At 68.8% G+C, this 56,063-nt stretch carries 54 protein-coding genes, 1 tRNA gene and 2 pseudogenes (1 of these 57 running past the window's edge); 25 read left to right on the top strand and 32 right to left on the bottom strand.

Going from position 1 to position 56,063, the window contains the following annotated elements:
- Positions 1-1,473: 1,473 nt before the first annotated feature.
- Both ABZX12_RS38220 and ABZX12_RS38225 read right to left on the bottom strand, forming a co-directional pair.
- The gene (locus ABZX12_RS38220) at positions 1,474-1,611 is read right to left on the bottom strand and encodes a hypothetical protein (RefSeq protein WP_355700519.1); all 138 of its coding nucleotides are present in this window, start codon (positions 1,609-1,611) and stop codon (positions 1,474-1,476) included.
- Between the two features lie 880 nt (positions 1,612-2,491).
- On the bottom strand, positions 2,492-3,010 hold the full coding sequence (locus tag ABZX12_RS38225) for an RICIN domain-containing protein (protein ID WP_355700354.1): 519 nt from the start codon (positions 3,008-3,010) through the stop codon (positions 2,492-2,494).
- Between ABZX12_RS38225 and ABZX12_RS38230 the strand changes: the two genes are divergently transcribed.
- Entirely contained in the window at positions 2,988-3,515 is a 528-nt protein-coding gene (locus ABZX12_RS38230) for a hypothetical protein (protein ID WP_355700355.1), read from the top strand. The genes ABZX12_RS38225 and ABZX12_RS38230 overlap by 23 nt on opposite strands.
- Positions 3,516-3,726: 211 nt before the next feature.
- On the opposite strand, the pseudogene ABZX12_RS38235 reads toward ABZX12_RS38230, so the two are convergent.
- The 5 genes and pseudogenes from ABZX12_RS38235 to ABZX12_RS38255 form a co-directional block, all read right to left on the bottom strand.
- Positions 3,727-4,092: pseudogene (locus tag ABZX12_RS38235) on the bottom strand (DDE-type integrase/transposase/recombinase); the annotation flags it as partial.
- A gap of 330 nt (positions 4,093-4,422) precedes the next feature.
- Complete coding sequence (locus ABZX12_RS38240; RefSeq protein WP_355700356.1) at positions 4,423-4,563, bottom strand: hypothetical protein; 141 nt, start codon at positions 4,561-4,563, stop codon at positions 4,423-4,425.
- Positions 4,564-5,112: 549 nt separating this feature from the next.
- Complete coding sequence (locus ABZX12_RS38245; protein ID WP_355700357.1) at positions 5,113-5,604, bottom strand: hypothetical protein; 492 nt, start codon at positions 5,602-5,604, stop codon at positions 5,113-5,115.
- Positions 5,605-6,683: 1,079 nt separating this feature from the next.
- Positions 6,684-7,040 carry a hypothetical protein gene (locus ABZX12_RS38250; protein WP_355700358.1) on the bottom strand — a complete coding sequence of 119 codons (357 nt, stop codon included), beginning with the start codon at positions 7,038-7,040 and terminating at the stop codon, positions 6,684-6,686.
- 290 nt (positions 7,041-7,330) lie between these two features.
- Positions 7,331-7,963 carry a PadR family transcriptional regulator gene (locus ABZX12_RS38255; protein WP_355700359.1) on the bottom strand — a complete coding sequence of 211 codons (633 nt, stop codon included), beginning with the start codon at positions 7,961-7,963 and terminating at the stop codon, positions 7,331-7,333.
- Between the two features lie 67 nt (positions 7,964-8,030).
- Here ABZX12_RS38255 and ABZX12_RS38260 point away from each other — a divergent pair, with 67 nt between their 5' ends.
- The 4 genes and pseudogenes from ABZX12_RS38260 (at position 8,031) to ABZX12_RS38275 (ending at position 13,591) form a co-directional block, all read left to right on the top strand.
- Positions 8,031-8,771 carry an ABC transporter ATP-binding protein gene (locus ABZX12_RS38260; RefSeq protein ID WP_355700360.1) on the top strand — a complete coding sequence of 247 codons (741 nt, stop codon included), beginning with the start codon at positions 8,031-8,033 and terminating at the stop codon, positions 8,769-8,771.
- A 3-nt stretch (positions 8,772-8,774) separates the two neighbouring features.
- Positions 8,775-11,558, top strand: coding sequence for an FtsX-like permease family protein (locus ABZX12_RS38265; protein ID WP_355700361.1), 2,784 nt, complete (start codon positions 8,775-8,777; stop codon positions 11,556-11,558).
- Positions 11,559-12,097: 539 nt separating this feature from the next.
- Positions 12,098-13,366 (top strand): annotated as a pseudogene (locus tag ABZX12_RS38270) (IS3 family transposase).
- Between the two features lie 6 nt (positions 13,367-13,372).
- Positions 13,373-13,591, top strand: coding sequence for a tyrosine-type recombinase/integrase (locus ABZX12_RS38275; protein WP_355700362.1), 219 nt, complete (start codon positions 13,373-13,375; stop codon positions 13,589-13,591).
- 97 nt (positions 13,592-13,688) lie between these two features.
- Here ABZX12_RS38275 and ABZX12_RS38280 read toward each other — a convergent pair.
- The 3 genes from ABZX12_RS38280 to ABZX12_RS38290 form a co-directional block, all read right to left on the bottom strand.
- A tRNA-Leu gene (locus ABZX12_RS38280) sits at positions 13,689-13,771 on the bottom strand.
- Positions 13,772-13,796: 25 nt separating this feature from the next.
- Entirely contained in the window at positions 13,797-14,339 is a 543-nt protein-coding gene (def, locus tag ABZX12_RS38285) for a peptide deformylase (protein WP_355700363.1), read from the bottom strand.
- Complete coding sequence (locus ABZX12_RS38290) at positions 14,336-14,842, bottom strand: ACT domain-containing protein (protein ID WP_355700364.1); 507 nt, start codon at positions 14,840-14,842, stop codon at positions 14,336-14,338. The genes def and ABZX12_RS38290 overlap by 4 nt, the downstream gene beginning before the upstream one ends.
- 104 nt (positions 14,843-14,946) lie before the next feature.
- Here ABZX12_RS38290 and ABZX12_RS38295 point away from each other — a divergent pair, with 104 nt between their 5' ends.
- Positions 14,947-16,059: a histidine kinase gene (locus tag ABZX12_RS38295; protein WP_355700365.1), complete on the top strand. Its 1,113-nt coding sequence runs from the start codon at positions 14,947-14,949 to the stop codon at positions 16,057-16,059.
- A 76-nt stretch (positions 16,060-16,135) separates the two neighbouring features.
- Positions 16,136-16,795 (top strand): response regulator transcription factor, encoded by a 660-nt coding sequence (locus ABZX12_RS38300; RefSeq protein ID WP_355700366.1) that lies wholly within the window; start codon positions 16,136-16,138, stop codon positions 16,793-16,795.
- A gap of 30 nt (positions 16,796-16,825) precedes the next feature.
- Here the strand turns inward: ABZX12_RS38300 and ABZX12_RS38305 are convergent, their stop codons facing one another.
- The 5 genes from ABZX12_RS38305 to ABZX12_RS38325 form a co-directional block, all read right to left on the bottom strand.
- Entirely contained in the window at positions 16,826-17,281 is a 456-nt protein-coding gene (locus ABZX12_RS38305) for a nitroreductase/quinone reductase family protein (protein WP_355700367.1), read from the bottom strand.
- A 79-nt stretch (positions 17,282-17,360) separates the two neighbouring features.
- On the bottom strand, positions 17,361-18,668 hold the full coding sequence (locus ABZX12_RS38310; protein ID WP_355700368.1) for an NAD(P)/FAD-dependent oxidoreductase: 1,308 nt from the start codon (positions 18,666-18,668) through the stop codon (positions 17,361-17,363).
- 191 nt (positions 18,669-18,859) lie between these two features.
- Positions 18,860-19,234 (bottom strand): VOC family protein, encoded by a 375-nt coding sequence (locus ABZX12_RS38315; RefSeq protein ID WP_355700369.1) that lies wholly within the window; start codon positions 19,232-19,234, stop codon positions 18,860-18,862.
- 14 nt (positions 19,235-19,248) lie between these two features.
- Complete coding sequence (locus ABZX12_RS38320; RefSeq protein WP_355700370.1) at positions 19,249-20,442, bottom strand: GNAT family N-acetyltransferase; 1,194 nt, start codon at positions 20,440-20,442, stop codon at positions 19,249-19,251.
- 183 nt (positions 20,443-20,625) lie between these two features.
- Positions 20,626-21,126, bottom strand: a complete 501-nt coding sequence (locus tag ABZX12_RS38325) for a DinB family protein (protein ID WP_355700371.1) — start codon at positions 21,124-21,126, stop codon at positions 20,626-20,628.
- A gap of 56 nt (positions 21,127-21,182) precedes the next feature.
- Here ABZX12_RS38325 and ABZX12_RS38330 point away from each other — a divergent pair, with 56 nt between their 5' ends.
- From ABZX12_RS38330 to ABZX12_RS38340, 3 genes are read left to right on the top strand one after another with little or no spacing between them, the layout of a single operon-like run.
- The gene (locus ABZX12_RS38330) at positions 21,183-21,950 is read left to right on the top strand and encodes a DUF4118 domain-containing protein (RefSeq protein WP_355700372.1); all 768 of its coding nucleotides are present in this window, start codon (positions 21,183-21,185) and stop codon (positions 21,948-21,950) included.
- A gap of 56 nt (positions 21,951-22,006) precedes the next feature.
- A complete protein-coding gene (locus tag ABZX12_RS38335) occupies positions 22,007-22,693 on the top strand; it encodes a hypothetical protein (RefSeq protein WP_355700373.1) in 687 nt (228 codons plus the stop codon).
- Positions 22,694-22,735: 42 nt separating this feature from the next.
- Positions 22,736-23,563, top strand: coding sequence for a Bax inhibitor-1/YccA family protein (locus tag ABZX12_RS38340; protein ID WP_355700374.1), 828 nt, complete (start codon positions 22,736-22,738; stop codon positions 23,561-23,563).
- A 73-nt stretch (positions 23,564-23,636) separates the two neighbouring features.
- Here the strand turns inward: ABZX12_RS38340 and ABZX12_RS38345 are convergent, their stop codons facing one another.
- Positions 23,637-24,827: a cation:proton antiporter gene (locus tag ABZX12_RS38345; RefSeq protein ID WP_355700375.1), complete on the bottom strand. Its 1,191-nt coding sequence runs from the start codon at positions 24,825-24,827 to the stop codon at positions 23,637-23,639.
- Between the two features lie 111 nt (positions 24,828-24,938).
- Between ABZX12_RS38345 and ABZX12_RS38350 the strand changes: the two genes are divergently transcribed.
- Positions 24,939-26,021 (top strand): VOC family protein, encoded by a 1,083-nt coding sequence (locus ABZX12_RS38350; protein ID WP_355700376.1) that lies wholly within the window; start codon positions 24,939-24,941, stop codon positions 26,019-26,021.
- A 34-nt stretch (positions 26,022-26,055) separates the two neighbouring features.
- Here ABZX12_RS38350 and ABZX12_RS38355 read toward each other — a convergent pair whose 3' ends face one another.
- Together ABZX12_RS38355 and ABZX12_RS38360 are read right to left on the bottom strand one after the other, a co-directional pair.
- Positions 26,056-26,286 (bottom strand): DUF4287 domain-containing protein, encoded by a 231-nt coding sequence (locus ABZX12_RS38355; protein WP_355477090.1) that lies wholly within the window; start codon positions 26,284-26,286, stop codon positions 26,056-26,058.
- Between the two features lie 115 nt (positions 26,287-26,401).
- Positions 26,402-27,418 carry an SGNH/GDSL hydrolase family protein gene (locus ABZX12_RS38360; protein WP_355700377.1) on the bottom strand — a complete coding sequence of 339 codons (1,017 nt, stop codon included), beginning with the start codon at positions 27,416-27,418 and terminating at the stop codon, positions 26,402-26,404.
- A gap of 77 nt (positions 27,419-27,495) precedes the next feature.
- Between ABZX12_RS38360 and ABZX12_RS38365 the strand changes: the two genes are divergently transcribed.
- Positions 27,496-28,869, top strand: a complete 1,374-nt coding sequence (locus ABZX12_RS38365) for a cystathionine beta-synthase (protein WP_355700378.1) — start codon at positions 27,496-27,498, stop codon at positions 28,867-28,869.
- A 216-nt stretch (positions 28,870-29,085) separates the two neighbouring features.
- On the opposite strand, the gene ABZX12_RS38370 is transcribed toward ABZX12_RS38365, so the two are convergent.
- Entirely contained in the window at positions 29,086-30,537 is a 1,452-nt protein-coding gene (locus tag ABZX12_RS38370) for an NAD(P)/FAD-dependent oxidoreductase (protein ID WP_355700379.1), read from the bottom strand.
- A 50-nt stretch (positions 30,538-30,587) separates the two neighbouring features.
- Positions 30,588-31,814 (bottom strand): lactate racemase domain-containing protein, encoded by a 1,227-nt coding sequence (locus ABZX12_RS38375; protein ID WP_355700380.1) that lies wholly within the window; start codon positions 31,812-31,814, stop codon positions 30,588-30,590.
- Between the two features lie 182 nt (positions 31,815-31,996).
- Between ABZX12_RS38375 and ABZX12_RS38380 the strand changes: the two genes are divergently transcribed.
- The gene (locus ABZX12_RS38380) at positions 31,997-33,376 is read left to right on the top strand and encodes an FAD-binding oxidoreductase (protein WP_355700381.1); all 1,380 of its coding nucleotides are present in this window, start codon (positions 31,997-31,999) and stop codon (positions 33,374-33,376) included.
- Here the strand turns inward: ABZX12_RS38380 and ABZX12_RS38385 are convergent.
- Complete coding sequence (locus tag ABZX12_RS38385; protein ID WP_355700382.1) at positions 33,342-34,085, bottom strand: hypothetical protein; 744 nt, start codon at positions 34,083-34,085, stop codon at positions 33,342-33,344. The two genes, ABZX12_RS38380 and ABZX12_RS38385, sit on opposite strands and share 35 nt — an antisense overlap.
- Positions 34,086-34,103: 18 nt before the next feature.
- Here ABZX12_RS38385 and ABZX12_RS38390 point away from each other — a divergent pair, with 18 nt between their 5' ends.
- The 3 genes from ABZX12_RS38390 to ABZX12_RS38400 are packed head-to-tail and all read left to right on the top strand — an operon-like array spanning position 34,104 to position 36,889.
- Entirely contained in the window at positions 34,104-34,583 is a 480-nt protein-coding gene (locus ABZX12_RS38390; protein ID WP_355700383.1) for an NUDIX domain-containing protein, read from the top strand.
- Positions 34,584-34,604: 21 nt separating this feature from the next.
- Complete coding sequence (gene add / locus ABZX12_RS38395; protein WP_355700384.1) at positions 34,605-35,642, top strand: adenosine deaminase; 1,038 nt, start codon at positions 34,605-34,607, stop codon at positions 35,640-35,642.
- A gap of 53 nt (positions 35,643-35,695) precedes the next feature.
- Positions 35,696-36,889 carry an MFS transporter gene (locus ABZX12_RS38400; RefSeq protein WP_355700385.1) on the top strand — a complete coding sequence of 398 codons (1,194 nt, stop codon included), beginning with the start codon at positions 35,696-35,698 and terminating at the stop codon, positions 36,887-36,889.
- Here ABZX12_RS38400 and ABZX12_RS38405 read toward each other — a convergent pair.
- Positions 36,886-37,761: an NAD(P)H-binding protein gene (locus tag ABZX12_RS38405; RefSeq protein WP_355700386.1), complete on the bottom strand. Its 876-nt coding sequence runs from the start codon at positions 37,759-37,761 to the stop codon at positions 36,886-36,888. The genes ABZX12_RS38400 and ABZX12_RS38405 overlap by 4 nt on opposite strands.
- Before the next feature lie 101 nt (positions 37,762-37,862).
- Between ABZX12_RS38405 and ABZX12_RS38410 the strand changes: the two genes are divergently transcribed.
- Complete coding sequence (locus ABZX12_RS38410) at positions 37,863-38,708, top strand: AAC(3) family N-acetyltransferase (RefSeq protein ID WP_355700387.1); 846 nt, start codon at positions 37,863-37,865, stop codon at positions 38,706-38,708.
- A gap of 27 nt (positions 38,709-38,735) precedes the next feature.
- Here ABZX12_RS38410 and ABZX12_RS38415 read toward each other — a convergent pair whose 3' ends face one another.
- The 5 genes from ABZX12_RS38415 to ABZX12_RS38435 form a co-directional block, all read right to left on the bottom strand.
- Positions 38,736-39,764 carry an NADPH:quinone reductase gene (locus ABZX12_RS38415; protein ID WP_355700388.1) on the bottom strand — a complete coding sequence of 343 codons (1,029 nt, stop codon included), beginning with the start codon at positions 39,762-39,764 and terminating at the stop codon, positions 38,736-38,738.
- Positions 39,765-39,774: 10 nt separating this feature from the next.
- Positions 39,775-40,281, bottom strand: coding sequence for a GNAT family N-acetyltransferase (locus ABZX12_RS38420; RefSeq protein ID WP_355700389.1), 507 nt, complete (start codon positions 40,279-40,281; stop codon positions 39,775-39,777).
- 90 nt (positions 40,282-40,371) lie between these two features.
- Positions 40,372-42,108 (bottom strand): sialidase family protein, encoded by a 1,737-nt coding sequence (locus ABZX12_RS38425; protein ID WP_355700390.1) that lies wholly within the window; start codon positions 42,106-42,108, stop codon positions 40,372-40,374.
- 152 nt (positions 42,109-42,260) lie between these two features.
- Complete coding sequence (locus ABZX12_RS38430; RefSeq protein ID WP_355700391.1) at positions 42,261-43,073, bottom strand: alpha/beta hydrolase; 813 nt, start codon at positions 43,071-43,073, stop codon at positions 42,261-42,263.
- Between the two features lie 71 nt (positions 43,074-43,144).
- A complete protein-coding gene (locus tag ABZX12_RS38435; protein ID WP_355700392.1) occupies positions 43,145-43,969 on the bottom strand; it encodes an alpha/beta hydrolase in 825 nt (274 codons plus the stop codon).
- Positions 43,970-44,154: 185 nt separating this feature from the next.
- Between ABZX12_RS38435 and ABZX12_RS38440 the strand changes: the two genes are divergently transcribed.
- Together ABZX12_RS38440 and ABZX12_RS38445 are read left to right on the top strand one after the other, a co-directional pair.
- Complete coding sequence (locus tag ABZX12_RS38440) at positions 44,155-44,658, top strand: DinB family protein (RefSeq protein WP_355700393.1); 504 nt, start codon at positions 44,155-44,157, stop codon at positions 44,656-44,658.
- 230 nt (positions 44,659-44,888) lie between these two features.
- Positions 44,889-46,841: a heparinase II/III family protein gene (locus ABZX12_RS38445; RefSeq protein WP_355700394.1), complete on the top strand. Its 1,953-nt coding sequence runs from the start codon at positions 44,889-44,891 to the stop codon at positions 46,839-46,841.
- Positions 46,842-46,859: 18 nt separating this feature from the next.
- On the opposite strand, the gene ABZX12_RS38450 is transcribed toward ABZX12_RS38445, so the two are convergent.
- Entirely contained in the window at positions 46,860-47,444 is a 585-nt protein-coding gene (locus tag ABZX12_RS38450) for an AAA family ATPase (protein WP_355700516.1), read from the bottom strand.
- A 74-nt stretch (positions 47,445-47,518) separates the two neighbouring features.
- Between ABZX12_RS38450 and ABZX12_RS38455 the strand changes: the two genes are divergently transcribed.
- Both ABZX12_RS38455 and bfr read left to right on the top strand, forming a co-directional pair.
- A complete protein-coding gene (locus tag ABZX12_RS38455) occupies positions 47,519-47,728 on the top strand; it encodes a (2Fe-2S)-binding protein (protein WP_355477059.1) in 210 nt (69 codons plus the stop codon).
- A complete protein-coding gene (bfr, locus tag ABZX12_RS38460; protein WP_355700395.1) occupies positions 47,715-48,203 on the top strand; it encodes a bacterioferritin in 489 nt (162 codons plus the stop codon). The genes ABZX12_RS38455 and bfr overlap by 14 nt, the downstream gene beginning before the upstream one ends.
- Before the next feature lie 57 nt (positions 48,204-48,260).
- Here the strand turns inward: bfr and ABZX12_RS38465 are convergent, their stop codons facing one another.
- Complete coding sequence (locus tag ABZX12_RS38465) at positions 48,261-48,671, bottom strand: hypothetical protein (RefSeq protein ID WP_355700396.1); 411 nt, start codon at positions 48,669-48,671, stop codon at positions 48,261-48,263.
- Positions 48,672-48,939: 268 nt separating this feature from the next.
- On the opposite strand from ABZX12_RS38465, the gene ABZX12_RS38470 reads away from it, so the two are divergent.
- On the top strand, positions 48,940-49,716 hold the full coding sequence (locus ABZX12_RS38470; protein WP_355700397.1) for a class I SAM-dependent methyltransferase: 777 nt from the start codon (positions 48,940-48,942) through the stop codon (positions 49,714-49,716).
- A complete protein-coding gene (locus ABZX12_RS38475) occupies positions 49,707-50,309 on the top strand; it encodes an ATP-binding protein (RefSeq protein WP_355700398.1) in 603 nt (200 codons plus the stop codon). Before ABZX12_RS38470 ends, ABZX12_RS38475 begins: the two co-directional genes overlap by 10 nt.
- Before the next feature lie 143 nt (positions 50,310-50,452).
- On the opposite strand, the gene msrA is transcribed toward ABZX12_RS38475, so the two are convergent.
- Both msrA and ABZX12_RS38485 read right to left on the bottom strand, forming a co-directional pair.
- Positions 50,453-51,097 (bottom strand): peptide-methionine (S)-S-oxide reductase MsrA, encoded by a 645-nt coding sequence (gene msrA, locus ABZX12_RS38480; protein ID WP_355700399.1) that lies wholly within the window; start codon positions 51,095-51,097, stop codon positions 50,453-50,455.
- Between the two features lie 200 nt (positions 51,098-51,297).
- Positions 51,298-52,734, bottom strand: a complete 1,437-nt coding sequence (locus ABZX12_RS38485; protein ID WP_355700400.1) for a PLP-dependent aminotransferase family protein — start codon at positions 52,732-52,734, stop codon at positions 51,298-51,300.
- 63 nt (positions 52,735-52,797) lie between these two features.
- Here ABZX12_RS38485 and ABZX12_RS38490 point away from each other — a divergent pair, with 63 nt between their 5' ends.
- On the top strand, positions 52,798-53,457 hold the full coding sequence (locus ABZX12_RS38490; RefSeq protein WP_355700401.1) for a hypothetical protein: 660 nt from the start codon (positions 52,798-52,800) through the stop codon (positions 53,455-53,457).
- Between the two features lie 76 nt (positions 53,458-53,533).
- On the opposite strand, the gene ABZX12_RS38495 is transcribed toward ABZX12_RS38490, so the two are convergent.
- Entirely contained in the window at positions 53,534-55,690 is a 2,157-nt protein-coding gene (locus tag ABZX12_RS38495) for an MMPL family transporter (protein ID WP_355700402.1), read from the bottom strand.
- 83 nt (positions 55,691-55,773) lie between these two features.
- Here ABZX12_RS38495 and ABZX12_RS38500 point away from each other — a divergent pair, with 83 nt between their 5' ends.
- Positions 55,774-56,063 carry the beginning of a helix-turn-helix domain-containing protein gene (locus ABZX12_RS38500; RefSeq protein ID WP_355700403.1) on the top strand. The gene runs 292 nt beyond the window's last position, so only the first 290 of its 582 coding nucleotides appear in the window; it begins with the start codon at positions 55,774-55,776; its stop codon lies off the right edge, out of view.

The raw sequence follows: 56,063 nt of genomic DNA on the forward strand, positions 1-56,063 counted from the left end.
ATCCGCACCACCACAGACCAAACGCAGTCCTAGACTGCCAACAACCGCTCACTTTTCAACCGCCGAAACCGACCAGCTTTAGAGCGCCGTCGACAGATGCGATACAAACCAGTCCGGGCCATCCGCGGAAGCTGCATCGAGCGTCAAGCAAACGCACGGACCCGCAGAACGACGCCTGGTTGGCCTTAAACCTCGCTGCCACGGTCGCGACCCCACGACCGGTTCGGAACCCACCTCTTTGGCCACCTCTTTGGGTGCAAAGAGCCGCAAAATGTCGAGAACAGTCGAGGAATACGCTGCGCAACAGTTCCCAGGTCGGTGCGAGTTCTTGGCGACCAATACACGATGGCCACAACCTTGGATTCCCAATTGCGCCGACAGGGTGCCGGGTCGAAGACAGCAGAACTCGCCGCCAACGCTCGACACCCTGTCGAAGCCTCGCTTGTCCGAATGCCCGGCTACCCACCTCCCGCCGTAGCCGCACACTCCCGTCTGCTGGTGGGCTCCCGCATCGCCCCGATGACAATCATCGGAGGAACGGCCCGGCACGGTACGCGTCAAGGGCGCCTCCGGCGTCCCTCCGGGATCTCCGACCCTTGACCCGCACCGCACCGAACCTACGGTCGGCAGCTATCGGGGCGATGCAGGAGGACTGCCCGCGTGCGACGGACGCGCGGGATCCTTGGGCGGGCACCACATCTCGAACCGCCCGGGGGTCACGAACGGCCCTCCATGAGGCGGTCATATGCGGCTTCTCGGACCTTCCTATCGCGGTTTCGCGTGCTGCACGTTGCGAAAGCCCCGCGCGGTCTGTCGCCGCTCGATCTGCGGCGGTGGTAGGGCGGGGATCGGAAGACGTGCCATCGAAGGCCCGTCGGATTGCGTGTCTTGCCGCATTCTCATTTCGTTGCCTTCGGTACCATTCAGAATTCTTTCTTCCTGCGATGACAAGGAGCCTTCTCAGATGGAAAATTCATACCTACAATATGCTGGCTTGGTTACGGCGACGCATGTCAACGCGGTCAACGATCCAGCGAGCATCTTCTAACTCTTCCCAGTTTTCCTATCTGCGGCTTTTTTAGCCGCTCTTGTCTTCGCGGCTTTCGCGGCCTGCGCAGACCTCGCCGTTTTCCGCGCTGCGTCGATCTCCGGATTGAGTTGTTCTGCGCTCACCACCATCGGTGGCCGCACCTTCGGCTGCCCACCCTGAGCTTTCTCTCTGAGCTTCGCTATTTCTTCAGCAGTCATCTTTCTTGCCATTCCATTCCCCTTCGTTGATTGATGCCAGCAGGAGCAATGTACTAAACCAGTAGTTACTTCGACCTGAAAAAGTGTCGGTCGTCGTGATGGTGGGTGCGGCTGGTGCTTGGTTTGGGGGCTCTTCACAACTGGGGGTGTAGCGCTGGTCGGCGCGTCGGTGGCCGGGTAGGTGTCGGGGTCTCCTGATGATGGGGGGTTCCTACGCCGGCCCGTTCAGAAGACCTCGACGTGCTTGGGGCTGCCTTCACCAGCCCTGATCTGACCACGTTTGCGCGGCTTGATGAGCTCGGCCTTGAAGTCACCGGACAGCCGGTTCGATCGGCCCGGGCAGCTGACCTGCCGGGCTGACACCGACCCACCACGAGTCCGAAGCCCATGAGCACCGCGGCCGGATCACCAAGCGGGCCTCCGGGCTGGTCCGCTGGGCGGTGGTCGAGTCGGTGCAGATCTTGCCCAGCAGCACCGTGGTCGGGCAGTTCCGCGACCGCGTTGCCGGCCGCAACCCGCCGCCAGCTCGAGTACGTCTTCTACGCCCTGCGCGAGCACCACGTCCGGGCCGTGGAGGCGCAGCCCGACAAGCCCACGGACGCGGCATGAGCCACGGCCGCCTCGAACCGGTTGACGCGGGTCGTGCAGGTCAAGACCCCCACCCGGTGCCGCGGTCGCGTCTGTGATTGACCCCGCCGACCAGACAACACCGCGAACCCGATCATGCCGCCCACGCGCGGCGAAGGGATGACAGCAGCGCTCAACCGGGTCTGCCACCGCCGGGACATCCCGGCCATGACGAGCGCGATCCCCACACCCCCGACTCAGCACACGCGAGCCACACCACAGGTCTTCTTCGCCACCCATATCAGGCGACCCGGCGCCGACGTCAAGGCCCTCCGGCCGCTACGCGGCCGAGCTCCGCCCCAGCCCCGACCCCATACCACGGCGCGCCACATCCCCGGCGAAGGAGCACAAGGAACGGTCAACAACCCCCTTGACCGACCCCGCTCCTTCAGGGATGACCTGCGGGCTCCTACAGTCGTACGGGGTCGTTACACCTCAACGTTGCCTATTGTTGCCTGTCCAAGACCATGGGAAGCCATGGTCTTGGACACGACGTTCTGCTGGCTAGTGATCCTCGTCCGGCACCTTCACCAGCATGGCCGAGCCGGCCCGATCACCGAACTGGCCGAGACCGCAGGCGGGAACCGCTAGCGCGATACCGCCCGCTGCCGGGCGGTCAGAAGATCCACCACCGCTGGTCCAGATCGTCGGCGCAGGTCCACTGGATCGCCTGGGTGCCCGGGGTCGTGCTGCCAGCCGGAATCGCCAGACACTTCCTGCTGTTGATGTTCGTGATCTGGTAGCCGCCCAGGTACGGGTCGGAAGTCACGTACCAGCGCTGGTCATCGAGACCGAGTTGGCCATCCCAGGAGTTCGTTCCGCAGGTCCACTGGATCGCGCCGGTGCCAATCGCTGTGCTGCCTGCGGGGATGGCCAGGCAGTCACCACTGTGGGCGTTACGGATGATCCATTCGTCCAAGACGTCGTATACCCCTTCGTGGACCTTTGTGAAGTTCCATCGCTGCTCATAGCCGCTGAGCGAGGTCCACTGGATAGCGGGTGCGCCATCGACGTGCGAGGCGTTACCGATGGTCAAATACTGGCGGGTCTCGGCGTTCTGCATCCTCACGTTGATACCTGGGTCTGCCTGCGCGGTGCCCGCGGGCACGACGATGGCGGCGATCGTGGTGGCCACCGCCACCACCACCGACACGACGCTGCGGGCACCGATGAACCGGGTTACCGTCATTCAGGACCTCATCTCCAAGACACTTTCGGGGCAAACACCAAGCGACACACGATCTCGTCGTCGACGCCTCAGCAGTCTTCGCCGCACAACGCGCCGCTCGCATCCGCAGGATCGCCAGCGGCGCGATCAGGCTCCGGTGACCAAACACCTGCAACGCGATTGCCGGAGTCAGCCCGCCCCGCCTCAAGGGCGCATCCGGCGCCTGGCCGAGACGGCTCCTGTCCGGGTGGCGATGACCGCTGTCGCACTGTTGCGCGACCTGTACCGCGTCACCGGTAGAAACCAAGCCGAACTGATGGACGCCGCCACCCAGAGCGCCGAAGCCGAGGCCTTCTGGACAGGCGGCGCAGGAACCTCCATCATCGGAAGACCTCGACCCCTGCCCGGCCTGACGCGAAGATTCACCACCGGTGGCCGGCCGCGGTGGGGCGGCAATCCCCCCAAACGGTAGAGTCTTTTGTTAGGTGATCTTGCGGGCTGTGCCCGTTTCCGGCTGCTGTGTGCCGGTGCCGCCAGGAGCCGGGTGTCCAGGCTGGCCGGAGGGCTTGGCCTTGACGCCGGCGAGGACGGCGCCATCATCGTGGTGGCGGGAGTGGGCTTGGTTCATGCTGCTGTCCGATCGGGCGGTTCACCTCTGCGCAGGGCGGCTTCGGTCTTGCTGGTCATCGACGTTCCCGATCGGCGTGAACGACCTGTAGGATGCTGTGTACCGCGAAGATCTGTTCCATCAATTCCTTTGCCAGCACACCGGATTCGTGGGCATGCACGTGGACACCGACGATGTAGCGGGAGTAGATGTCGATCATCACGTACGCGTCGGAGTAGGTGCCCTTCACCGGACCCGCGAGCTTGGTGATGTCCCACGAGTACACCTGCCGCGGCGCGGTGGCGACCAGTTCCGGACATACCTGCGCCGGGTGCCGCGCCACCCGGCGACGCTCCTTCACCTGCGTGTTGTCCCGCAACACCCGGTACATCGTGGACACCGAACCCAGGTAGACGCCCTCGTCGAGCAGTTGGGCATACACCTGCAACGGCGCCAGGGCGACGCACCGGTCGCTGTCGAGCACCTCGAGGACCCGGCGACGTTCCAGCTCGGTCAGCTTGTTGACCGGGTCGGCGCCGGCTGCAGCGCCACCGCGGGTATCGCTGCCGTGGCGGCGGCACGTCACCGGGTCGCGGTCGAACGCACGATCCCGGTCAACACGGCTGCACTTCTCGTGGGGACCGCCGACGGTCAGCGACGCGTAGGGTGCGGTCAACGCTTGTTGCGCTTGTCGTCGGAATCCGCTCTCTCCGAAAGAGTTTCCAAGAGAGCGTGTGCTTTCCCATGATGTCCAGGGCGGCCTCGGTGGTGGTCAGCCGCTGGGACAGGCGGGCGTTCTCCCATGTGAGGCGGCGATCTCGGCCTGCTCGGCAAGCAGCTTGCCGACCTTCTCGCCGGGCCGTTTGCCTGCCAGCACGCCGGCGTCGCGCTGCTTGCGCCACTCGCTGATCAACGACGAGTACTAACCTTCCCGCCGCAAGTGGCCCCGCCCTCGCCCTGCTCGCACGCCTGCTCGTAGGCACTCAGATGCGCGAGCTTCTCCGCTGCGGCGAACGTGCGGCGCCGCCGCGGACCATCAGCTCTCGGACGGATTGGATCCATCCGTTCAATGTCGTCCACCGAGGAAATCGTCGAGCTGGTCATGGTGTGCTGATCCATATCTCGCCCTGCGCCAGGCCGGTTTGCTGTGAACCACTGGACTCAACTCACCTTGACACGCAGGGCGGCGAACCGGTTGCGGATTCGCCGCTCGGCATCGCGCCAGATCATGGAACCACGGGCTGGTCTCGTCCGGTTCGCCAAGCACCTGCGCGCGCCCCACCGCGAACCATCCAACCTCCGATGAGGAAGAGCCGCCATGTCCTTGATCGATGCGTACATACCGGACGCAGACTTCCGCGAGGAGCACAGCAGGTGGATCGACGCGACGCCAGCCGTTGTATGGCAGGCGCTGACAACACTGGCGCTGCGTGACCTCACCATCACTCGCCCCCTCTTGTGGCTACGACACTCCCAGGAAGTAGGTGACCGTGTGAGCCAGCCGCTCATGACGAGTGGGCCGGTCGCCATGCTGTTCGTCGAAGCGGGCCGGTACGCGCTCGGCGGCGCGATCGCCAAGCCCTGGAAGCGCGATACGGGCAAGCGCGAGCTCAGCAGCCTGGAGGACTTCCGCGAGTTCACGGCGCCCGGGTGGGTCAAGTACCTCACGGACTTTCGCCTCACGGCGCACATTGGCGGATCCACGCTCAGCACGTCCACGCGTGTCGTCGCCACCAGCACGCCAGCCCGGCGTCGCTTTCGCACCTACTGGTTCTTGATCCGTGGCGGCTCCGGACTGATCAGACGAGACATGCTCCGGTCGGTCGATCGGATGGCTACCAGGACCATCAGTGTCGTCGACGCCCAGGAGACTGACCTGACCAACGAGCAGCTCGACGCGCTCTTCGAGATGCTCCGGTTGCCCCAAGGTCATCGCCGAGTCGACAACCGGCACCTGAAGATCGTCAAGGATGAGGGGCACTTCGTGTGGCCACACGTGAGAACAGCGACGAGATCATCAATGTCGAATCCGGGAGCGGGTGGTCGAGCTGCGGCGCGACATGGTGCCCGGGGTGATATCTCCGTGGTGCCAAAGGGCGTCGAGCACCCGGCCCGACGCCGAGATGGTTGCCGGAGGCTGCTCATCGAGCCCCAAGACGTGCCTAACACCCGTGGACGAGACTCCCCAGCAACGCGGACGAATGGATATGAACTGGTCGCGGGTGGCTGCTGCCGTCGTCCCCGGCGGGGCACGCCCCGGCGACGATCAGGGGCCGTTCGCCTTCCACGGTTCCACGATCACGCGATCAACGTGTGGGGCTCGAGCTGTTCGGTGGCGATTCACCGACATCGAATCGCCGACGTCACCGACGAGGTACACCTTGCCCGGCGAGACGTCCCGGGACGGAGGATCGTCCTGGGAGTTCGACGAGCAGATGTTCGGGACCAGCGTTCCCGTCCCTGATGCGCCGCACCTCGACGCTTCGGCCACGTAGTGTGTCGCGCCGGAAATGCTGGCAACGCATCAGTGAACACGGCTTCGAAGTCGAACACGCCTCATCCCCTGCGCGCCTTCATTCAGCCTGGTGATGCGTTTTCCGGTTTGGGTGCTGGTGACTGGTTCGGGTGAGCAGGGTTCACCCTCGGCGTGTTTGTCATGCTGCCAGGGCCCCGATCTTGGTGAGGTTGTGAATCCCAGCCAGGACAGACACTTCCGTGCGTTACGCGCCGTCCTCAACCACCACAAGGTGAAATCTCGAGGCTAGCTGTCGTGCTCGTTCATCTCGTGCTCCGGTTTATTGATGGGGCCCACCATCGGGCGGGACTCGAGTCACCGTCGCGCTGCGTGTCACCGCCATGTCACCGGTCTGTCATGGCCCGATCCGCTCGTAGGTGCTGCTGCACCTTGCGGCCCGTTAGCCGGGTCCTGAGTACCTCCTGGTGGGTGCCTTCGAGCATGTCGAAGGGAAGCGTTGGGGCCGGTGCCCGCCCGCACCGCTGGTAAATGATTGTGAGTCGATGGTGGGCGCGGCGTCAGGTGAGCTCAGTGGGTCCGGTTGCGGTGACGACGGGCAGCGAGCACCGGGCCGGATTCAGCACACACTCACTCCGCCGCAATGACTCCGCCGCGGTCGGGTTCGCGCACGATGCCGGCGAGTCCACGAGGCGGTCGGCCTCGGTGTTGGTGAGGTTGGTTCCCGGCAAGGCGTTCAGCCCGCTCACCGCTGGTTCCGGCGCGTCAGTGGATTCGGCGACGACAGCGAGGCGCTCGCCGATTGTGGCCTTCAGACCGTCAGGGGCACCGGCCGCGATTACCTGGCCCCGGTCGATGACCGCTGGGTCATCGACCAACTGTTCGGCCTCATCCAGGTACTGCAAGGTGTGAAGCACGGTGGTGGCGTCTCCTACCTGAACGGATATAGTCCCAGATCGCGATGCGGCTACGCGGGTCAGTGCCGTGATCGGCTCGTGCAGGAAGAGCACCTCGGGGCGCAGGATGAAGGCTAGTTATCAGGCCAAGTCGGCGCCGCATCTCCCCCGGGGTAGGCGGCGATCTGGCGACCGCCGGCGGCCACGGGCCCGAAGCGCTCGAGCAACTATCGGCGGATCCGGGCTGAGCAACAATGTGGTGATCAGCCACGAGGCGAACCCGCGTTCTGCCGCGGGATCAGGAGCTGCGTCTAACGATCACCCTCGATGTTCGCGAGCTCTGGATCGGACGATGTCGGCGCGGCGTCTACGGTGGCGGACGCCGGGCGAAGTCGGGCGCGCAGTGCTGCGAGGGCGGCAGCGCCGTTGTCGAGCAGCGCCTCCTCAGCGTCCCCGACAAAGGCGAGATCTGCTTCGACATGTCGAGTCGCCGCGGTGAGCAGCAGGGCGACGACCAGGTTGTCGTCATCCCCGCCGCGCAGATTCTGCAAGTTGCGCAACTCGTGGAGCAGGTAGGTGCGTTGCCGACTGAGAACATGGCGGAGTACCAGCGCATCGCCGGTGCGGGCAGCGGCCATGACCTTGAGGAAGAAGTCGTCCCGGAAGCCACCACTGCGGGTGGCGGGCTCGTCCAGCCAACGTCTGAGCTCGACGCGACCCGCTTCGGTGAGCTCGTAGACCACCCGGTCAGGTTTCACGTTCTGGGTCACCCGCTCCGATGTGACCAGGCCGTCCCGAGAGAGACGGTCGAGCACCTGGTAGAGGTGACCGATGTTGAGCGGTCCCCATTGCGGCCCGATCGACGACTCGAAGGCGCTCTTCAACTCGTAACCGTAACTGGGCCGATCGGTCAGCAGTGCGAGGACGGCGTGCTGAATTGCCATGGGGTCTCCATGTTCCGCGTTCGTCACGGCTATTGCATTGTCACAATGTATCGGTCAAAGTTAGCCCATGTCAGGTGGCTCCACGATCCAGATCGATCGGCTGCGGCGGACCTTCCGTACGGGAGGCGCGGACATCGTCGCGGTCGACGACCTCACGATGACTGTTCGGGCGGGGTCTCTCGTGGCCATCACGGGGCCGAGCGGCTCGGGTAAGTCGACCCTGCTGCACCTGATCGGCGCGATCGAGCGCCCCGACTCCGGGACGATCACCGCTGACGAGATCGAGGTGACTGGGCTCCGTCGCACTCGACTCGCCGCATACCGGCGGAGCATCGGGTTCGTGTTCCAGCGCTACCACCTGCTGCCGGCCCTCACCGCGCTGGACAACGTGGTGGCGCCGGTCTTGCCGTACAAGGTGGACTTCCGCAAGGCCGACCGGGCCCGCGAACTACTCGCGGCAGTTGACCTCGAAGGACGGGAGAACGCACTGCCGGCCCAACTGTCCGGCGGCCAGCAGCAGCGGGTCGCGATCGCCCGCGCCCTCATCGGACGCCCGCGGTTACTGCTGGCCGACGAACCGACCGGCAATCTCGATTCGAAGTCAGGCGGTGAAATCCTGAATCTCATCGCCGACCTACGCGCCACCTACGGCATGACGGTACTGGTCGCCACGCACGAGCAGCGCATAGCTGCCCGCGCCGACAGGGTGCTGCGGCTACGGGATGGGGCCGTCGTCGAAGACCTCGACCTGCAGGTCGGCCACCCGGCATCCGACACCCTGACCCGCCTCGACCAGCTGCGGGCATGACCGATGCTCCGCTTCATCTGGTCTCACATTCGCCGCCGCGCCGGCCGATCGATCGCGCTGCTCCTCGGCGTCCTCGTGGCAACCACAGGCTTCACCTTGCTCACCGGCAGCACAGAGACTACCCGACTGCAGGTCACCGGCATGCTCGACGCCAGTGCCCGGCCCGCGTACGACATCCTGGTCCGCCCGAAGGGCGGCAGGTCGCTCTTGGAGAACGAACGCAACCTCCTGCGCCCTAATCATTCCTCCGGCCTGTTCGGCGGAATCACTCGCGCGCAACTGGAGCAGATCAAGCACCTTCCTGGCGTCGATGTGGCCGCACCGTTAGCGATGATGGGGTACACGATGGTCACCATCCCGGTCTCCTTCGACGTGACAGACGCGGTCGACCGCACCGCACGACAGCAGGTGATCCGCCTGGATCCCACTCTGCTCGCGGACCGCGGGATGACCAGGTGGGCCGACGCACCGTCATACGTGTACGTCACCCGAAATCGGCTGGTCATTCCAAACCCGCAGCTGGGTGGACAAGTGCCGAATCGGCTGTGCGGCAATGGGCTTCCGGGCGGACGACCCTATGAGGTGCTACCTGATGGCCGGAGGTCTATCGTCTGCGACACGGCCGAGCTCGAGCTGCCCGTCTCTGGTGGCAGTCAACCCCTTAATGGGCTCACCGCAGCGCAACGTACATCTCTGCGGGTGGTCCAGATGACACCTGCCGGAGCATTCCGCTCCGCCTCGTACGGCGTGCTCTCCGAATCCGCCTCGATGGGCGTGCTGTCTGAACCACGGGACCGGCTAATCGTCAGCCTGCCCGTGACCGTGCCGTTACTGCTCGCCGCGATCGATCCGCGAGCAGAGGCGGCACTGACTGGTATCGACCGGGCCATCACGGCCGGCCGATACCTCGCGCCGGACGACCGCACGGAGGATCGCACGCTGCCAGTGCTCGGTACCGCCAAGCCGTACCTCGATCAGCAATTCGCGGTGCGATATTCGCGGGTGTCCGGGTCGGGCGTCGCCGGCAGCCACACGCAGGATCTGCGCGAACACCTCCGAAGCCGCCCCCGGACCTTGGTGGGCAGCGCACAGCAGGATGTGGCCGAGGCGTACTTGCGGGCAATGAGCCGGGCTCGCAGCGATCGTCGGGGCAGCGTCGGACAAGTGTTCCTCATGGTACGGGCGGGTGACCCGACGTACGTGGTCCGGCCCGACGGCGCCTTGGGCGTCGCCGTTCGCGAGCCTGATCTCGATGTGTATCGCAAGCGCGATTACGTAGGGCTCCGCATGCCTGGATTGGCCCTTGACGCAGGCTTTCGGCCGCTGACCCAATGGGCTGTTCCCCCTTCCGACCAGGGTCCACGAGCGCTCAAGCCGGTAGGGCTTTACGACCCGGAGAAGTTGGCTGGGTTCTCGGAGCTGAGTCGGGTGCCGCTTGAGACGTATCAGGCGCCGACCGCAACCGGCGCGGATGCCGAAACCCGGCGGCTGCTGGCCGACCGGCCGTTGCTGCCGAATGGCAACCCTGGTGGCTACCTGGCCACGCCGCCGTTCCTCCTCATGGATCTGACGCACTATCCCGAGCTGGACGAGCCGGCTGACCCGATCTCGGTCATCCGGGTCCGGGTCGACGAGATCCGCGGGTACGACAGCGTAAGCGCCGAGCGCGTCCGCCGAACGGCCGAGCAGATCGCCCTGATCACCGGCCTGGACGTGGACATCACCTTCGGCTCGTCGCCGACGAGGCAGACCATCGTGCTGCCGGGCGGCAAGTTCGAGCGGCCAGAACTGCGGCTGACTGAGTTGTGGTCCCGCAAAGGGGTTGCCTCGCTCATCGAGCAGGCTGTCGATCGCAAGAGTCTGTTGCTGTTCGGCCTGATCCTCTTGGTGTGCGCGCTCTTTCTGGCCAATGCAGTCGCTGCGGCGGTTCGGGACAGGCGATCGGAACTTGCCATCCTTGCCTGCCTCGGCTGGCCGGCCCGGCGCCTCGGGGCCGCGATCCTCGGTGAAATCGCCCTGCTCGGGCTAGCCGGCGGGGCGCTCGCTCTGCTGATCGGCATGCCGCTAGGTGCCGCTCTCGATGTGCGGATGCCGCTCAGCCGGGCGTTGCTCGCCATCCCCATCGGGTTGCTCCTGGCCTTGCTCGCCGGTCTGTTGCCGGCGCTGCGTGCCGCGGGAGCACAACCAGGGGCGGCATTGCGGCCGGCGGTGCTGCCCGTCCGGCGTGCCCGCCGCCGGCGGACGATCCTTGAGTTGGCGATGGCCAACCTCGGCCGGGTTCCTGGCCGAACACTTCTAGGTGCTGGCAGCCTCGCCATCGGCATCTGCTCGCTCACCGTGCTCGCCGCGGTGCAATGGGCCTTCCACGGCCAGGTGCAGGGCACGCTGCTCGGTGACGCAGTGACTCTGACTGTGCGCGGGGTCGATGTGGTGGCGGCGGTCGCCACCGCCATGCTGGGCCTGCTGGCCACGGCCGACGTACTGTACCTGAACATCCGCGACCGGGCCGCCGAGTTCGCCACACTGCGCGCGACCGGCTGGTCAGAGCCAGCCATTGGTCGTCTCGTCGTTTACGAAGGCATCGGCCTGGGTCTGCTCGGCGTGGTGCTTGGCGCTGGCGCCGGGCTCGCCGGCGCAGCATGGTTCGTCGGCGATCTCCACTCGGCGCTCATCTGGGCGGCGGTCGATACGGCTCTTGCCGGACTGCTTGTCGCCGGATTCGCCGCGCTGGTTCCAGCCTTGTGGCTACGTCGTCTTCCAACAAGCGCCCTGCTGGCCGACGAGTAGCGGTACTGAGGATCACAGTTCTTACCGTTCTCGCGTCGGCGTAGTCTTTCCACGGGGATCGAGGCGGCGCAGGTATCGGCTGTGTTGTACCAGTGGACCCAGGGGGCGGTAACGGCCTCGACGTGGCTGAGCCCGGCGAGAGGTCCGCGCCAAAACGATGAGTCGTCTGGACGCGTTCGGTCTCGGACAGGCCGATATCTGTTCCGGCCAGCGCGTCGTAGGCGTCGCCGCCGCTGCCGATCCTAGGTTGGCTCTGCAGGTGCACGTGCAGGGTCACGGTCAAGTGCGCAGAGCTGTCACCGGGCGCGACGAGCGGCGCACGCCTAGCCTCGTGCGATTCGATCCACTGCAGCCGCCCTGCCAGCATGCGCTCGCGACCGCGGATGCGTCGTTTACCCACCAACGGCAAAGGGAGTGAATTCCGACCGGTCGCCCACGCCCCGACCGAGTCAACCTGTGCGCGCTCACCGTTGGCTCGATCGCGTCTGTGAACCACCCCGGGTTTGATGCGCACCTCCTTCGTTGGGAAGGTGGCGTTCATGCCGAGCAAGCACGACGAGCAGACCCGGAGCCAAGGCGGTTCGTCTGGTCATCGATCATGTCGATGATTACGACTCTGAGTGGGCGGCGATCAAGGCGATGTCCGCCCGGTTGGGTATGACGGCCGAGACGTTGCGACGCTGGGTCCGGCAGGCGCAGATCGACGCCGGTCAGGCCGACGGGGTGTCTTCGGAGTCGGCGCGGGAGCTTCGGGAGTTGAAGCGGAAGAACGCCGAGCTGGAACGCACGATCGAGATCCTCAAGGCCGCGACAAGTTTCTTCGCGCGGGAGAGCGACCCGCGACCGCGCTGATCTGCCGGTTCATCGCCGAGCACAGGGCTCGGTTCGGGGTCGCTCCGATCTGTGCTGCGCTGTCGGCGCATGGCTGCCAGATCGCCCCGAGAACCTACTACGCCTAGGCCAGGCGGGCGCCGTCGAAACGCGCTCTGTGGGAGCTGGCGGTGACCGCGGTGCCGGCCGGGTACTACGAGCCCGACGAGCACGGCCGGCGGCGACCGGAGTCGCTGTACGGGAGCCTGAAGATGTAGGCTCACCTGCGACGCGAGGGCCTCCAGGTCGCCCGCTGCACCGTGGAACGGCTGATGCGCCGGCACGGCTGGCATGGTGCGACCAGGGCGAAGAAGGTCCGCACCACGATCCCGGATCCGGCCGCTACCCGGGCACCGGACCTGGTCAACCGGCAGTTCGCCGTCGAGGTGCCGAACCGGCTGCTGGTCGCGGACTTCACCTACGTGCGCCTGGCCGCCGGAGGGTTCGCCTATACCGCGTTCGTGATCGACGCCTTCGCCGGCCTGATCGTCGGCTGGGAGTGCTCGACGTCCAAGCACACCGCGTTCATCGAGCGCGCTATCGCCCAGGCTGCGGCGTTCCGCGCCAGACGGGGTAAACCCCTGCAGAACAAGGCGATTCATCACTCCGACAGGGTCGCAGTACACGTCCGTGCACTTCACCGAGACCCTGCAGCTCCACGGTCTCAGCCCATCGATCGGGACTGTCGGCGATGCCTACGACAACGCCCTGGCCGAGGCCCATCGGCCTGTACAAGACCGAATGCATCCGCGACGACTCACCCTTCAGGCGCCGACCGCTGACCAACCTCAGTGGCGTCGAGGCCATCACCGCCAACTGGGTCCACTGGTACAACACCACCAGGGCTCATGCACCGCCTCGACGGACGCCCACCCGCCGAAGCCGAGCCCGACTACTATGCACAAACCCGAGACGACCAACCGGTCGCCCTCACATAACCGAGGGTGCGTCAAACCCGGGACGGTTCAGGTCTGCGTGATGCGCGTCCTCATGATGCACGGCACACCGCGGCTACTTTGCTTCTGGAGCAGGGCGTCGATATCCGAGTCGTGCAGGAGGTTCTCGGACACTCGACTCTGGCGGTGACGAAGCGCTACACGCACGTGACGAGCAAGCTCGCGGATGACGCGGCGGCCAAGGTCGGAAAGGCTCTGTGGGCGTGATCGTGAGAGCAACTGCAACCGCTGGTGCAACCATCGCGCGGATGATGAAGCTGCAACTTATATTACTGACCGCCTATCTATGCAGGTCAGATCAAGGTGCCCGGGACGGGATTCGAACCCGTATGCCTGTGAGGGCCGCGAGGTTTAAGCTCGCTGCGTCTGCCGTTCCGCCACCCGGGCTGGAGGCTCGGGATGAGAGTACTCGTTACTGGTAGACCTTTCGGGGGTACACGGCGTGGGCGCCGGCTACCCGGTCGAGGAAGAGCTTGCCGTTGCAGTGGTCGATCTCGTGCTGGAGGGCGCGGGCCTCGAACGCGTCGGTGGTGATGGTGAGCTGTTCCGTCGTACCGGGGAGGACGCCGGTGACGGTGAGCCGAGTGGCGCGTTTGACGTCGCCGGTGAAGTCGGGGACGGACATGCAGCCTTCGCGGGCTTTCTCATTGCGGGAGGCTTCGACGACGACGGCGTTGCACAGGACGAAGACGCCGTGGCAGGTGCGGGTCTTCGGGTGATCGGTGACGTCGAGCGAGAACATCTGCGCCGCTATGCCGACCTGCGGCGCGGCCAGGCCGACGCAGCCGGGGGAGACCCGCATGGTCGCGACGAGGTCCGCGGCGAGCTGGATCATCTCCGGATCGAGCGGGTCGACGAGAGCGCCTTCCGTCGCCAGCACCGGGTGCGGCGCTCGGACGACCTCCAGAATGTTGCCCGTCACGTCCAGCCGGGCAGGTGACCAGTCAGTGATCACAGTTCGTCGCTCTCGGCCGGGCGCAGCGTGACGCCCACCCCGAGCTGCTCGGCGGTGATCTCGAGCGCCCGGTTCAGCATCTCCAGCTCGGCGGTCGGCGGCAGCTCGACCTCGGCGGTCAGCACGTACAGGCCACCGCTCAGCCGGGTCGTCAGGTCGGTGATCGTGCCGCCTGCGGACGCGATCATCCGGGTCACGGCCGCTACGATCCCGGGCCGGTCGGCGCCGTGCACGCTCAGCATGTACGGCGCGCCGATCGGCGCGTGTTCGTGCTCGGGGCCTATCGTCCGGACCGTGATGACCAGCTCGCTGCGCAGCGGCTCGAGCGCCGCCTCGACCTCGTCGTACGGGCCGGCGCAGACGATCATCATCGCGAAGTGCCCGCGCAGCAGCGTCATCGTGGAGTCCTCGAGGTTGACGCCGGTCCCGGCGAGGGCCTCGGTGACGTCGGCGATGATGCCCGGGCGATCCGGGCCGATGACGGTGACTGCGAGCTGACTCATGCCCGGCAACCTACCGCCGACCTAAGTAGCCAACCGCACCGACTTCGGTATCCGGACACCCGCCAACGCCCTGGAGATCGCTTACCCACCGCTACATTCATGCCATGAGCGAGCCGCGTCGTACCGCCCGTAACTGGGTCGTGGACAGCGTGTCGTTCGTGCTGGCGGTCCTGATCGGCCTGCTCGCCTACAGCGAGGGTGAGTCCGACCCGGTGTCGCCGACGCTGCTCGCGATCGACTTCTGGTCGGGGATGGTGCTGTGCCTCACCCTGTGGTTCCGGCGCCGATGGACCGTCCCGTTGGCGATTCTCGCTGCCGCGGTCTCGGTGTACTCCGACGCCGCGGCCGGGCCCGTGCTCGTGCTGACCATGACCGTCGCAGTCCACAAGCCGTGGCGGACCTCGATCTGGGTCTTCGCAGTGAACTGCGTGGCCACGCTCAGCTATCTCCAGGTGCGGCACAAGGACGACTGGAAGACGCAGCTCGTCATCGGCATCACTCTGTACGCCGCGATGGCCGGCTGGGGGTTGTACATCCGGTCGCGGCGACAGCTCCTGCAAACGCTGCGCGACCGCGCTGATCGGGCGGAGACAGTGGCGACGCTGCAGGCCGAGCAGGCCCAGCTCCGGGCCCGCGAGGAGATCGCGCGCGAGATGCATGACGTACTCGGGCACCGGCTCTCGTTGCTGAGCGTGCACGCCGGCGCGCTGGCGTACCGTCCGGACGCGTCCACCGAGGAGGTCGCCGGCGCGGCCGAGATCATCCGGGCGAGCGCGCACCAGGCGCTGCAGGACCTCCGGGAGGTGATCGGCGTACTGCGGGCCCCTGTCGGCGAGCTGCCGCAGCCTGCATTCGCCGATCTGCCCGCGCTGGTGGAAGGTTCCCGGGCGGCGGGCATTCCGGTCGAGTTGACGCTCCACGCGCCGGGTGCGCTGCCGGAACACGTGGGGCGTACGGCGTACCGGATCGTGCAGGAAGGCCTCACCAACGCGGTCAAGCACGCGCCGGGCGAACCCGTGACGATCAGCGTGACCGGTGCCCCGGGCAACGGATTGTCCGTCGAGCTGCGCAACCCGGCGCCGAACCGCCGGCGCGGCGACGGTCAGGGACTGAAGGGATTGAGCGAACGCGCCGCTCTGGTCGAGGGCCGCGTCGAACACGGCCGCACCCCCGAGGGCGACTTCCGCCTCCTCGCCTGGCTACCGTGGCCCCCGTGAGCGAGCGAAGCGAGGTCACCATCAAGCACAGCCCATCTTGGGCCTCATCCGCGCCCGCAGCGAAGCGAGGACGTGGATGAGTATTCGGGTGCTGATCGTCGACGACGATCCGTTGTTGCGGGCCGGGCTGAAGTTGATGCTGGGCGGCGCCGAGGACATCCGGGTGGTCGGTGAGGCCGGTGACGGGTCCGGCGTGCAGGGGCTGATCGACCGGCTCGCCCCGGACGTGGTTCTGATGGACATCCGGATGCCCGGCACGGACGGCCTGACCGCGACCGAGACGGTACGGCGGCGCCCGGGCGCGCCCGAGGTCGTCATCCTCACCACCTTCGACGCCGACGAGCACGTACTGCGGGCCCTCCGGGCCGGCGCCGCCGGGTTCATCCTGAAGGACACCCCGCCCGCGGAGATCGTCGAGTCGGTACGCCGGATCGCGGCCGGCCAGCCCGTTCTCTCACCGGCGGTGACGAAACGCCTGATCACCCGCGTCGCCGACGCCGGCCAGGACGACCGCAAGGCCAGGGCCGCCGCCCGGCTCGCGGACCTGAACGAGCGTGAACGCGAGATCGCGGTCGCCGTCGGCGAGGGCAAGTCGAACGCCGAGATCAGCACGACGCTCTACCTGAGCGTGCCCACCGTGAAGACGCACGTCTCCCGCATCCTCACCAAACTCGACCTGAACAACCGCGTCCAGATCGCCCTACTGGTCCACGACGCCGGCCTGCTGCACGGCTAGCGCGGCTGCACGGCCAGCGCGGCCGCACGACTAGCGCGGTTCGAGCACGACCACGGCTGTCGGCCTGGGGCGCCGGGCGGCGTACGCATCGAGGTTCTTGTCGATCCGCTGCCAGCGGGCCCACAACCGGTCCCGCTCGTCGCCCTGCGCGGCGCGGCCACGCACCGACCGTTTCCCGTCGGCGACGACGACCTCGGCGTCCGGGTGTGCCTGCAGGTTGAGCCACCAGGCGGGCTCCGGTTCCTCCCAGCCGTTCATCGCCATCGTCACCAGGCTCGGCCCCTCCTCGAAGTACCCGAGGATCACGCTGCGCGGCTGCCCCGTTCGTCGGCCGGGAACCGTCAGGCGCAGGGTGCCGTAGTGCTCTGTGTCCCTCGGCACGGACAGGCCGAGCCGCCCGCCGCTTACGTTGTAGATCCCGCGATGGATCTTCCAGGCAAGCCACTTCACCCAATGCGGTGGCAGCCACGCCTTCTGGTCACCCATGTCCCCCTCCAGACACTCGTGGTGTCCAGAGTAAGGCCGGGCCTCCGGCGAGTTGGAGGCCCGGCCGATCAGGTGATGGTTACGACTGCGTTGCCCTGCGGAATTCCTCGTTGGGGGTCTGCAGGCTGCCGAGGCTGGTGACCTCGCGGCGGAAGAACAGCGCCAGGGTCCAGTCGAGGATGACGCGGGCCTTCCGGTTCAGGGTAGGCACGCGGGACACGTGGTATGTCCGGTGCAGGAACCACGCCAGCCAGCCCTTGACCTTCACGCCGTACAGCTGCGCGACGCCCTTGTGCAGGCCGAGACTCGCGACCGAGCCGACGTACTTGTGCTTGTAGTCCACCGGCGGCTGCCCGTCGACGACCCGGAGGATGTTCGCGGCGAGCCGGTTGGCCTGCCGTACGGCGTGCTGCGCGTTCGGGGCGCAGTACGCGCCGGTCTCACTCGTGAGGTCCGGTACGGCGGCGTTGTCGCCGGCGGTCCAGGCGTCGTCGACACCCTCGATCCGCAGGTTCGCGAGGGTCTTGACCCGGCCCTTCTCGTCGAGCGGGAAGTCGGTCGCGGCGAGCGCCGGGTTCGCCTTCACGCCGGCCGTCCACACGATCGTGTCGGCGTCGAACTCCTCGCCGTCGCTGAGGATCACGTGGCCCTTCTCGCAGGACTCCAGCCGGGTCTCCAGCCGGATGTCCATGTTCCGCTTGCGGAGCTGGTCGACCGTGTACTTGCCGAGGTCCGTGCCCACCTCGGGCAGGATCCGGTTGGTCGCCTCGACGAGTACCCAGCGCATGTCCTCGGGCTTGATGTTGTCGTAGTAGCGGGTGGCGTAGCGGGCCATGTCCTCGAGCTCGGCGAACGCCTCCACACCGGCGTACCCGCCGCCGATGAAGACGAAGGTGAGCGCGGACTTGCGCAGCGCCGGGTCGGGCTGCGACGAGGCGACGTCGAGCCGGTCCAGGACCTTGTTGCGCAGCGCGATGGCCTCTTCGACGTTCTTGAACCCGGTGGCCTCCTCGGCCAGCCCCGGGATCGGCAGCGTCCGGGCGATCGAGCCGAGCGCGACCACGATCTGGTCGTAGGCGAGCTCGTACTCCGGGCCCTCCTCGGGCATCACCTTGGCGACCTTGTGCGCGTGGTCGATGCCGGTCACGCGGCCGGTCACCACCCGGCAGCCCTTGAGGGTCTTGCGCAGCGGCACCACGACGTGCCGCGGCTCCACCGAGCCGGCCGCGGCCTCGGGCAGGAACGGCTGGTACGTCATGACCGAGCGCGGGTCGACGACGGTCACCCGGATCCGGCCCTTGCGGGCGGCGCGGCGCAGACCGTACGCGGTGTACATCCCGACGTAACCGCCTCCGACGACGAGGATGTGCGGCACCTGGGCTGTCATGCGGTTCACTCTCCCTGAGTGGTTCTCCGACTTCATGTTCACTTCAACGCTAAACACTCGTGAAAGATTTCACAAACCCTCTCGCGGGTGATCTCACCCACCGAACATCCCCCGCCCGAGGGACTTCTCATGTCCTCATGGTGCGGCCTCGAAGCCGGTGCCCACCAGCGCCGGCCCGAACCGTAAGCCGGTTACTCGGTCGGCCCTTCGAGGGCGAGCCGGTACCCGCTGGGCGTCCGCAGCAGAAGCCGCCGATAGGTCCAATCGGCGGCGGGCGCCTGCCGCTCCAGCTCGAACTCGAGCCCAGCCTCCCGGCAGCGATCCGCTGCCGCGTCCACGTCGGACACGGCGATCTGCCAAGTGAGGACGCTCGGCGGATCGTTCGGCCCGGACGCCTGCTGGATACCGAAGTGCACGGTGGCGGTGCCGAAGGCGATGAATTCCGGGTACTCCGGACCTTCGTAGATCACCGGGAGCCCGAGCTGCTCGTAGAACGCACGCTCGGCGGCCAGGTCGGAAACGTTGAGGACCGGGGCGAGGCGGGTGAACAACGGATCGGTGGTCACGGCACCACCCTCCGCTATTCGAGGGGCAGGCGGTAGACCGAAACGTGGGATGGTGAGGTGGCGGTGAACGGCGAGCCGGTCCAGTCGGCGTGGCGGGATTCGAGGGTGAAGCCGGCCAGCTGGGCCATCAGATCGAGTTCGGCCGGCCAGATGTAGCGGTGCGGGGAGCGGAAGAGTTGGGCATCGCTGCCTTCGCCGAAGTGGAAGTGGTGCGAGACCACGTGCTGCTTCAGTACGTCGTACGTGTCCAGCAGGATGTAGCCGGGATCGGCGACGCCGACGGTCGCGGGGGTGCCGGGCGGGAGGCGGCGCAGCTCGGGGACCCAGAGCTCGATCACGAACCGGCCGCCGGGGGACAGGTGGCGGGCGGCGTTCCGGAAGCACTCGACCTGCTCCTCCTGGGTGAGCAGGTTCGAGATCGTGTTGTACACCAGGTAGACCAGCGAGAACTCGCCCGGCGCGCGGACCGTGGCCATGTCGCCGGCCACCACCGGAATCGTGTCCGCGTCCGCCTTCGTCCGCAGCCGGCCGAGCATCGCCTCCGACATCTCGATCCCGCTCACCGGCACGCCGTACTCCGACAGCGGTACGGCGACCCGCCCGGTGCCGATCGCGAACTCGAGCGCGCGCCCACCGGCGGCGAGTCCGGCCAGCCGCTCCACGGTCGGCCCGAGGACGTCGGCCGCGAACATCCCGGTGCCCGGCGTGTCGTACCGCTCGGCCACGTCCGCGTTCCACAGCAGGTTCTGCTCCGCGGCCTTCGTCCACTCCATGACGTCCTCCTTGTCGTCCCCGCCGATCCGCACGAAGCCGAGCCGGTCGTACAGCCGCCGGGCGTCCGGGTTGTCGCGCTCGACATGCAACCGCAGCGGTACGCCGCGCCGCGCGGCCTCCGATCGGAGCTCGGCGATGATCGACGTACCGATGCCACGGTTCTGTACGTCCGGGTGCAGCTGGATGCCGTTCAGCTCGACGGATTCCGCCGTGCGGCTGACGCGCAGGCGGCCCGCGCCGCGGCCGTCGACCTCGACCACGGCCAGGTCGGTGGTGGGATCGGCCACCGACTCCCGGCTCCACCCCTCGAACTCGGTCCGCCACGCCGCCTCGTCGACATCGGCAGGCATCCGGCCCTGGTCACACGTGGCAGCGAACGCCACCTGGGCCAGCAGTGTGGCGTCTGCCTCGGTTGCCGGTCGAATCCGATACATGCCACAGCAACCTACTCAGGTGACCGGCCGACCAGCCACGGATTTAGGTCCTGCCGGCCGGGCAACCGGAGCCGAGGTTGCGGACCCCAGACACTCATCAACCGAAGCGAGCCGGACGTCAGCAGGCTGCGGCGTTACCGGCTGACCGCCTTCGGATGGGGTTGGTGAGTGCCGGCGGTCCGGTTATTCGCCCACCGCTCCGTCCGTCGACTCGCGCAACAGGTCGAGGTGGCCGACATGGCGGGCGGTTTCCTCGATCAGGTGCGCCAGCGCGTAGCGGAGCGTGAACGTCATACCTTCCGATCGCGCCCGGTCGTCGAGGGACGCCGCCGCGGTGATCTCCCGGGAGCGCGCACATTCGGCTCGGTACGACGCCAGCAGGCGGTCGACGGTGTCGCCGGCGTCGAGCGGGAAGCAGCCGTGCGGGTCCTGCTCTGTCCACGGCCAGTCGACGTCCAGGCCGGCGAAGTCGATCGCGAACCAGAACCGCTCGACACCGGTGAGGTGTTTGACGATCCCGCCGGGAGTGAGGGCGGACGGGTGCACCGGGCGGGCGTGCGCCTGCTCGTCGGTGAGACCTGCGAACTTCAGTTCGACCGTGGACCGGAGGAAGTCCAGCAGACCGGTCAAAGTGCCGCGCTCATCGGCGTCCTCGGCAGGCCGGACGCGGGCGATCTCGGGCATGCAGACACCGTACGGTTGTCAGACCTCTGTGAGAACTGTTGATCTGGTGTGGGGGTGTGAGCATCAATGGAGGCGTGGAGAGATACCGCAACTGGGTGCTGGCCGGATCAGTTCTCGTTCCGCCAGGGGTCTGTGCGCTGCTCGCGCCGTTCCGGGGCAGTTTCGACAATGCGAACGCCGCTTTGCTCCTGGTGGTCGTCGTGGTCGCGGTCGCCGCGTTCGGTCTCCGGCTGCCGGGGGCGCTCGCGGCGGTGTCGAGCGCGGTGTGGTTCGACTTCTTCCTGACCGTGCCGTACGACACCTTCACGATCAACAGCCGGGACGACGTCGAGCAGACCGTCTTGTTGCTGGTGATCGGCGGTCTCGTGACCGAGATCGCGATCTGGGGCCGCAGGCAACAGGCGAAGGCGTCCCGGAACCATGGTTACCTGGACGGCGTGATCACCACCTCGCAGGCGGTCGCGGCCGGCGCCTCGGCCGACGACCTGATCGACCAGGTGCGCGCCGAACTTGTCGCCGTCCTGGGGATCGACGGTGCGAAGTTCGTTGCCGGCGGCCAGCAGACGCGGGCGCCGCAGCTGAACGCGGACGGCTCCGTGACGCGTGGCTCGCACGTCCTCAGGGTCGAACGCGACGGTCTGCCGACCAACTCCGAGATCGAACTCGCCGTCCAGTACGCCGGCGAGTCACGCGGCCGCTTCCTCTTGACGGCCGCCTCCCGGATCGCCCGCCCCGACCTGGAGCAACGCCTGGTGGCAGTAGCCCTCGCGGACCAGGTAGGCGCCGCGCTCACGACGCAGGAACCCATCCGTCCCCACCTCTGACCGTCCTGCGGGAGCACCTCGTGTAACGCCCCCGGCCGCCGGGCGATGATCCGCGTGTGAACGATCAGGATTTCGCCTTCCGCGTCGGTGAGTTGGCCACGAGAATCGGCTATTCGATTCCCTCCATCGACTGGACGGCCGACAAGAAGTACTGCGCCCGCGGCATCATGCTGGACCCGAACGGCGCCTTCGGTGAGACGCTGCACGTCTACCGCGGTGTCGAGCAGAGCATGCCTGTGCACGTGCAGGATTTCCTCATCGCCCAGGAGTTCACGCAGGCGCGGCTCGGGGCCTGGCGGCAGCGGCGCCGGCTGCAGTGGGCGATGACAGCCCTCGCGATTGTGCTCGGTTTCGTCGCTGTCGGCAGGGCGGTCCGATGGACCGACTCGTACTTCGTGGGGTTCTTGATCGGCTGCACCGGCGCATATCTGGTCTGGGCCGGGGTCCGGTTGGTGGTCTCCGCGGTCTGGTCGCGGTGGATGACCCGGCGGTGCGACCCGCGGCTGGTCGAGCTGCTCGGCCGGGACGAGGTGATGTCGGCGCTCAGGTGGTGGGTCGATTCCGGGTGGCGGCCGTCGGTTCGCTGGCTGCTCGGCGGGGCGGTGCCGACGCCCGCGGGAACGGCTGCGCCGGCTGGGTACATCGGTAACCGATTGAATTCCGCAACTTCGCGGTATTTTCCGCGGTTTTTGGTGGGGGAACAGCAGGGGGATTCTCAGATGTTGTTAAGGGTGGGACCGTAGTATCTCGATACGGCCCCGGATGTGGGTCATCAGGAGGAAGAGATGCAGAGCAGTAACCCGGTGCTGAACCGGTCGAGTGCGTTCGCGCCTGGCCAGGGCCAGGCCTATCCGGGGGCCGCTCCGTACGGTCAGCCGGGCCCCTACGGTTACGGCGGATCGGGTATGCCGCCGCAGCAGTACCAGGGGGCTCCGGCCGCGAGCCGCCCCATGACGCTGGACGACGTGATCGTGAAGACCGCGATCACCCTGGGCGTGGTCGTGGCGGCTGCCGCGTTCGCCTGGTATGCGATTCCGGACTCGGTGGTGACGCCGGTGTTCCTGGCCGGCGCGCTGGTCGGGTTCGCGCTCGCCATGGTGCTGTCGTTCGCCCGCACGGTGAACCCGGCGCTGCTGATGGCGTACGCCGTGGCCGAGGGCGTGTTCCTCGGGATCGGCAGCAAGTTCATCGCCGGCTGGGTCGGTGATTCCAGCATCATCGTGCAGGCCGTGCTGGCCACGATGGTGACGGCCGGTCTGACGCTGGCGACGTACAAGTACTTCGCGATCAAGGTGACGCCGAAGTTCACCAAGATGGTCATCATCGGTACGGCGGGCTTCGCCGGCGTGCTGCTGGTCAACTTCGTGCTCAGCCTGTTCGGGGTCAGCACCGGGATCAGCGGCATGGGCCCGATGGGTCTGCTGTTCGCCGCGCTCGGCGCCGGCCTGGCGGTGTTCAACCTGATCCTCGACTTCGACATGGTCGAGCAGGGTGTCCGCCACGGCGCCCCGCAGAGCGAGGCCTGGCGGGCCGCGTTCGGCCTGACGGTCACGCTGGTCTGGCTGTACTGGAACATCCTGCGGATCCTCGCCATCCTCCGCGGTGGCGACTGACAGCAGGTGCTGAACAACGGAAGGGCCGGTCCAGGTGGGCCGGTCCTTCCGGCGTTCTGACCCGAACCGTGGGTCAGCCGGTGGAGCCAGGTTCCGACGGCCGCCGGTCCAACGGCCCTATCGCCGCCTTCCTCGCGACCAGGCCCTGCCGGACGGCGATACCGCCGGCGACCGCGCTGACCGCGATCGTCACCAGCGCGCCGAGGATCAGCGCGGACGATTCACCCGGCTGCAGCACGTGCAACGACGTACCGACCGTGGCCGCGGCCACCGGGACACCGAGCTGGGCCGACGCCAGCGCACCCATGCTCAGCGGTTGCCGGGTGAGCATCCCGGACAGGTGACTGATCACGGCTCCGACGCCGAGCCCCGCGCCGACGGCGATGAACTCGGGTCTCGTGCCGAGCTCCCGCAGGTCCAGTGACGCCCCGAGCCACACGAAGAACACCGGACCGAGAAACCCTTCGGTCAGCGCGAACAGCTGCCGGGCCAGCCGCCGCGGCTCCCCGACCGCCGCCACCGCGAGGCCGAGGACGAAGCCGGCCAGCATGATCGACACGTGCGCCGCGGTGGCCAGACCGGCCAGCGCGAACAGCACCACCAGGCTGACCCGCAGCTCGACCGCGAACCGCCGGTCCTCGGAGACGGTGTGGACCCGATGCCGGACACCGGACCGCTCCGCCCTGTCCAGCAGGAAGAACACCACCACCCCGGCCGCGATGACCGCGAGCGCACCGAGCGCCGCCCGGCCCGCGTGCGGCGGATCGATGGCGAGTGGCAGCGCCACGATGCAGGTGGCGTCGGCGATCGCGACCTGGGGCAGTAGTTCGATCACCGGCCGGCCACCGAGCCCGAGCGAGTCGATGATCGGCAAGATCAGCGCGGCGGACGACGACGCCATCAGGACGGCGTACAGCGCCACGTGGCCGGTGCCGAACACCGCGTCGAGCACGAAGGCGAGAGCGGTCGCGAGAGCGCCGGTGAGGACCGCGCGGAGCAGTCCGGGGCCGATCGCCCGCCGCAGGCTCTCGTCACGGACCGGGACGTGAGTGCCGGCCACGAACATCACCAGGCCGAACCCGATATCGGCGAGGAACGCGAACCGGGCGTCGGACGCGGTCAGATAGCCGATGCCGGTCCTGCCCAGCAGGACGCCGGCGGTCAGCTCGCCGAGCACGACCGGAACGTGCCAGCCGCGGCGCAACGCCAGCGCCGGTCCCAGCAGGCCGACCGCGACGACGACCGCCAGCATGGTGAAGCTCATCGCGCAGCCCCTTCCACAGACCGTCATTGTGCATCCGCGAGGTCACGGATCGGCGAGCGCGCGCGAGGTTCCGGACGCGCGCCGTCCGGTTTTGGCTCTACCGTGATCAGCATGACTGCTGTCTGGTACGACGCTCGCTCGCACGCCGCCGGCGCGGCGCTGGCCGCGGCCCTCCCGGCAACCGTCGACGTGGACGTGCGGGCGACCGGCGTCCGCGTGCACACGGACGCCCTGCGGGAGGTCGATGCCACGGCCGCCGAGCTGGGACTGACGGCGGATCCGGCGGCGGTCCAGACCCTGCGGTTCGGTCTGGATGCGGCCGATCCGATGGCTGTGCGCTCGTTCTGGGAGCCCGTGCTCGGGTACCGGCGGGCAGGCGCCGGCTGTCTCGAGGACCCGCTCCGGCGGGACCCGTCCTTCGCGGTACGACGGCTCGACGAGGCGCGGCCGTTGCGCAACCGGATCCATGTGGATGTGGTGCGACCGGCGGCCGAGGTGACGCGAGCACGGGCGGGTCGCGAACCGACCGGCCCGTTCGGTGTGATGCTCGCCGACGACGAGGGCAACGAGGCCGACCTGGTGCCGGGGGATCCGCTGCCGGGGACGACCGACTGGTACGCGCTGTTCGGCGCGATGACGTTCTACCCGCAGGCGCCGGCGCGGTTCGTGACGAGCGTGGCAGAGCTGGCCGATGCCGCGGGCCTGCCGCTGCTGATCGACGTACGACCGGAAGGCGTGGTCCTCGACAGCGCGAAGGATGCGTGGGAGGACGGCAGCGGGGGAGCGGATCCGGCGTTCGTCGCGCTGGCACGGCGGATCGAGTCCGCGGCGGAGGACTTCGGGTTGCGGGCGGATCCCGCGCCGCTGCGGTTCGTGCAGTTCGGCATCGACGCGCTCGACGTACCGGCGATCCGCGCGTTCTGGATGCGGTTGCTCGGCTACCGGCCCGACCCGCGGCCGGACGTCACCGACATCTACGATCCGCGCCGGCTGAATCCGGTGCTGTTCTTCCAGCAGCTGCAGGAACCTCGGCCGCAACGCAACCGGATCCGGTTCGAGCTCGCCGTACCGGACCCGGAGGACAGGATCGCGGCGGCGGGTGGGCGGGTGCTGTCCGAGAAGCCTTACCTGGTGGCCGATCCGGAGGGCAACGAGGTGGTCCTCGGAGCGCCGAAGACCCGCCCCTCCACCTGAAAGGGCAGGTCTTCGAATTCTTCTCCTTTGCGGCTCAGCCCATTCGCCGGTGCGCCTTGACGAGGTCGTACTCGTGGACGATGGCGGTAGCGTGCCCGTGCGCGAGCGTGTACTCGCCGGCAAGCCATCTCACTCTGTCGTCGAAGCGCAGGAACGACGGTCCGTCGTTCATCAGCTGGAACCACTCGGTCATTGCGCGTCCGGTGCATCTGGGCACGGCCTCCACCAAACGCCGATGCGTCTCCTCGGAGTGGTTCAAGCCCATCTTCGCCTCCCGTCATCGGGGTACCGCGTAGTTATCGACTGTGCACCACCCGGCCGTCCGGAGGCAAGACTCCCGACATGAAAGTCCCCGCTCAGCGGACGCACAGGTCCGGAACCTACTGACCCACCGGCACTGCGCCGGCCGGCTCGTCCACGCGGTCGACCTCGGCCTTCGGATGACGGCGGCGGTGGCGGAGCGCGGCCCACCGGCCCCGCGGACCGCGGGAGCGCCCGCCGACCTCGGTCGCCGCGACCTCGGTGCCGGCCTGGCGCGCGGCCTGCACGGCGGCTTCCGCGATCGGCAGGATCGCCTCGCCGCGGAACGGTTCCGGGTGCACGAACGACTCGGTGCCGACCCCCATCGCGGCCGCCATCGACGGCAGCAGCGCCGCCGACGCGGCGGCGTACCCGGTGGCCGAGGGGTGGAAGTTGTCCCGGCCCCACATCGACGGGTTGGTCCGGAACACCTCGCCGAGCAGTGATCCGAGCGACACCGACCGGCCGCCCGCCTCGACCACCGCGATCGTCTGCGCGGCGGCCAGCCGGTGGCTCATCGATCGGGCGACCCACCGCAGCGGCGGCACGATCGGCCGGACCACTCCCAGGTCCGGGCAGGTCCCCACCACCACCTCGCAGTTCGCGGCGCGCAACCGGCGGACCGCGGGAGAAAGCAGCCGGACCGATGTCGACGGCGGCATCTTGGCCTTCACGTCGTTCGCGCCGATCAGGATCACCGCGATGTGCGGCCCGGCCTGCAGCGCGGCGTCGACCTGCGCGGCCAGATCGGTCGACTTCGCGCCGGTCTTGGAGACGTCGACCAGGCGGACCGGCCGTTCGGCCAGCTCGGCCAGCCCGGAGGCGAGCAGCACCCCGGGGGTCTCGTCCGGCGAGTCGGTGCCGTACCCCGCGGCGCTCGAGTCGCCGAGCATGGCGAACGTGATCGGATGTCCTGGATACCGGCCGTACAGACCGTTGCCCGGAGTCGGGTAGTAGCGCATCGGTCCGATCACGCGTTTCGCATACTCGGCCTCAGCGGTCAGTACGCCGTACAACGTGGCACCGATGAGTCCGAGTCCCCCGCCCCCGAAAGCTGCGGCCTGGGCCAGCTTCTTGGCTGCCCTGGCTCTACTCATAAGTACAAGGATTACACGCAGTTACGTCGATGCAAGTGAAAATAGGGCAAAGCGCTCCGTATCACTACAGTAAAGATGTGCGCTACGCAGAATCTCTCCTGGACCTCGTCGGCAACACCCCGCTGGTGAGGCTGTCCAAGACCACCGACGGTGCCAAGCCGCTGGTGCTCGCCAAAGTCGAGTACTTCAACCCCGGCGGCTCGGTGAAGGACCGGATCGCGGTCCGGATGATCGAGGCCGCGGAGGCCTCCGGCGAGCTCAAGCCCGGCGGCACGATCGTCGAGCCGACCTCCGGCAACACCGGTGTCGGCCTGGCGATGGTCGCCCAGCAGAAGGGCTACAAGTGCGTCTTCGTCTGCCCGGACAAGGTCAGCGAGGACAAGCGCAACGTCCTGAAGGCGTACGGCGCGGAGGTCGTGGTCTGCCCGACCGCGGTCGCTCCCGAGCACCCGGACTCCTACTACAACGTCTCCGACCGGCTGGTCCGCGAGATCGAGGGCGCCTGGAAGCCGAACCAGTACGCGAACCAGAACAACCCGCGCTCGCACTACGAGACCACCGGCCCGGAGATCTGGGAGCAGACCGAGGGCAGGATCACGCACTTCGTCGCGGGCGTCGGCACCGGCGGCACGATCAGCGGCACCGGGAAGTACCTGAAGGAGGTCTCCGGCGGGAAGGTGCAGATCATCGGCGCCGACCCGGAGGGCTCGGTGTACTCCGGCGGTACCGGCCGGCCGTACCTGGTCGAGGGCGTCGGTGAGGACTTCTGGCCCGAGACGTACGACCGCGACATCTGCGACCGCGTCATCGAGGTCTCCGACGCCGACTCGTTCGCGCTCACCCGGCGGCTGGCCCGCGAGGAGGCGATGCTGGTCGGCGGTTCGGCCGGAATGGCCGCCGCGGCCGCGATTCGGCTCGCGCACGAGCTCGACGACCCGGACGCCGTGATCGTGGTCCTGCTGCCGGACGGTGGCCGCGGTTACCTGACCAAGGTGTTCAACGACGACTGGCTGGCGCAGTACGGCTTCCTCGCGCACACCCGGCTGGGAACCACCCTCGGTGACGTGCTGGCCGGCAAGGACGGCAGCCTGCCGCCGCTGGTGCACACCCACCCGCACGAGACGATCGCCGAAGCGGTCGCGATCCTGCGGGAGTACGGCGTGTCGCAGATGCCCGTCGTCCGGGCGGAGCCGCCGGTGATGGCGGCCGAGGTGGCCGGCGCGGTGTCGGAGCGGACGCTGATGGACGCGCTGTACTCCGGCAAGGCGCGGCTGGCCGACATCGTCGAGCAGCACATGGACCCGGCCCTGCCGTCGCTGGGCGCCGGTGAACCGGTCGCCAAGGCGGTCGAGCTGCTCGAGGGTAGGGACGCCCTGATGGTTCTGGACGACGGAAAGCCGGTGGGCGTGCTGACCCGGCAGGACCTACTGGTCCATCTGTCGGCCGACTGACCTCAGCGGTCCACGACTGACGGAATGATGGCGATCAGCGCCGTGATCACGATGCCGATCACGACCACCGCCGCTCCGGCGATCTGAAGGATTTCCATGTCTCAAGAGTCCTTCAGGACCGGCCGGTAGACATCGGTCTCCCGGCCGGTCTTTCGCTCATCCCAAGGTCGTACGCCGGGGCGCCCGGGCTCCTACTGGAGGAGTCCGGGTCGTCCCCTAGTGGACTACTGCGAAGTCGGACGGATCGAGCTTCCTGGTACGCCGCCAGTACGCGAAGGTCCACTCCGGCCAGATCGTGGAGTTCCGCCCGGAGCTGTCCAGGTACCAGCTGGTGCAGCCAGCGTTCCAGACGGTGTCGCCGAGTTCGCCCTGGACCTCGCCGACGAAGCGGTCCTGCACCTCCTCGCGGACCTCGACGTACGTCGCGTTGCGCCGCCGGAGCAGGTGCAGCGCCTGCATCACGTAGCGGGCCTGGGCCTCGATCATGAACACCATCGACGAGTGGCCGAGGAGCGTGTTCGGACCGACCAGCAGGAACAGGTTCGGGTACCCGGCGACCGTGATGCCGAGGTGCGCGCCGACACCGTCGCGCTTCCAGTGCTCGGCGAGGTCGACGCCGTCCTTGCCGAGGATCGGCATCCGGGTCAAGTTGGCCGAGACGTCGAAGCCGGTGCCGAGCACGATCGTGTCGCAAGCCCGCTCGGTGCCGTCGGCGGTGACCACGCCGGTCGGGGTGACGCGCCTGATCGGGTCGGTGATCAGGTCGACGTTCGGCCGGGCCAGGGCCGGGTAGTAGTCGTTCGAGATCAGGATCCGCTTGCAGCCGATCTGGTAGTCCGGGGTCAGCTTCGCCCGCAGTTCCGGGTCGGTGACCTGCTTGTGCAGGTGCCGTTTCGCCTGCAGTTCGAGGCCTTTCATCAGCTTCGGGTTCCCGGCGAAGCCGGCGCCACGGCCCTCGAGACCCCAGTAGATGGCGTTGCGGATGGTGCGCTGACCGAGCGGGAACCGCTCGTGCAGCTTGCGCTCCCAGCCGCCGATCGCGCGGTCCGGCTTCCCGGTGATCCACGGCGGCGTCCGCTGGTACACGTCCAGGTGGGCGACCTGCGGGGCGATCTCCGGCACGAACTGGATCGCCGACGCGCCGGTCCCGATCACGGCGACGTTCTGCCCGTGCAGGTCGACCGAGTGGTCCCACTGCGCCGAGTGGAACGTCGTACCGGCGAAGGAGTCGAGGCCGGGGAGGTCAGGGAGCTTCGGCCGGTGCAGGCTGCCGACGCCGGCGACCAGCGCCTGGGTCTCGATCGTCTCGTCGCCGTTGACCGTGACGGTCCAGTGCCCGGTCGCCTCGTCGAAGGCCGCCTCGGTCACCTCGGCGCCGTACCGGATCTTGTCCGCGATGCCGTACTTGTCCGCGCAGTGCCGCAGGTAGGCGAGGATCTCGTCCCAGGGCGCGAACATCCGCGTCCAGCGCGGGTTCTGCTCGAACGAGAACGAGTAGAGGTACGACGGGATGTCGCACGCGCAGCCCGGGTACGTGTTGTCCCGCCAGGTGCCGCCGAGGTCGTCGGCCTTCTCCAGGATGACGAAGTCCTCGCAACCGGCCCGCTTGAGCTTGATCCCCATGCACAGCCCGGCGAACCCGGACCCGATGATCACGACCTCAGCCATACCGCCCGAGGTTACCGGCCGGTCACCGCGCGGTGGAAGAGGTTCGCCGCCTACGCCTTGAGCCGGTACAGCGTCTCGCCGGCGTTCGGTACGACGAACGTTTCCGGGTCGGCCTCCCACGCGGCGAGGTCGACATCGGCCGGATCGAGGTAGCCGAGGTTGGCGCCACGGACGACGTCCTCGGGGATGCCGGTGGCGAGCGTGACCCGGACCCGGAGGTGCTCGCCGTTGACCGGGTCCCAGGTGCCGGCGCCGCGCAGGTGCGTGGAGTGCGCGAGGACACCCCAGTGCAGATCGCGGAACTTGTCCCACTGGCCGACGAAGTAGTCGCGGCAGTGGTAGCCGATCTCCTCGATCTCGGGGTGCATCGCGGCCAGTTGGGTGACGTGCGGCGCGTACAGGATCACCTCGCCGCCGTCCGCGACGATCGGCTCCACCTTGTAGAAGCCCTTGGCCGCGGTCCAGATGTCGGCGTACTTCGGAGGCATCACCGAGACCACGCGCCGCACCGGGTGGTCGAGGTAGCGGACGTGGGTCTGGGCGGAGATCCCGGCCGCCGCGCGCCAGGACGAGATCGTGTCACCGAACGCGACCGCGTGCAGCGCGTCGGTGCCGGACTGGGCGACCACCGACAGCGCGAGCTTCCTGGCCGGGATCAGCGCGGCGGCCTCGTCGATCAGCGCCCGGACCGGCGTGACACCCGGCGTACCGATGATGTTCGCGCTGGTGATCAGGGCGCCGAGCCAGTGCGAGAAGTCGATGACCTCCTGACCGGCGACGCCGGGGAAGAAGTACTTGTTGCCGCCGGAGAAGCCGACCACCTCGTGCGGGAACACCGGTCCGACGACCAGCGCGACGTCGTGCTCGACGACGGCGCGGTTGAGCTTGACCGGGACCTCGTCGCGCAGCATCTCGCCGGAGATCTCCCCGACCCGGTCCGGACCGATCGTGCCGAGGTCGGCGAACGTCCCGGGCTTCCACCACTCGTGGTTGATCACGTTCGGATAGTCACCGCCGAGGTGCTTGCGCAGTTCGTCCGGCGTCATCTCCGCGTGGGTGCCCAGGGCAACCAAGATCGTGACCTGGCTGTCCTTCAGAGCTTGCGTGACCGCCTTCAGGAGCAGCGGCAGCGGGCAGCTCCGGGTGGCGTCCGGGACGATCACACAGACACTCCGCCCGGCCAGGCCCGCGCCGGCCAGGGCCTCGCCGACGAACGCCGTCACCTCGTCCTCGGTCAGGACCTGACCCGCACCGCCGATCACCGCCGCATCAGTCACCCCTCGACCCTACCGACGGACGGCCGGTGATCACAGACCGTCTCGGGGCGTGATCGCCCGAAAGCCCTTGGTGGACACGCGATCACGTGATGCCGCGGTAAGCGGCCGGGCGTTGACCCCGGCCGGGCCGCGTTGCACGATCGGTGGATCACCTGGGGGAGTGAGCAAGGGGGAGTCCCACCATGTCCGACACGATCGAGCACGCTCGGCCCCACGGGTTCGGGGGTGTGGTGCTGCAGGACGGCGACCCGGCGTACGACGAGGCCCGGACCGTCTTCAACGGGATGATCGACAAGCGGCCGGCGATGATCGCGCAGTGCGAGTCGGCGGCCGACGTCCAGGCGGCGCTGCGGTACGGCGTCGACCGGGAGCTGGAGATCGCGGTCCGCGGCGGCGGTCACGGCGTGGCCGGGACGGCGGTCACCGACGGCGGTCTGGTCGTCGACCTGCGCCGGATGAACAGCGTCGAGGTCGACCCGGAGGCGCGGATCGCCCGGGTCGGCGGCGGCGCGACCTGGGGTGACTTCGACCGGGCGTGCACGCCGTACGCGCTGGCGACGACCGGCGGCCGGGCCTCGACGACCGGCGTCGCCGGGCTCACTCTCGGCGGCGGATCCGGTTGGTTCGAGCGCAAGTGGGGCCTGGCCTGTGACGCGCTGGTCTCGGTCGAGCTGGTGACCGCCGACGGCCGGTTGGTGGTCGCGGACGAGACCAGGAACACCGAGCTGTTCTGGGCCCTGCACGGCGGCGGCGGGAACTTCGGCGTCGCCACGTCGCTGACCTTCCGGCTCCAGTCGTTGCCCACGGCCACACTCGGGTTGCTGCTGTGGCCGGCCGCTGCCGCGCCGCAGGTGCTGCGCGCGTACCGGGACCTGATCGAAGGCGGCGCGCCGGACGAGCTCGGCGGCGCGGCGGTGTACCTGACCGGTCCGCCCGAGGAGTTCGTCCCGGCCCATCTGCAGGGCAAGCTCCTGGCCGGGGTCGCGATGGTCTACGCCGGCGCCGAGGCCGACGCCCGTGAGGTGTTCGCGCCGATGTTCGCGTTGGCTCCGGAGGGCGTCATGGTCGCCGAGATGCCGTACGACGCGGTGCAGTCGGCGCTCGACGATCCGCCGGGGTTCCGCAACTACTGGTCGGCCGAGCACCTGTCCGCGTTCCCGGACGCCGCCGTCGACGCGTTCTGCGACCGGGTCACGGACATGCCGAGTCCTTCACCCTCACAGCAGCTGATTGCGCCCTGGGGCGGCCAGGTCCTGCGGGCCGCCCCCACGTGGCCGCTGCCGCACCGCAAGGCGGCCTGGGTGGTGCACCCGTTCGGCCTCTGGGAGGACGCGGCCGACGACGCGCGCGGGATCCGCTGGGCCCGTGACCTGTGTGCGGACCTGCAGGAGTGGGCCACCGGCTACGTGTACCTGAACTTCATCGGCAACGAGGGGCAGAGCCGCGTGATCGCGGGCTTCGGCGAGGACAACTACCGGCGGCTGGCGCGGGTGAAGTGCGAGTACGACCCCGAGAACGTCTTCCACCTCAATCAGAACATCGAGCCTGGGTGGCCTTGCTGACGCGTGACCACTGCACAGCGACGATGACGGCGTACGCGATCGCGCCGAGCGGGAACGCCCAGAACCGGAAGAACGGAAGCTGGCCGGTGACGGCGGTCGCGGCGAACACCACGCCGAACGCCGTGAGGCCGGCGACCGTTCCCCGGCGGCGGGAGTCGAGCGCGGTGCTCGGCAGCGGGCCCATGTGCCGGTCGAGCACGGCACCGAACGCGCCCAATCCGACGAGCGCGGCGACGAGGAACAAGACGGCACCCGGAAGACCCCCGAAGACGATCGCCGCCGCGTTCAGGAGCGTGAGGAACGCGAACGCGACCGCCATATCCAGCGCCCCGTACACCAGGTGCGATCGGCGGCGGCGGTTGAGGTCGTCGCCGCCGGTCCTGGTCGGGCCGGGGTCGCCGCCGAGCCGCCGTACGGTCAGGATCAGGCCGGTCGCGATCACGACCAGCAGCAGGACGCCGACCACGGACAGCACCACCGAGCGAGTCGTCGACATGTACTGACGGACCTCGTCGCCGGACACGCAGCTCGCCGAGGGCGGGAACCAGCTGGTCCGCGGCACCGCGTCGACGGCGCCGACCTTGCGCGCGCAGTCCTCGCCGGGGTCGTACCAGTTCGGCATCGACAACGTGACGACGGTCGTCCACACCAGCCCGCCGACCAACCCCACCCCGAGCAGGGATCCCGCCCGCCGCCGTACCCAGTCCACCGCCCTACCCTCTCATCCGTGGACTCCTACCTCGCCGGCCTCCGGCGCGACGTCGGTTCCCGGCTGCTGTTGCTGCCGGGCGCACAGGTCCTCGCGATCGACGCGGACGGCCGCATCCTGTTCCAGCGGAGCCGCGACTCCGGCCGGTGGGAGCTTCCCGCGGGCGGTGCCGAGCCGGGCGACAGCTTCCGCCGTACGGCGGCCCGCGAGTTCACCGAGGAGACCGGGCTGGGCGTGGCCGAGGACGATCTGGTGCCGTTCGCCAGCCTGTCGCGCGCCGACGTCCACACCCTGACCTATCCGAACGGCGACGTCGTGCAGTGCTTCGCGCTCTGCTTCGAGACCCGACGCTGGACCGGCACGCTCCGTCCCGACGAGTCCGAGGTCGTCGAAGCCGGCTTCTTCGCGACGCCGCCAGCACCCCTGCACCCACCGACCGAGGTGGTGCTGCGTCTGCACGCCGTCTACCGGGAAACGGGACTCTTCCAGGCTTCTTAGGTTGCCGTCATCATCGCAGGTATGACGACGTTCGACGTGCTGCCCAAGGTGGAGTTGCACTGTCACCTGGAGGGCACGATGCGCCCGGTCACGGTGGTTGAGCTTGCCCGGCGCAACGACGTACCGTTGCCGGTCGCGGAACCCTCGGAGTTGTATCGGTACGACTCCCTGGACGGCTTCCTGCGGGTGTTCTGGCTCGTGCAGTCGACCCTGGTCAGGCCGGAGGACTGGAGCCGGTTGGCCTACGAGTCCGTGGTGGACGGCGCCCGGCACGGAGTCGTGTACCGGGAGGCGTTCTTCACCCCCGCGCGACACCTGGCCGACGGGCAGGACCTGGCGTCGATCGTGGCCGGTCTGGACGAGGGACTGTCCGCGGCTGAGGCGGAGACCGGTGCAAGGTGCTTGCTGATCGCCGACATGGATCGCGCCTTCGGGCCGGCTGCCGGCCTGGACTTGGTCGAACGGCTCGCCGGGCTCCGCAGGTCGGGCGCCCGCGGGATCGAGCGGGTGCTGGGCATCGGGATGGATTCGACGGAGCGGAGCATCGATCCGGCCTCGTACCTGCCGGCCTACCAGGCGGCGCGCGCGGCCGGTTTCCGGCTGACCGCGCACCAGGGCGAGAACTCGCCCGCCTCGGCGATCGCCGCCTGCGTGGACGTCCTCGGCGTCGAGCGCATCGACCACGGCCTGTCGGTCCTGGAAGATCCCGAACTGGTCCGGCGCCTCGCGGACACCCGCATCCCGCTGACGGTGTGCCCGACCTCGAACATCCTGATCGCGAACGCGTTCCCGCGGCTCGAGGACCACAGCTACCCGCAGTTACGCGCCGCTGGTCTGCTCGCGACCGTCAACACCGACGACCCGGCCCTCATCGGCCTCGACCTCGCCGCCGAGTACGCCGCCGTCGCCGCGGCCTTCGGCTACTCGTGGCAGGACATGGCCGGCATCTCCCTCGACGCGCTGGAGGCGAGCTGGCTGGACCCGGAGGAGAAGGCCCGCTTCCGGCAACGCATCACTTTGACCGCCTCCCGCGAGGCCGGTAACGTGCCCCACCCCTAGCGACGACTTTCTGCAGGCGGGTGGGGTTCCCATCCGGTCCTGTGGAGGTTGTCGTGACGAGAGATTTTCGGTGGTTGCTGGTCGGGCAGACGACCAGTCAGTTCGGGGCGCAGGTCAGTGGCGTGGCGATTCCGCTGCTGGCGGTGCTCGGGCTCGGCGCCACGCCGTTCGAGGTCGGCTTGGTGTCCGCGGCCGGGACGGTCGGCTTCGCGCTGATCGGGTTGCCGGCCGGAGTGTGGGTGGATCGCTGCCGTCGGCGGCCGATCCTGGTGGCGAGTGATCTCGCCCGGGCGGGGATGCTCGGCTCGATCCCGGTGGCCGCGTGGCTCGGCGTACTGACGATGACGCAGTTGATCGTGGTGGCGTTGCTGACCGGGTTGGCGCGGGTGTTCTTCGACGTCGGGTACCAGAGCTACCTGCCGTCGGTGGTCGGCAAGGACCGGCTGCTGGCCGGGAATGCTGCCCTGGAGACGGTCCGGGCCTCCGGACAGGTGGCAGGTCCGGGCATCGGCGGCTGGCTCGTGTCCGCGATCGGCGCCGCTTCCGTCGTTCTGGTCCAGGCGGTGACGTTCGTGGTGTCCGCCGTGTCGTTGCTGGCGATCCGCGCCTCGGAGGACGTCGTACGACGGACCTCGTCCGGACTGTGGAGCGAGATCCGGGAAGGGCTCGTGTACGTCGCGCGGCACCGGGTGATCCGGGCGATCGCGGTCAGCAGTGCGATGAACAACGTCGCGTTCGCGGTCGCGTCGGCGGTCAACCTGGTGTTCCTGGTCCGCACGCTGCGGTTGAGCCCGGCGTGGGTCGGGATCCTGCTGGCGGCCGGGTCGGCGACGGCGATGCTCGGAGCGGCAGTGACGCCGCGGCTGGCCCGGCGGTTCGGGTCCGAGCGCATCATCTGGGGCTCGCTCGTCCTCGCCGGCGGGCTCGGACTGCTCGTTCCGCTCGCGCGGCCGGGATGGCTGGTGGCGGTGGCGGTGCTGGGGTTCGCGGCGGGTGAGCTGGGGCAGATCGTGTACGCCATCTCCAGCGTGACGTTGCGGCAGCGGATCGTGCCGGCATACCTTCTGGGCCGCGTGAACGCGACGATGCGGTTCCTGCTGATGGGGCTGTTCCCGCTCGGCGCGCTGCTCGGCGGCGCGGCCGGATCGGCCATCGGCGCGCGCGGCACGCTCTGGATCTCCGGCGGTCTGATCGCACTCTCGTGGGTCCCGGTCTGGCTCGCGCTTTCCCGACCGGCCGGAAACTAGCTCTGGGCTGCCTGTGCGCGGAGGAAGTCGGTCGTCGGGTGCGGGACGATTCCCCTGCTGCGTAAGGGCTCGTCGGTCCACGGCACGTCCTGAAGGGAGAACAGCAGGCCGATGCCGAGTACTGACGCGACGGCCTCGTTCCTTCGGCTGAGGAGTTTGATCGCCGGCCGGGCGACGGCGGCGGGCAGCCGCTGCACCTTGAGCTTGCGCTGCAGGACGTTCTCCGCGAACGCGATCGCTTCGGTGCGGCTGAGCGCCTCCGGTCCGCCGAACTCGATCAGCTCCGGCGGATCGGTCTCCACCGCCACCGCGGCGATCAGCGCCGCGACGTCCGCCGTGCTGACCCAGCGATGCTTGGCGTTCCCGTTGCCGATCACGCCGACCTTGCCGTGGGCGAGATCGAACCGCCCGAGCGGCCCGAGGTGGATCTCCTGGAACGCGTCGGGCCGGACGACGACGTACCGCATCGCGGATCGTCGCAGCCGGTCCTCGACGGCGAGTTTGGCGTGCTCGATCGGTACTCCGAGGCCTGCGTCGACTCCGGCGTACGAGACGTAGACGAACCGCCGGACGCCGGCCTCCTCGGCGGCGTCGACGAGCGCCAGCATGCCGAGCTCGTCGGTCTCCCGGATCGACGGTCCCCGGACACCGGCCAGCAGCCGCCCGATCGCGGTGGCCGTCGCCACCACCGTTTCCGTCCCCGCACACGCTTTCCGCAGGCTCGCGGGATCGGTCAGATCGCCGGTGACCAGCTCGGCCCCGGGAATCCCGCCGGCGGAACGCACCAGGCACCGTACGTCCACCCCACGCTCGACCAGTTGCCGAACGACCTGCCCGCCCAGCTCCCCGGTCCCACCGACCACCAGCATCATGACAACCACCCCACCTCCGACGGTCCACCCTCGGCGGCCGTCCGCGCAACAGTCCGGAAAATGCCAGGCGGACCGGGGGCCGTGGATGGGATATTGCCGGGATGCGCGCAACGCAGGCTGTGACCGGAGCGGATCTCGTCGACGGGCTGCGGAAGCTCGGGCTCGACCGGACGTCCGAGGTGATCGTGCACTCGTCGCTGAGGTCCTTCGGGTACGTCGACGGCGGCGCCGAGGCGGTCTGCGCGGCGCTGACCGAGGTCTGCGGGACCGTGCTGATGCCGGCCGGCACCTGGGACCTCACCGGGATCCCGGCCCCGCCCGGACTGGTCCGCCCGCACAACGCCTACTGGAACGCGGACAGCTGGCCGGACTTCGACCAACGGTTGTCGCAGGCAACCAGTTTCCGTCCAGAGCTCCCGGTCGATCGCTGGCTCGGAACGATTCCGGAAACTTTCCGTCAGACCTGCTCGCCGTTCCGCACCGGACATCCGCTGTTTTCCTACCAGGCCGCCGGTCCGGCCGCCGAGCGGCTCCTCGAAGCCCAGCGCCCCGACTGGCCGCTGGGCCCGATCGAGGCCCTCGACGGCGACGTCCTGCTGCTCGGCGTCTCCCATACCTCGAACACCACGATCCACCTCGCCGAGCAGCAGCTCGGCCGCTCCCGCTTCTACCGGTACGCGAAATCCGCCGACGGCCTGTGGGTCGAGCTCCCGAACATCCCCGGCGACAGCCGCGAGTTCGACGCCATCGAGCCGGCCCTGCGCTCCGCGACGAAGGAAGTCCGGATCGGCCAGGCCCGGGTCCGCCGGATCCCGAAGCAGGCGGTGCTCGCCGCAACCCGCCAACTCGTCGAGAACGACCCCGCCGCACTGCTCTGCACCGACGATCCGGCCTGCCGCTGCGCAGCGGCCTTGCAACAACGCCTGGCGTTCCTCGCCGCAGCGTAGAGCCGGCCTCCCCCTCCGGCCTGCCGGTCAGTCCGGGACGACGTCGATCAGGACCTTGCCGACGATGCTGTCCTCCACGGCAGCGTGGGCGTCCGCGGCGCGCTCGAGTGGGTAGTGGTGCAGCGGCAGTCCGGCTTCCGGGCCGATGCGGACGGCGCCGGCTTCCACGGCGGCGGTGACGTCGGCGAGGGCGCGTGGGCGCCAGGACTCGGGTGCGGTGTAGAGCAGGACGAACTGCCAGCGGGCGTTGGGCACCATCGACGCGCGCACCGGGAGCTCCATCGTCGGGCCGCCGTCGGTCGCGTACACCGCCACCGAGCCGTGCGGGGCGAGCACCGCGGCGTCGATGGCCGCGTTCGCCGCCGGGGACACCTCGACGATCGTGTTCACGCCGCCCGGCGCGATCGCCCGGACCTCGGCGACCACGTCCTGCTGCTTGTAGTCGATGACGTGGTCGGCGCCCGCGAGCCCGGCGAGATTGCCCTTCTCCGGACCGCTCACGGTGGTGAGCACCGTCGCGTCGGACCACCGGGCCAGCTGGATCGCCGCGTTGCCGACCGCCCCGGCGCCGCCGGCCACCAGCACGGTCCGCCCGGCGAGCCTGCCCGGCCCGAGGCGGTCGGGGCCGTCCTCGGTCACGGTCAGGCAGCGGTGGGCGGTCAGGAACGGTACGCCGAGCGAGGCGCCCAGGTCGTACGACGCGTCGTCGGGCAGCGGCATCACGTGCCGCACCGGGACCACGGCGTACTCCTGCGCCGTCCCGCCCGCGGGACGCTGGTACGCGGCCTCCCAGAGCCAGACCCGGCGCCCGGTGAGCGCCACGTCGACCCCCTGGCCGACGGCGTCGACGACACCGGCGCCGTCCTGGTTCGGAACCTGCGCGGGGTGCACCGCCGTACCGGCCTCGTTGCCGCGGCGCGACTTCCAGTCGGTGGGGTTGACGCCCGACCGGTGGATCCGCACCCGGACCTCGCCGGGTCCGACTTCCGTCAGCGGCCTGTCCACGAGGGTCAGGACGTCGGGCTCACCGGTCACGGAGTACTCGATCGCACGCACCCCATCGACGCTACCGCAGTTGTTTGGTGAACATCAGGGTCGCGTCGTCGTCGTTGCGGATCATCTCCATCGGCGCCACCTGGCGGCCGCCGTAGATCAGGCCGCGGCCGTCCGGCAGGTAGCCGCGGCGGACGTACATCCGCTGCGCCTGCCCGTAGTCCGGGTACAGCCCGACCCCGATCCCGACCACCGGCGACCGCTCCGCGACCAGAGCCTCGGCCGCGTCCATCAGCGCGGTCCCGATCCCGCGCCGCCGCAGCTCCGGCAGCACGTTGAAGTCCTGGATCTCCGGGATGCCGCCGAACGGTTCGTACGGCGACTCCCAGCGCACCGTGACATAGCCGGCGTATCCGTTGTCGACCAGGGCGACCAGGATGTCGCGCGTCCCGGCTGCCTGTTCGGCCAGGTACCTCTCGTACTGCGACAAGGGTTTGTTCCAGCCGATCGCGGTCATCGCCCCGGAGATCAGCTCCGGATCGCCGGCCCGCAACGGCCGGATCTGCAGCGCGTCGTTCATCCGGTCAGCCTGGCGGGGCCGGCCGGAGCGCGCAAACGATTTGGCGAGCAGGGGCGCCGCCCGGCGGACGGCGCCCTCGCTCCGCTCGACTTACGGTGTCGGGTCGGGGTAACTGCCGCCGAGGATGTCGGTGTTGCCGAAGGTCGCCGGGCAGGTCGCCAGCACGTTCGGCGCCGGCAACGGGCTCGTCGTGTAGAGCGAGGCCCGGTAGGCGTTGATCGACGCGCAGACGCCCGCTTCGTGGGCGTCGTTCCAGACCGCGACGGCGCGGTCGTTCGTCGCGGCGGCGTACACGTAGTCGCCGAGGAACTCCGAGATCAGCGCGTTCGCACTGCTGCCCCGGGGGTCACCGCCCGGCACACGTTCGAGCGTCGTCCAGCCGGACGGCACGCCGCCGGACACGTTCGCGTGCCGGACCTCGCCGACCAGGCCGCGCGGATCCGTCGTGTTGGCGCGGTACGGCGTCGTGAACGAGTTGTGCACGATGTACAGGTCGCTGCCGTCCGGGGACACCGCGGGCGCGGTGTAGACAGGACGGTCCCCGGCTGTCAGGGCGAGCGGCGCCGGGGTGACCCAGGACGTTCCGCCCCTTGCCGACCAGGTCAGCATCAGCTGCTCGTGGTTCAGGCCTGCCCGGCCGTCGGACCAGGTCATGAAGAGCTCGTCGGTCGCGCCGGCGCCGGTCGGACGGCCGTTCGCGATGTCGACGTTCGGTCCGCCGGCCAGGTCGACGCGGGCGCCGGCGATGCCGTCCATCACGGGGCGACCCTCGACCGGGTCGAAGACGCCGGGCTTGACCACGGGCGCGACCAGGGTCGGCCCGGACCAGTGCGCGCCGCCGTCGGTCGACTTGTACATCAACTGGAAGTTCGTGCCGCTGCGGGCGCCGACGCCGAAGACGTAGACGTTCCCGGTGCTGTCGGTACGGACGACGCAGCCGTCGGCCTGCTGGTTGACGCCGTTGCTGGAGGCCGGTCCGACCTGCTTCGTGATCCAGGTACGGCCGCCGTCGGCCGAGCGTGCCACGGTCAGCGGGATCGGCAGGGCGTTCCCATGGCTGTTGCTGCGGAAGCTGGACCAGCAGGTGTACACATGACCGAAGAACCGGCTGCTCGCCGCGTTGTCGGCGTAGATCTGCTCCTTGTCGGAGAAGGTCGTCGAGGACTGCCTGGAGATGATCACCGGCGCGGTCCAGGCCGAGGCGTTGCCGGCCGCCGCCGCGCGGACGTCGTCGGTGGTCGACACCGCGATCGCCTCGACACCGCGGAACGTCTCCAGCCGTCGGTTGGCGGAGAAGTTCGACGTCAGGTTGGCGTAGTACAACCGCGAGCCGTTGGCCCAGGAGAACGTGCCGTTCGGGCCCGGACGCGGTCCGAACGCGACGGCCGGGTCGCCGTCGGAGACCAGCCCGGCCTCGTAGTAGTGCGGCAGCGTACCGATCGGGCCGACGCGCGGAACGCAGACCGCCGGGCCGAGGCAGTGCCTGGCGGTCCAGCCGGTGTACGTCGGCTGGGTCCAGCTCTGGCCGCTGTCGAACGAGAAGTAGACGCCGGAGACGCCGACGCCGTCGGTGAACGGACAGGTGCTCGGGTCACCCGCCGCGCACGATTCCATGTCGATCTCGTCGTTCACCCCCGCGGCCAGCACCGCCGGATCGTGCGCGTCGATCGCTACCGCAGGCTCGTTCTGCTTGTTCTGCGAGAACGGGGTCGGCGGACTGCCGACCGTCACCTCGGTGGCCGGTGCCGCGTAGGCAGCGACGGCGGCTCCACACAGGGCGGCTGCGAAGGCAGCGACGGAAGCGATGATGAGGCGTGGTCTGCCCATGATCCCTCCCCAGGACCGACCATCGGTCCGGGACCGTTTCCCGGCCCGTCTGGTCGTTTCCGACCTAACACCTGGGGGCGGGCCGCACAACACCTCGCGCCGGGTGATGACGGCCTGCGCAGCGTCGTACGCAAGCCGTCATCGGGCGCCCGTCAGCGGGTGGCGCGGATCGCGGTCTTGACGACCTTGGTGACCGCGTCGGGGTCGGTGATCAGCCCGAGGTGACCGGTCGGGATGCGGGTGATGGTGGAGTGCGCCCGGGTGGCCATGAAGTTCTGGGCGTCCGGGGTGATGATCAGGTCCTTGGTGCCGAGCACGTACCAGGACGGGATGGTGGCCCACGCGGGCGGTCCGGACGGGGTGAAGCCGGCGCTGAGCGCGAGCGGGCGCTGGGACGGGTAGAGGTTCTCGGCCTGCCGGCGCGGTACGCCGGACGCGAACGAGGTCAGGAACGTGTCGTGCTTGAGGTACAGGTCGACGTCACCGGCTGGTGCGCCGGGGTAGGGGACGAAGTCGAAAACGTTTTCCGGCGGCACCGCGAGAGCCGAGTCGGCGCCGGCCAGCGGGAACACGACCTCGCCCTCGGCGGGTGCGAACGCGTCGACGTACACGAGCGCCTTGACGTTCGGGTTGCCGGTGGCGGCGTTGGTGATGACCGCACCGCCGTACGAGTGCCCGACCAGGACGATCGGCCCGGACAGGGTGGAGAGGAAGTCGCGGATGGTCGCGGCGTCGGTGGTCAGGTTGCGCAACGGGTTCGGTGGGACCCGGACGGTGTAGCCGTCGTCGAGCAGCCGGCTGGTGACCTTCGACCAGCTGGACCCGTCGGCCCAGGCGCCGTGGACGAGTACGACGGTCGGTCTCGGGCCGCCCGAGTCCGACGCCGCGGCCGGGGTCACGGCCGCGATCAGGACCGCGAGGATGGCCCCGAGGACCGCCAGAAAACGTGTTCTGCGGAGGTGCATCGGTGATGCCTTTCGTCAGCCGACTGTCGCCGGGAGGGCGCGCTGATGCGTGACGAAGCCAGGAGGGTGGACTACGACTGGAAGAACTCGAGGAGGTCGGCGTTGACCACGTCGGCGTGCGTGGTCGGCAGACCGTGCGGGAGGTCCTTGTAGGTCTTGAGGACCCCGTTCTTGAGCAGCGCGGCCGACTTCGGGCCGGCGTCGGCGTACGGGACGATCTGGTCGTCCTCGCTGTGCACCACCAGCACCGGGAGGGTGATCTTCTTCAGATCCTCGGTGAAGTCGGTCTGGGAGAACGCGACGATGCCGTCGTAGTGCGCCTTGGCGCCGCCCATCATGCCCTGCCGCCACCAGTTCGCGATGATCGCTTCGTTCGGCACGGCGCCCGGCCGGTTGAAGCCGTAGAACGGCCCCTCCGGGAGTGCGCGGTAGAAGGCCGAGCGGTTGGCCGCGAGCTGTGCCTGGAGGTCGTCGAAGACCGCCTTCGGCAGGCCCTCCGGGTTCGCGTCGGTCTGCACCATCAACGGCGGGACCGCGCACAGCAGCGCGGCCTTGGCGGCCCGGTCCTCGCCGTGCCGGGCCAGGTAGTGCGTGACCTCGCCGCCGCCGGTCGAGTGGCCGACGTGGATGCAGTCGCGCAGGTCGAGGTGGTCGACGACCGCCTTCAGGTCGTCGGCGTAGTGGTCCATGTCGTGTCCGTCACCGGTCTGCGTCGACCGGCCGTGCCCACGACGGTCGTGCGCGACCACGCGGTACCCCTTCGACAGGAAGAACAGCAGCTGGTTGTCCCAGTCGTCGGCCGACAACGGCCACCCGTGACTGAAGACGATCGGCTGCCCCGTCCCCCAGTCCTTGTAGAAGATCTCCGTACCGTCGCTGGTCGTGATCGTTCCCACGGTGAACCCCCTTGCTCACAAAGGGACCGGCCCTGTCGCCGCCCCCGCGAAACGCTAGCCCCCAAGCCCCCGCCACGAGAAGCGGTAACTCCGGCAACCACGTCCCAACCACGCACCGACCACGAACTCACCACGGTTTCTGTAGCGGTCAGTTGCTGACCGCTATGGGTTCTACAGTTCTTGGCATGACGACAAACGAGCGGGCGGACATCCTGGAGTTTCTCGGGAAGCATCGGTACTTCCTGCGGCACACCGCGCAGGGGCTGACCGACGAGCAGGCGCGGACCCGGAGCACCGTCAGCGAACTGACGGTCGGCGGGCTGATCAAGCACGTGAGCGCGACCGAGCAGCACTGGGCCGAGTTCGCGCAGGGCAAGGGGGAGAGCACGCCGACGGAGTACACGCCGGAGATGATGGCGACCTGGCAGGACCAGTTCCGACTGACCGAGAGCGAGACGCTGGCCGGGGTGCTCGCGGAGTACGAGAAGGTCGCGGCCGCCACCGATGAGCTCGTCCGCACCCTCGACCTGGACACCAGCTACGAACTTCCGGCGGCTCCCTGGCAGCCGCCGGGCGTGTTCTGGAGCGTCCGCCGCGTCTTCCTGCACATCGCGGCCGAGACCGCCCAGCACGCCGGCCACGCCGACATCGTCAGGGAAGCGATCGACGGCCAGAAGACCATGGGCTGAACCAACGAACACCTGAGCGCCAGGATCCTCCGGGGTCCTGGCGCTCTGTCGTGTTCGCAACCTTCGGCGGTCCGGGCGCATCAAGGCAGGTAGGGGAGATCAAACCTCGGTGAGCTGACCGCCCCCGCGGACTCCGCGGGCTGCCCGAGGTCGGGCGCGCTGTGTGCGCGCCGGTTTCGGTCGGTGACCGTCGCCGGTGTCCGGGGGCGGTGGGGGAGAGGTACAACTTCATGCGATTCAGGGGAACGGCCGTTGCGGCCGTGGGGATCGCTGTTCTCCTGCTGGGGGCAGGAACGGCGTCAGGAGAAATTCGTGCACCGGGGGAGACCCCCGGCATCCAGATCGTCCCGGGGCCGGAGGAGCCGGGCGGGGCCGAGTTCGTGCCGGGCGCGAGCAACGTCGTGCCCGCGACGGCCGCGCCGGCCACGGACATCGGCACCGCGGCGGTCCAGAGCCTGGCGGCACCGTTCTACGCGTGCCCCGGCTACAGCGGTCTCGAAACGCAGAACCCGTTGGCGAACCTGTATGCCGACAAGTTCACCTGGTCGCCGTATGCGGCGTACAAGGTCGGTAACGGCGGCGGGAACATCAACTGGTCGCTGAATCCGTACAAGAACGCCAGCTGGTACATGTGGTTCCACTCGCTTCGTTGGCTCGGCCAAGGGATCGCGGCCGCGAGCACGGGCAACCTGACGGCACTGACGCGGGTGAACACGATCGCCTACGACTGGTACCGCGACAATCCGTACTCGTGGAAGGCGAACGTCGGCGCGTGGGAGTCGACCATGCACCGCACCAACGTGCTGATCTGCCTGCGGCAGGCGATCCTGTCCGGGCTGAAAGTGACCGCGGTCCCGGCCCGGTATGCGTGGGTGGACGCGGCGCTGCTCAGTCACGCCCGGTTTTTGACCAATTACTGGAGCGGTGCGTGGAACCATGGCACTGACGAGAGCATCGCGCTGTTCGGCGTTGGCGTCACCCTGAACCGCAGCGACTACAAGAACCTCGCCGTCAAGCGTCTCGCGGCCGGCATCACGACCTCGATCGACGCGCAGGGGTCCACGAACGAGCAGTCGACGGGGTACGCGGCGTTCAACTACCGGCTGTGGGGCCGGGCGATCACCGTCCTGCAGAACGGCGGGGTCTCTCCCGGGACGACGATCCAGACGCGACGCGCGCTGCTGGCGAAGTGGTTGACGCTGGCGACGAACTCGGTCGGCCGGCTGCCCCAGATCGGCGACACCGAGCTGCAGGCGACCTACCCGTATGCGGGGACGCCGATGGAGTACGCCGGTTCGCTGGGTACGAAGGGCACCGCGCCGCCGTGGCGGGTCGGGGTCTACTCGGCCGGGTACGTGTTCGGGCGGACCGGGTGGGGCACCGATCCGGCGCGCGGCTTCAGAGGCGAGTCGGCGTACAGCATCAGGTACGGCCCGCCGCGGGCGTTCCACGGGCACTTCGACCACACCGGCATCACCTACACCGCCCGCGGTCGCGACATCGTCATCAACGGCGGCTACGCGGCGTACAACGCCGGTGTCTGGCGCACGTGGACGCTCGGCCCCAGTGCGCACAGCGTGATGACCACCCCGCTGTCGACGTACACGAACCCGACCACCAGGCTGGCGGCGTACTCGGTGAAGACCACGTCGGAGTCGTACGTGTTCACCGACGCACCGGGAAGCGGGATCAGCCGGGTACGGCGGGTTCTGGTGCTGAAGGATCCGGATCTGCTGGTCACGTGGGACGTTGCCTCCGCGCGGACCGCCCAGGCGTTCCAGACGTTGTGGCACCTGCCGTCGGATCAGCGGGCGAGCGTGTACTCGCGGACGACCGCAACCGCGATCGCGCCCAGGGACAGCACGAAGACGATCCTGTTCCAGGTCCCGTTCAAGCAGGCGCTGCCGCCGGGCGCGATCCTGGTCAAGCAGGCCCAGACCAGCCCGATCCAGGGCTGGACCTACCCGAGCAGCTTCGTCCGGAAGTCGGCGCCGACGCTGATGCTGGCCCGGTCCGGCAAGACGGCGTCGATCCTGTCGTTCGTGGTTCCGGTGCGTGCGAGCGGGACGGTCACGTACTCGGTCCGGCAGTCGGGCACGACCTTCATCGTCAGCCTCAACGTCGGCGGCCGGCGGGCGGCCATCGCCATCTCCGGCGGCGGCTCCCTCTACCGCGCCGGCTGACCCACGGGGTGCCCCGGGCTACCGGGGCACCTGCCGGAGCTTCTCGAAGGCGGTCGGCGGAGCCTGGTCCAGGCGATCGCGGATCCGTCCGGCGCACTCGGCCGGCGTGTGCCGCTCGGAGTCGACCTCCACGTCGTACCCGCCGTGCGCGTGGACGAGCGGGAACTGGAGGGCGGCACGTCCGATCGTCCGGTTCCCGCGCTCGCGTTCCCGCCGTTCGAGCTCCGGCAGCGAGCAGCGGACGCCCACGAACAGCACCGGCAACCCGTCGAACACCGTGAGGCAGTCCTCGAACCGCCAGCGCTCGCCGAGGATGTGGTCCACGATCACGTCGTTCCCGGCCGCCGCTATTCCGGCGACCGCCCGGTGGAAGCCCAGCACGGTCCGCTGGAACACCGGCAGGAACTCTTCCTCGGTCCAGTCCCCGCGCGACCGGATCCGATGGAACTGGTCGATCGCCAGGTGGTACCAGGCGCCGTCCAGGGTCGCGAGCAGCTCCTTCGCGATACTCGATTTCCCCGAACTCGAGGTCCCGTTGAGCAACACCACCCGCCCCGCCCGCGCGGTCCACGCCCCAGGAACCAACTCATGACTCGCACTCATCGACACCGGCCCATGGTGTCTCATTCGTGGACACGATGATGGTGGGAGTTGATGGTTAGGGTAGCCTCACCTCTGTGATCGTCTGCCACTGTGAGGTCGTCAGCGACCGGGACGTCGTCGAGAGCATCGACGCCGGGGCCCGGACGCTCGCGCAGGTGTGCGGGGCGACCGGGGCGGGGCGGAACTGTGGAGGCTGCGTCTTCTCTGTGAAGCGCCTGTTGTGCCAGCATGGGAGGTCGGTCTCGGCAACTCCGTTCACGGAGGTGGCAGGTGCAACCGGTTAACCCACGCGTCGTCGAGCTCCTCAACGCGGCGCTGACCCTTGAGCTGACCGTCATCAACGGGTATTTCCTGGAAGCCAGGATGCTCGACAACTGGGGCTTCGGCCGGCTCGGCAAGACCTTCTACGACCTGTCCATCGACGAGATGAAGGACGCCGACGAGCTGATCAACCGCATCCTGCTGTTCGACGGTCACCCGAACCTGCAGAAGCTCGGCGCGGTCACGGTCGGCGAGGACGCCCAGGAGATGCTCCGCCTCGGCCTCGAGGGCGAGCTGGCCGCAGTGGCCCAGTTCAACGCGTCCGCGAAGGAATGCCATGACCTCGACGACCACGGCACCGCCGCCGTCTTCGAGGAAATGGTCCGCGACGAGGAACGCCACGTCGACTGGTTCGAATCCCAGCTCGACGCCATCGAACGGATCGGCGTACAGCAGTACCTCGCCCAGCAACTGGACGCCGGCAAGTCACCCGGATAAGTCGTCTCCGCGGCAAGCTGGTGCGAGAACGCATCCCGGGCTTCCGCTGAGATACCGTTACACGCCCTGTCCGGTGGCTTTCTCGAACCGCAGACGGTCGGCAGTACCGACGGCCATCGTCTCGTCGATGTACTGCCGGGTCGACCGGACAAGGAATCGGAGATCGGCGTTCGTGATCTCCCGGTACGCCGCCGGTTCACCGGTCCGGTCGGCCGCGTCGTAGGTGCGGATCCAGTCGGCCACGGCGACACCCTGCTCCCGGACGGAGTTCCACCGCGCGCGGGTCATCGGCCCCATACCGGCCTCGATCGTCGCCACCACCTGCGCCGGTGTCTCAGGCCAGGAGCTCCAGTCGCTCACCACTTCGATCAGGTCAAGCGTCAGCAACCGGTCGAGCTCGCCGCCCGGCTCGCGATCGAGAGCGGCGCCCGCCAGAGCCTCCTCGGCGATGGCCAGAGCCGTGGCCACCGGAGCTGCGTCACCCCGATCTATCGCCGGACACAGCCGATGCTGGGCGAGATGCCCGAGCTGATCGGATGGCGTGGGGCATCGGCGAGGGACGGCCGGAACCACCGCAGGCTCTTGGACAGGCGCCGAAGTACGACTTCGGTGGGGTCGACCGGGCGGCGAAAGATGCGCACCGGCCAACCTTACGGGACTACACGCAGCACAGCCGCGGAAGCTTCGGCGAGGAAATGAGGGGCGCGGATAGCCAGGAAGGTGTCAGGATGCCCGCATGGTTGCGCGGGCGTTGAGTTTCGGGTCGGTGGCGGAGGCGTACGAGCGGTACCGGCCCGGGTACCCGGTGGAGCTCCTCGAGCTGGTCACCGCGTACGCCGGTGAGCCGGTCGGGACTGCGCTTGAGATCGGCGCCGGGACCGGCAAGGCGACACGGCTGTTCGCGCAGGGCGGGATCGCGGTCACGGCAACCGAGCCGGACGCGGCCATGCTCGCGGAGTTGCGCAAACACGTGCCGGCTGAGGTCACCACTCTGCAGGCCGCCTTCGAGGACCTGCCGCTGGATTCGTCGTACGACCTGGTCTATGCGGCCGCGGCGCTGCATTGGACGAACCCCGAAGGCCGGTGGGACCGGATGGCCGCACTCGTCCGGCCGGGTGGCGTGTTCACCTCGTTCGGCGTGCCGATCCAGCTCGCCGATCCGGACCTGAGGGAGGTCGCCCGCGCGGCCCGCGCGCCGTACCTCGACGACGACGGCGTCCCGTCGCCCGACGGCACCCCCGCGGAGCGCCCGATGCAATGGCCCGGCACGGAACTGCAGCAGACCGAGTGGTTCACCGATGTCCGGCAGGCGATCATCGAACGCCCTCTGACGATCAGCGCCGAGGACTACGTCGGACAACTCTCGACCGTCTCGGCATACGTGATGCTGGACCCCGCCGACCGTGACGAGGTCTTCCGCCGCACCCTCCAGGCCCTCCCCGAAACTGTCGAACTCGACGCCCAGATCCACATCCATCTCGCCCGCCGCGCACCATGGACCACATGCACGTGACTGTGAGAGACACACAGGCCGGGCAGGCGCCCACCCTGTTCTTGATGGTGGGCCTTCCCGGGTCCGGGAAGACCGTTCGAGCGCGGGAGTTGGCGGCAGAGCGCGGAGCCCTGCAGCTCACCCCCGACGACTGGGCGCTCACCCTCTTCGGCCAAGAAGACCGTCACCAAGAGCCCGGGGGCAAACGGTGGCTGCTGGAGGGTCGACTGGTCGCACTGGCCATCGACGTCCTGCGCCTGCGGGTGAGTGTCGTTCTTGACTTCGGACTCTGGTCGCGTGATGAGCGCTCCGCCCTGCGCTGGATGGCCGCTTCAGTGGGAGCGTTGTGTGAGATCGTGTACCTGCCTGTGGAGCGCGAGGTGCAGTGGAGCCGAATTCAGAACCGCTGGAAACACACGCCAGAGCAGACATTCCCGATGGCCGAGGTGGAGCTCGACCCCTGGAGAGAGCAGTTCGAGGTACCTGGCGCAGACGAGCTTTCCGGTTCGTTTCTGCCCTCTCCGCCGCCCGGAGATGACAGCTGGCTCGAGTGGGCACAGCGATTCTGGCCCTCCCTCGCTCAGAGCTTGAACGGGCGACTCTCCGAGAGATGACGTCCACGGCGTGTGCGCCGCAGAGGCGAGCGGACTCCGCCACCATCCGCTGGACCGGCTTCCCGCAGAGCGGCGCAGCTGAGCAAATCAGCGACAGCAAGCGACAGGGGAGCGACCATCAGGACGCTCCCCTGTCGTACTACCTAGGCGTCAGCCGGGAACGGCGCGCCGGTGTTGCTGTGGCAGCGGTAGCCGTTCGGGTTCTTGTGGAGGTACTGCTGGTGGTAGCCCTCCGCGTAGTAGAAGGTCTGCGCGGGGGCGATCTCGGTGGTGATGTCGCCGTAGCCGAGGGGCTTGATGACCGGGGCGTAGAGGTCGCGGGTGCGCTCGGCCTCGGCGCGCTGGGCGTCGGTGGTGTAGTAGATCGCGGAGCGGTACTGCGAACCGAGGTCGTTGCCCTGGCGCATGCCCTGTGTCGGGTCGTGGGTCTCCCAGAACACCTTCAGCAAGTCGGTGAAGGTGGTCTTGGTGGGGTCGTAGACGACCCGCACCGCCTCAGTCTGGCCGGTGCGGCCGGTGCAGACCTCTTCGTACGTCGGGTTCGGGGTGTAACCGCCCGCGTACCCGACGGCGGTGGTGTAGACGCCCGGCTGCTGCCAGAAGATCTCCTCGGTGCCCCAGAAGCATCCGGTGCCGAACCAGACCTCCTCGAACCCCTCGGGCGCGGCGGCGGTCTGCGGCGTGTGCAGGACGATGTTCTCGTCCGGTACGGCGAAGCCCGGGGTGGGTCGGCCCGGCAGCGCGGCCTCCGGCTCGACCATGGCGGTGTTGCGGGTGAAGAACGACATTCTCACGCCTCTCGCAGAGTGACTCTCATAGTCTCCCAACGCTCCCGGTAAGGCGAACCTTCCCCGCACCCCTTACGGCACGATGACGTGCCGGGGCGGATCTGCATCACTCATCAACCGGTGTCGGAGAGCGTCCGGACACCGGACCTGAGCGTGTCGCGGCTCCCGGGCGGGAGGTTGGTGGGTGATGGGCGTCCGCCTCAGGCGATCATCACCCCGGTCCGGCGGGCCGGGGCGGTGGTCAGCGAGTCGTACGACGCGGCCAACCGGCGTACGCCCTCGCGCAGGGCGTCCTCGTCCAGGGTGAACGGGAGGCGGATGAAGGACTCGAGGCCGCCGTCGGGGGAGAAGCGGGATCCGGCGACCAGCAGCGCGCCGTTGCGCTGGGCGACGCCGACCAGGCTCGATCCGACCGGCTCCGGCAGCTCGCACCACAACGACAATCCGCCGCCGGGCAGACGAAACTTCCAGGACGGCAGCTCGGCGGAGACCGCGGCGGCCAGCGCGTCCCGCCGCCGCGCCAGCGTGGCCCGGCGCTCGGGCAACAGCGTCGAGCGGCGCCGCAGGAGGTCGGCGACGACCAACTGCTCCAGCACCGGCGCGCCGAGGTCCATCGACGCGCGGGCGTCCAGCACCCGCGCGACCAGCGCCTCCGGCACCCGCATCCACCCGATCCGCAGCCCGCCCCAGAACGACTTGCTCACCGAGCCGACCGTGATCACGCCGTCCGGGTCGTAGGACGCGAACGGCGGCGGCATCTCCTGCCCGTCCAGCGACAGCTCGAACAACGTCTCGTCCACGATCGCCGTCGTGCGTGAGCGGGCGAACGCCCGCGCCAGCCGCTGCCGGTCCGCGGCCGGCATCAGGAAACCGGTCGGATTCTGGAAGTCGACGACCATCCACGCCGCCCGCGGCGCCGTCTGCCGAATGGTTGCCTCCAGCAAAGGCAGGTCCCAGCCGCCGGGCGACGTCGGTACGGCGACCACGCGGCAGCCGCTGCGCCGGATCGCGTCCACCGAGTTCGGGTGCGTCGGGCTCTCGGTGAGGACCCGGTCGCCGATCTGGGTGATCGCCCGCACCGCGATCGACGTCGCCGCGAGCGCACCGGCCGTGACGACGATCTGGTCCGCGGTCGTCGGCAGCCCGCGTTCGCGGTACGCCGCGGCGATCTCGGCCCGCAGCACCGGCAGGCCCTGCGGGTGGTATCCGGGTGTGGCCAGATGCAGCGGCAACTCACGAGCCGCGGACTCCACCGCCGTACTGATCCCCGGCACGGCGGCCGGTGCCGCGCAGGTGAAGTCGACCAGCCCGTCGGTGTCGATCCCCGGCGCGTGGTGCCGCCCGAGCTCCGGCTCGACCCTCGACGGCAGCGCGGTCACGCTGCCCGAACCGCGCCGGCTGGTCAGGTATCCGCTGTCCCGGAGCTCGCGATAAGCAGACGCGACCGTCGTCCGGCTGACGCCCAGCGACTCGGTCAGTTCGCGCTCGCTCGGCAGCCGCGACCCGGGCATGATCCGCCCGTCGGCGATCAGCAGCCGCAGCCGCTCGGCCAGGACCCGGTACGCCGGACCGGTCCCGTCGGCCCATTCGCCGAGCAGGCCGGTCAACGTGCTGGCGGGGAGATAACGCGCTTGCATGCAGTCCACTATCGCGCAATTGGCTATCGAACACCAGGCCACTTACTCCGGACACTGGACATCGTGACCGCCACCTCCGACGCCCCGCCGCGCCAACTCGCGCCCATCAACCCGATCCAGCAGCTGAAGGCAGGCCACCTCCCGCGCCGCCTCGTGCAGCTGTACGTCGGACTGGCCCTGTACGGCGCCTCGATGGGCCTGATGATCCAGGGCAATCTCGGACTGGACCCGTGGGACGTGTTCCACTCCGGCATCACCAAGCACGTCCCGCTCAGCTTCGGGACCGTGGTGATCGCGATCAGCTTCGTCGTCCTGCTCGCGTGGATCCCGCTGCGGCAGTGGCCCGGCCTCGGCACGATCAGCAACGCGATCGTGATCGGCCTGGTGACCGACCTGACCCTGGCCACGGTCGACCGCCCGGACGCGCTGTGGCTGCGGATCGTGTTCATGCTGTCCGGCGTCGTCCTCAACGCCCTGGCCGGTGCGCTCTACATCGGCGCCCAGTTCGGCCCCGGTCCGCGCGACGGCCTGATGACCGGCCTGGTACGCCGTACCGGTCTGAGCGTCCGCCTGGTCCGGACCACGCTCGAGCTGACCGTCCTCGCGACCGGATTCCTGCTCGGCGGCTCGATCGGCGTCGGCACCGTCGTCTACGCCCTCTCGATCGGCCCGCTCGTCCACGTCCTGCTGCCGATCTTCACCGTCCGCCTGAAGCACCAGTAGAACAAGCAACGGGTCCCGGACCAGGTGGTCCGGGACCCGTTCACTCTCGCAGGACCCCTCAGCCTGCGGGCCTGTGTCAGCCGACCGGCTCCAGTTCGCGCTCCTCCGCCGCGGGACGGACCTTCAGCCGGCGCGGCCACCAGGCGCGGGTGCCGAGCAGGGCGATCACACTCGGCACCAGGAAGCTCGACATCACGAACGCCGAGATCACGATGCCGGCCGCGACCGAGAAGCCCATCTCGGTGAGCAGCGCCATACCGGCCAGCATCAGCGACGAGAACGTACCGGCCAGGATCAGCCCGGCCGCTGCCACCGACGGGCCGCCGTGCTCGATCGCGCGGTCGGCCGCGGTCCGTGGATCGGTGCCGCGCTCGGCCTCCTCACGCAACCGGGCGATCATCAGGATGTTGTAGTCGGTGCCGATGGCAACGACGAACAGGTACAGCATGATCGGCAGCGAGAACGTGACGCCCGCGTGGCCGGCCGCGCCCTGGAACACGAACACGGTCGCGCCGATCGAGCTGAAGAAGCTCAGCACCACCGCGAGCATCAGGATCAGCGGGGCGATCAGCGACCGCAGCAGCAGGGCGAGGATGACCGCGATCAGCCCGCCCGCGACCGGGAAGATCACCGACAGGTCCCGGCTGTTGGCGTCCCGGATGTCGGTGTACCCGGCGGTCACGCCGCCGAGCAGCGTGGTCGTGCCGGCCGGCGCCTCGGCGTGCGCGGTGTCCCGTAGCGGTCCGTCGACCAGGTCCAGCGACTTGTTCGCGTACGGCGCGCCGTCGAGGACGACGTTGATCTGCGCAACGGTCTTGTCCTTGCTCAGCAGGGCCGGGCTGCCGTCCGCAGCAGCCGGAAGGACCCCGCCGACACCGTCGACCTTCGCGAGCTTCCCGGCGTACGCCGTGAGCGCGGCCGGGTCGAGCGGCTTGCCGTCGGTGCTGCGCACGTACACCTTGGTCGGGTTCAGCGCGCCGGCCGGGAACCCTGCCTGCAGGTCTTTGATCGCGCGCGCCGACTCGGTGCCGTCCGGCAGTTGGCTGAACGCGTCGTAGTCGACCTTCATGCCGAGCGAGCCGAGCGCGAGCACGACCATCACACCGCCGGAGATCGCCGCGACCACCGCCGGCCGGCGCGCGGTGAAGGTGCCGAGCCGCTTGAACATCGCGCCCTTCGGAGTCTTCTGCCACGACTTCGACGGCCAGAACACCTTCGGGCCGAGCAGCGAGACCACCGCCGGGACCAGCGTGATCGCCGCGAAGGCCATCACCGCGACCGCGATGGCGAGCCCCGGGCCGAGGCTCTTGAACCCGCCGAACACCGCGAGCAGCAGTGCGCTGAACGCGACCACGATCGCGCCCGCCGCCGACACGATCACCTCGGCGACCCGGGCGACCGCGTTCACCAGTGCTTGCTTCGGCTGCTCGCCGGCCCGGAGGCGCTCCCGGAAACGGAACAGCAGGAACAGGATGTAGTCGGTGCCGACGCCGTACAGCACGACGGTCAGGATCGTCTGCAGGTCCTGGGTGACCTGCAGGCCGGTCGCCTTCGCGACCAGCGCGATCAGGCCGGGCGCGATCGCCGACACCAGGCCGACCGTCAGGATCGGCAGGAACGCGGCGACCGGGCTGCGGTAGATCACCAGCAGCAGGCCGATGATCAGCACGACGGTCGCGATGCCGACCACGATGAAGGCGTTCTCGAAGGCGTCCTGGTTGTCGAGCATCAGCGCCGCGTCGCCGGTCACGCCGTACTCGAGGCCGGCGCCGGTGAGCGCGGACCCGGTCACGTCCCGGACCTTCTGGACGGCGTCGAGCACCGCCTGCTCGTCCGGCGCACCCTTCAGCCCGATGCTGACGATCTGCACCTGCCTGTTGGGCGAGACCGCCTGCGGGCCGGTGACCGCCGCGGTCACCCGATCGATCTCGGCGGCGCTGATCCTGGCCGCGAGCTCGGTGACCTTGGCCTGGTCGGCCGCGGTCAGCTCGCCGCCGGCGCCGCGCTTGACGACGATGCTGGCGGTCGCGTCGTTGGTCTGGCCGAACGTGTCGGCGGCCAGCTTCTGCGCCTGCACCGACTCGTACTTGTCGGGCAGCAGCGCCGCCTGGTCCTTGGTGGTGACGTCCGCGAGCGTCGGCGCGAACGCGATGACGGCCACCGCCGCGACCACCCACGCGGCGATCACCTTCCACGGGTTGTGGACGACGAAGCGTCCGAGTCTGGTGAACACCCCGAGACCTTTCTGTCTACCTGCCGGTCGGTAGGTAGACTACCTGCCGGTCGGTAGGCAAGTGAAGGTGAGAAGGTGGTGACGTGCAGCACGCGACGAGTTCCCGCGACACGAAGACGGCGATCCACCGCGCCGCGGTCGACCTGTTCTCGACCCAGGGATACGACAAGACGAGCCTGCGCGAGATCGCCGAGCAGGTCGGGATCACCAAGGCGTCGCTGTACTACCACTACTCGTCGAAGCAGGAACTCCTGCGGGCGATCGTCGGCACGTTCCTCGACGACGTGTTCGCCGTCCTGCGGCAGGTCGAGGACCTCCCGTGGTCACCGGAGAAGGAGCGTGAGCTGCTCGCGGCGTACGTCGACGTGGTCAT

It is taken from the genome of Kribbella sp. NPDC003505 (assembly GCF_040610875.1).
Taxonomy (GTDB): domain Bacteria; phylum Actinomycetota; class Actinomycetes; order Propionibacteriales; family Kribbellaceae; genus Kribbella.

Excerpts from the sequence above, each read along its gene's own strand:
- msrA (WP_355700399.1), bottom strand. The coding sequence starts at position 51,097 with ATGTCGTTCTTCACCCGCAACACCGCCATGGTCGAGCCGGAGGCCGCG.
- ABZX12_RS38475 (WP_355700398.1), top strand. The coding sequence starts at position 49,707 with ATGCACGTGACTGTGAGAGACACACAGGCCGGGCAGGCGCCCACCCTG.
- add (WP_355700384.1), top strand. The coding sequence starts at position 34,605 with ATGACGACGTTCGACGTGCTGCCCAAGGTGGAGTTGCACTGTCACCTG.
- ABZX12_RS38305 (WP_355700367.1), bottom strand. The coding sequence starts at position 17,281 with ATGGGTGACCAGAAGGCGTGGCTGCCACCGCATTGGGTGAAGTGGCTT.
- ABZX12_RS38255 (WP_355700359.1), bottom strand. The coding sequence starts at position 7,963 with ATGGCAATTCAGCACGCCGTCCTCGCACTGCTGACCGATCGGCCCAGT.
- ABZX12_RS38340 (WP_355700374.1), top strand. The coding sequence starts at position 22,736 with ATGCAGAGCAGTAACCCGGTGCTGAACCGGTCGAGTGCGTTCGCGCCT.
- ABZX12_RS38420 (WP_355700389.1), bottom strand. The coding sequence starts at position 40,281 with ATGAACGACGCGCTGCAGATCCGGCCGTTGCGGGCCGGCGATCCGGAG.
- ABZX12_RS38295 (WP_355700365.1), top strand. The coding sequence starts at position 14,947 with ATGAGCGAGCCGCGTCGTACCGCCCGTAACTGGGTCGTGGACAGCGTG.
- ABZX12_RS38300 (WP_355700366.1), top strand. The coding sequence starts at position 16,136 with ATGAGTATTCGGGTGCTGATCGTCGACGACGATCCGTTGTTGCGGGCC.
- ABZX12_RS38290 (WP_355700364.1), bottom strand. The coding sequence starts at position 14,842 with ATGAGTCAGCTCGCAGTCACCGTCATCGGCCCGGATCGCCCGGGCATC.
- ABZX12_RS38350 (WP_355700376.1), top strand. The coding sequence starts at position 24,939 with ATGACTGCTGTCTGGTACGACGCTCGCTCGCACGCCGCCGGCGCGGCG.
- ABZX12_RS38405 (WP_355700386.1), bottom strand. The coding sequence starts at position 37,761 with ATGATGCTGGTGGTCGGTGGGACCGGGGAGCTGGGCGGGCAGGTCGTT.
- ABZX12_RS38265 (WP_355700361.1), top strand. The coding sequence starts at position 8,775 with ATGCTCCGCTTCATCTGGTCTCACATTCGCCGCCGCGCCGGCCGATCG.
- ABZX12_RS38345 (WP_355700375.1), bottom strand. The coding sequence starts at position 24,827 with ATGAGCTTCACCATGCTGGCGGTCGTCGTCGCGGTCGGCCTGCTGGGA.
- ABZX12_RS38445 (WP_355700394.1), top strand. The coding sequence starts at position 44,889 with ATGCGATTCAGGGGAACGGCCGTTGCGGCCGTGGGGATCGCTGTTCTC.
- ABZX12_RS38425 (WP_355700390.1), bottom strand. The coding sequence starts at position 42,108 with ATGGGCAGACCACGCCTCATCATCGCTTCCGTCGCTGCCTTCGCAGCC.
- ABZX12_RS38470 (WP_355700397.1), top strand. The coding sequence starts at position 48,940 with ATGGTTGCGCGGGCGTTGAGTTTCGGGTCGGTGGCGGAGGCGTACGAG.
- ABZX12_RS38380 (WP_355700381.1), top strand. The coding sequence starts at position 31,997 with ATGTCCGACACGATCGAGCACGCTCGGCCCCACGGGTTCGGGGGTGTG.
- ABZX12_RS38355 (WP_355477090.1), bottom strand. The coding sequence starts at position 26,286 with ATGGGCTTGAACCACTCCGAGGAGACGCATCGGCGTTTGGTGGAGGCC.
- ABZX12_RS38360 (WP_355700377.1), bottom strand. The coding sequence starts at position 27,418 with ATGAGTAGAGCCAGGGCAGCCAAGAAGCTGGCCCAGGCCGCAGCTTTC.
- ABZX12_RS38260 (WP_355700360.1), top strand. The coding sequence starts at position 8,031 with ATGTCAGGTGGCTCCACGATCCAGATCGATCGGCTGCGGCGGACCTTC.
- ABZX12_RS38450 (WP_355700516.1), bottom strand. The coding sequence starts at position 47,444 with ATGAGTGCGAGTCATGAGTTGGTTCCTGGGGCGTGGACCGCGCGGGCG.
- ABZX12_RS38370 (WP_355700379.1), bottom strand. The coding sequence starts at position 30,537 with ATGGCTGAGGTCGTGATCATCGGGTCCGGGTTCGCCGGGCTGTGCATG.
- ABZX12_RS38325 (WP_355700371.1), bottom strand. The coding sequence starts at position 21,126 with ATGCCCGAGATCGCCCGCGTCCGGCCTGCCGAGGACGCCGATGAGCGC.
- ABZX12_RS38485 (WP_355700400.1), bottom strand. The coding sequence starts at position 52,734 with ATGCAAGCGCGTTATCTCCCCGCCAGCACGTTGACCGGCCTGCTCGGC.
- ABZX12_RS38410 (WP_355700387.1), top strand. The coding sequence starts at position 37,863 with ATGCGCGCAACGCAGGCTGTGACCGGAGCGGATCTCGTCGACGGGCTG.
- ABZX12_RS38440 (WP_355700393.1), top strand. The coding sequence starts at position 44,155 with ATGACGACAAACGAGCGGGCGGACATCCTGGAGTTTCTCGGGAAGCAT.
- ABZX12_RS38430 (WP_355700391.1), bottom strand. The coding sequence starts at position 43,073 with ATGCACCTCCGCAGAACACGTTTTCTGGCGGTCCTCGGGGCCATCCTC.
- ABZX12_RS38320 (WP_355700370.1), bottom strand. The coding sequence starts at position 20,442 with ATGTATCGGATTCGACCGGCAACCGAGGCAGACGCCACACTGCTGGCC.
- ABZX12_RS38230 (WP_355700355.1), top strand. The coding sequence starts at position 2,988 with ATGGCGGCGATCGTGGTGGCCACCGCCACCACCACCGACACGACGCTG.
- ABZX12_RS38310 (WP_355700368.1), bottom strand. The coding sequence starts at position 18,668 with ATGACAGCCCAGGTGCCGCACATCCTCGTCGTCGGAGGCGGTTACGTC.